The following is a 57,319-nucleotide window of genomic DNA, read 5'->3' on the forward strand; positions in this document are numbered from 1 at the left end:
GAAACCCGTCCCCCCACCCCAAAAGGCAGAAGAACACGGGGTTCAAAAATTGGCATTGAACATAGTGCACGCTGTTGAGTTCTCAAGAAACGGACACCCTCGGTTCGGCACCTGGAAGGCACCTCATCCGAGGTTGGTTTCGTTGTTTCCATGCGGTCATCCCGAGGGACGAGTCCGCATGCTTCAAGCTGATCGACCAGTTGTCTGTTCGAAGGCTTGGAATCGTTCCGCTTGAGGCTGAAGTGCGGGTGTCCGATGGACTCTCTCGCTCTTCGCGCCTTTGGGGCAACGAGTGATTACTCTACGTCGATCCCAGAGGGGGTGCAAGTTGGTCCCGCATCCCGGGCGTGTCGCGCCCCGAGCCGCCATTCCGGGCGAAACGAGGCGTGCCCACCACTACTCCACGAAGACGCCGGCAAGGGTCTTCTTGCCTCGCCGCAACACGGCCATGCCGCCTCGCGGCACGCGCCCTTCGATGGTCGCCGTCTCGTCGTCGATCTTCACGTTGTCGAGCGCGACGCCGCCCTGGGCGATGGCGCGCCGACCCTCGCTCTGGCTCGACACCAGGCCGGTGTCCGCGAGCAACTGCGCAATCGGGGCATCCGGCGACGTCGTCGTGTTCGGCAGCTCGCGAAGGGCTGCTTCGAGGGTGTCCGGATCGAGGGTCGAGAGATCTCCACGGCCGAAGAGCGCCTCGGACGCGGCCACCACCTTGGCGGTGGCCTCCTCTCCGTGCACGAGCGTCGTCACCTCGTGGGCGAGCACCCGCTGCGCCTCGCGGCGGAACGGCTCGCGTTCGACGAGCTCCTCGAGCTCCTCGATCCGGGCCCGGCTGAGAAACGTGAACACCTTCAGGCGCGACACCACATCGGCATCGTCGGTGTTGAGCCAGAACTGGTAGAAGCGGTACGGGCTGCACATCGCGGCATCCAGCCAGATGGCGTTGCCCTCGCTCTTGCCGAACTTCGTGCCGTCGGAGTTCGTGATGAGCGGCGTGCCGATCGCGTGCACATGCCGGCCCTCGACCTTGTGGATGAGGTCGGCGCCGCTCGTGAGGTTGCCCCACTGGTCGCTGCCGCCCGTCTGCAGGACGCAGTCGTACTGGCGGTACAGCTCGAGGAAGTCGAAGCCCTGAAGGATCTGATAGCTGAACTCGGTGTAGCTGATGCCCGCCTCGGAGCCCAGGCGCGACGCGACGGCATCCTTCTTCAGCATCGTGCCGACGCGGTAGTGCTTGCCGATGTCGCGCAGGAAGTCGATGGCCGAGAGGCCTGCCGTCCAGTCGAGGTTGTTGACCATGCGCACGGCGTTGTCGCCCTCGCTCGAAAGGAAGCGGCTCACCTGCTCGCGCAGGTAGCCCACCCACTCGGCCACCGTCTCCTTGGTGTTGAGGGTGCGCTCGGCGGTCGGTCGCGGATCGCCGATGAGACCGGTCGAGCCGCCGACGAGCCCGAGGGGCTTGTGACCGGCCAACTGGATGCGGCGCAGCGTGAGGATCTGCACGAGGTTGCCGAGGTGCAGGCTCGGAGCAGTGGGGTCGAATCCGCAGTAATAGGTGATCGGCTCGCCCGCGAGGAGTTCCTTCAGCGCAGCCTGGTCGGTCGACACGTGCACGAGGCCACGCCAGACGAGCTCCTCCCAGACGTCCTCGAAGGAGGCGTCGTTCTGCTGGGATGCGAGGATCACTGGGTCTGACACGCCAGCAAGGGTACCAGCGGAGACCGAGCTCGACGATTCATGCTACATCCTTGAACACTAATGATCAACTCTACATGCTTGATTTCTATTGATACAGTCTGTACCCTTGACACTGAGTAGCGCTCGACAGGAGGCATCCGATGTTCGTCATCACGGCCGACCAGGTCGGAAGCCGTCGCGACGCCGACCGCACGGGAGAGCTCGTCGACGAGCTCACCGCGGCCTACGGCGCGTCACTCGCCCTTCCGGCCGACCAGACGGCGGGCGATGAGATCCAGCTCCTCACCGGCTCCGCCGAGGCGACGCTCGGGATCGTGCTCGACACGACCCGCACGGGCGGGTGGAGCGTGGGCCTGGGCGTCGGCGGCATCCGGATGCCCCTCCCCGACGCCGTGCGCAAGGCCACCGGCCCCGCCTTCATCGCCGCGCGCGAGGCGGTCGACGCGGCCAAGCGCGCCGACGGCCGGTTCGCGCTCCGCGCCGGCGATTCAGAACTCGAGACCGCGGCCACCGACGCAGAGGCGCTCATCCGCCTCCTCGTGCTCCTGCGCGAACGGCGCAGCGACCCCGGCTGGGAGGTCGTGGAACTCATGCGTGCCGGCCACCAGCAGAAGGAGGCCGCGGCGATCCTCGACGTGAGCGCGGCGGCCGTGAGCGCCCGGCTCAAGGCGGCCATGTGGCGGGCCGAGGAGGACGCGCGGCCGGCGCTCGTGCGAGTGCTGGAACGGCTCGACGCGGATTCCGAACGCGCCGCGCGCGAGTGATCGCGCCGCCGTGGGCTCGCTCGCTACACTGCTCGAAGTCTCGGTCGCGCCGGCCGTGCCCGGAAGGAGCCCCGTGAACCTCGCCGTCGTCGCCGAAGCCCTCTCCTGGTCAGCGTTGCTGACCTCGCTCGTCGCGACGGCCACGCTCTCGGTACTGGCCTTTCTCCGGCCACGGGCCGCCTTCCTCTGGTTCGCGGCCGGTGCGATGGCGATCGCGCTGATGGCCTCCGCGACGCTGGGCGAACCGGCACGCATGGGCTTCGCTCCGCTCGTGACGATCCTGGCGTTCACGGCCGCCGTGTTCGGCGGCAGTCCCGCCGCGGCCACCGCACTCCGGCTCGCGATGGGCAGCGTCGCGCCCGGCCTGCACGGCGGCATCATCGTCACCGAGCGGCCGACCGCCGACGAGCAGCGCATGGGCGTCACCACCGGCACACGGCGCGAGGTGCTCCGCGGCGGGCTCACGATCGGCGTGCTCGAACGCATCGCGTCGGCCGGCGCCATCATCGCGGGCTTCCCCGAGGCACTGGCGATCGTCGTCGCCGTGAAGGGTGTCGGCCGCTTCACCGAGCTCGAGGCGCCCGAAGCGCGGGAGCGGTTCATCATCGGCACGTTCGCGAGCCTCATCTGGGCATGCGCCGCGGCGCTCGTCGTGCACCTGGCACTGCGCTGACGCGACGAAGCGGGAGCAGCCGCGGCATCCGCGCGCTCCCTACTCGTGCGAGCGCGCGTGCCGTCGATACGGCGACACACCGGGGTCGCCGGGAATCCAGAACCGCCACGGGAACGCCGCTCCCCCGCCCGGGCCGCTGATGCCCGTGCGCGGTCCCTGTTCGAACGGCACCGGCGCAGCTGCCACCGAGAGCGAGAACGGCGGCGCCAGCAGGTCGGATCCACCCGCCGAGAGCGGCACGCCCATGGCCACCGCGAGGCGCGCCGGTCCGCGTGCGAGGTCGCGGTCGGATGCCCCGGCCCGACGCACGCGCGCGAGCTCGATGCCGTCGACGATCGTGCCCCCGCGCAGCAGCACTCCGGCCGAGGACCCCGGATGCCCCGCCACGATGTTGAGGCACGTGTGCATGCCGTACGTGAAGTACGCGTAGAGGTGCGCCGCCTCACCCCACATGACGGCGTTGCGCCGCGTCTTTCCGCGGAACGAGTGCGAACCGGGATCGACGCCCTCGCCGCGGTAGGCCTCGACCTCCGAGATCCGCACCGCGACGCGGCCCTCGTCGTTCTCGTACGAGAGCACCGCGCCGAGCAGCAGCGGGCCGAGCTCGACCGGGTCGCGCGCGAAGTAGTCGCGCCCGACCGAGATGAGCCGATCCGAGTCGCGTTCGGTCAGGGCTTCGCCCCCGGCAGTCCCTTGACGAGGTGCCGCACCCGGTCGGTGAGCCGCGCGAACTGCTCGTCGACGCGCACGGGTGCGGTTCCGCCGATGCCGTCGCGGCTCGCGACCGAGCCTTCCACGGTGAGCACCTCCCGCACGTCAGGGGTGAGGTGCGGCGAGATCGCGGCGAGCGCGGCGTCGTCGACCCGGTCGAGCTCGAGGCCGTGCTCCTCCGCATGGCGCACGAGCGCGCCCGTGATCTCGTGGGCGTCGCGGAACGGCACCCGCCGCTTCACGAGCCACTCCGCGACATCCGTCGCCAGCGAGAATCCGGCCGGAGCGAGTTCGGCCATGCGGTCGGTGTGGAACGTGAGCGTGGCGATCATGCCCGTGAACGCGGGCAGCAGCACCTCGAGCGTCTCGACGGAGTCGAACACCGGCTCCTTGTCCTCCTGCAGGTCGCGGTTGTACGCGAGCGGCAGTGCCTTCAACGTCGCGAGGAGCCCGGTGAGGTTGCCGATGAGCCGGCCCGACTTGCCGCGCGCGAGCTCGGCGATGTCGGGGTTCTTCTTCTGCGGCATGATCGACGATCCGGTCGAGTAGCCGTCGTCCAGGGTGACGAAGCCGAACTCGCGCGTGTTCCAGAGGATGACCTCCTCGGCGATGCGCGAGAGGTCGATGCCGATCATGGCGGCCACGAATGCGAACTCGGCCACGACGTCGCGGCTCGCGGTGCCGTCGATCGAGTTCTCCGCCGGCGCCGCGAGCCCCAGGTCGTGGGCGACGGATGCCGCGTCGAGGCCGAGCGTGGACCCGGCGAGCGCTCCCCCGCCGTATGGCGAGACATCCGCTCGCTTGAGCCAGTCGACGAGTCGTTCGAGGTCGCGCGAGAGCGCCCACGCGTGGGCGAGGAGGTGATGCGCGAGCAGCACGGGCTGCGCGTGCTGCAGGTGGGTGCGCCCGGGCATCACGGCCGTCCGGTGGTCGTCGGCCTGTGCGGTGAGCGCGTCGACGAGGTGCACGAGCTGCTGGCCGATGGTCGCGGCGTGGTCCTTGAGGTAGAGCCGCACGAGCGTGGCGATCTGGTCGTTGCGGCTGCGGCCGGCGCGGAGCTTGCCGCCGAGTTCGGGGCCGACGATCGCGATGAGCGCCGTCTCGAGCGCGCCGTGCACGTCCTCGTCGGACTCGGACGCGGTGACCTCACCGGCGTTGACGCGGAGCTCGAGCAGTTCGAGCCCCTCGAGCATCGCGGTGAGCTCGTGGTCGGTGAGGTACCCGGCGGCTGCCAGGGCGCGCGCGTGCGCCCGGGATCCCGCAAGATCGTAGGGCGCGAGCTGCCAGTCGAAGTGCGTCGACTTCGAGAGACGGGCGAGCTCGGGCGATGGGCCGGTGGCGAATCGGGCGCCCCAGAGCGCGCCCTCGTTCGTGCCGTGCTCTCCCGGTGCGGGTGCGTCGTCCGTGCCGTGCTCGTCGGTCATCAGGCGTCCTTCCTCTCGAGGAGCCACACGAGCAGCGCCTTCTGGGCGTGCAGCCGGTTCTCGGCCTCATCCCAGATGATCGACTGCTCGCCGTCGATCACGTCGGCGGTGACCTCGTAGCCGCGGTCGGCGGGCAGGCAGTGCATGAACACGGCGTCGGATGCCGCGAGCGACATGAGTTCGCGATCCACGCGGTAGGCGCCGAACGTCGCGACGCGGTGCGCCTTCTCGTCCTCCTTGCCCATCGACACCCAGGTGTCGGTGACGACGACGTCGGCGCCCGCGGTGGCCTCCGCGGCATCCGTGTAGAGCGTGACCGAGCCGCCGGTGGTCGCGGCGATGCGGTCGGCATCGGCGACGACGGATGCCGCGGGCGCGAACTCGTCGGGTGAGGCGACCCGCACGTGCATGCCGGCGGTCGCGCCCGCGAGCACGTACGACTGCGCCATGTTCGAGGCGCCGTCGCCGAGGAACGTCACAGTGAGCCCGGCGAGCCTGCCCTTGTGCTCGCGGATGGTGAGGAGGTCGGCGAGCAGCTGGCAGGGGTGGAAGTCGTCGGACAGCGCGTTCACGACGGGGACGGTGGTGCCTGCCGCCATCTCCTCGAGCCCGGCCTGGCCGTAGGTGCGCCACACGATCGCGGAGACCATGCGCTCGAGCACCCGCGCCGTGTCGCTCGGCGTCTCCTTGCCGCCGAGCTGGCTCGACGCGGTGGAGATGATGAGCGGCGAGCCGCCGAGGTCGGCGATCCCGACCGCGAACGAGACACGGGTGCGGGTCGACGACTTGTCGAAGATGACGGCGACGGTCTGCGGCCCGGCGAGCGGCTTCACGGCCCACCGATCCTGCTTGAGGCGCTCGGCGAGGTCGAGGATCTCGGCCTGCTCGGCGGGCGTGATGTCGTCGTCACGGAGGAAGTGGCGGGTCATGCGAGTCCATTCATGGGTTCGGGCGAAGTCAGAGGGTGGCGGCGACGGCGTCGAGCGCGCGCGTGAAGCGCTCGGCGAACTCGTCGACGTCGGCGTCGTCGATGATGAGCGGCGGGGCGATCCGGATCGTCGAGTCGTTCGCGGCGTTCACGATGAGCCCCGCCTGCAGGGCCGCGGCAGAAACCTGGTGGGCGACGGGCTCGGTGAGCGCGACGCCCAGGAGCAGGCCCCGGCCGCGGATGCCCGCGACGAGCGGGGAGTCCAGCCCGTCGACGCGGGCGCGGACCTGGCTCCCCCGGAGCGCCGCGTTCTCGACGAGCCCGGCGCGCTCGATCTCACCGAGCACGGCGTTGGCGACGTACGTGGCGAGCGGGTTGCCGCCGAACGTCGAGCCGTGCTGGCCCTTGGAGTACAGCGCCGAGGTGCGTCCGAACGTGACGAGACCGCCGATCGGGAAGCCGCCGCCGATGCCCTTCGCGATCGTGATGGCGTCGGGGGTGATGCCCTCGTGCTGGAAGCCGAACCAGTCGCCCGTGCGGCCCGCGCCGGTCTGGATCTCGTCGACGATGAGCAGGGCGCCGTGACGACGGGTGAGCTCCCGGGCCGCGGCGAGGAACCCGTCGGGCAGCTCGACCACGCCGGCCTCGCCCTGGATGGGCTCGACGAAGAGCGCGGCCACGCCGTCGTCGACGGCGGCCTCGAGCGCGCCGATCGTGGCGTCGATGTGCTCGACGCCCCCGGGCAGCGGCTCGAACGCGTCGCGCATGTGCGGCTTGCCGGTGAGCGCGAGCGAGCCCATGGTGCGGCCGTGGAATGCATCGACGAGCGCCAGCACGCGTGTGCGCGCGCCGCCCGAGTTATTGAGGCGGGCGAGCTTGAACGCCGCCTCGTTCGCCTCGGCGCCGGAGTTGCCGAACCACGCGCGCCCGTCGTCGCCCGCCCCAGCGAGCCGCGTCACGCGCTCGGCGAGCTCGAGCGCGGGCTCCGACGTGAAGTAGTTCGAGACGTGCGCGAGGCGTGCCGCCTGCGCGGAGACGGCCTCGACGAACACGGGGTGCGCGTGGCCGAGCGAGTTCACGGCGATGCCGGCGAGGAAGTCGAGGTACTCGTTGCCGTCGGTGTCCCAGACCCGAGCGCCGCGGCCGTGGTCGAGCTTGGCGAGCGGCATCGCCAGCGAGCGCATGAAGCGGCGGTCGAACCGCTGCTGCCATTCGGTGGTGCCGGTCATGCTGGTTGCCCCGGTCATGCGGGAACGACCTCCGTTCCGATGCCGGACTGCGTGAACACCTCGAGGAGGATCGAGTGCGGGATCCGGCCGTCGATGATCGCCGCCTTGGCCACGCCGCCCTCCACGGCCTCGAGGCACGCCGTCATCTTGGGGATCATGCCCGACTCGAGCCGCGGCAGCAGCTCGATGAGCTCGTGCACATCGATGACCGAGACGAGCGAGTCACGGTTCGGCCAGTCGCGATAGAGGCCCGCGACATCCGTGAGGATCACGAGCTTCGCGGCGCCGAGCGCGATCGCGAGGGCTGCGGCGGCGGAGTCGGCGTTGACGTTGAGCGACTGGCCCGGGGCATCCGCGTCGGGTGCGATCGTGGAGACCACGGGGATGCGTCCAGCTGCGAGCTCGGCGAGCACCGCGGCGGGATCCACCGCGACGACGTCGCCGACGAGCCCGAGATCGACCTCCGCACCGTCGACCATGGCACCGCGTCGCCGACCCGTGAAGAGGCCCGCGTCCTCGCCGGACACACCCGAGGCGAGCGGTCCGTGCTGGTTGATGAGCGACACGAGCTCGCGGCTCACCTGGCCCGAGAGCACCATGCGCACCACGTCCATGGCCTCGGGCGTGGTCACCCGGTAGCCGCCGCGGAACTCGCTCTCGATGCCGAGCCGCGTGAGCATCGCCGAGATCTGCGGCCCGCCGCCGTGCACCACGACGGGCTTGATGCCGGCGTACCGCAGGTACACCATGTCCTCGGCGAACGCACGCTGCAGGTCGGCACTCACCATCGCGTTGCCGCCGAATTTCACGACGATCGTCTCGCCGTGGAAGCGCTTCAGCCACGGCAGCGAGTCGATGAGCACCTGCGCCTTGGCCGCCGCGGTGGCCGCGTCGATCGCGGCGGCATCCGCTCCGTCGTCGTTCGAATCGTTCTCGTTCTCGTTCTGGTCGTTCATCTCAGCTCGCGTAGGCGCTGTTCTCATGCACGTAGTCGTGCGTGAGGTCGTTCGTGAAGATGGTGGCGGATGCCTCGCCGGCATGCAGCTCGATGAGCACGTGCGTCGCCCGTGGCGTGAGGTCGACGAGCTCGCGCGGCTGGTCGGGTCGGCCCGCGTGACACACACGCACACCGTTCATCGACACGTCGACGAGGTACGGGTCGAAGGGCGCCTGCGTCGTGCCGATCGCGGCAAGCACGCGGCCCCAGTTGGGGTCGTTGCCGAAGATCGCTGCCTTGAACAGGTTGTTCCGGGCGACCGAGCGGCCGACCTCGACGGCGTCGTCCTCGGTGACCGCGCCCCGTACCTCGATGGCGATGTCGTGGCTCGCACCCTCGGCGTCGGCCTGCAGTTGCAGTGCGAGGTCACGGCACGCGGTGGTGAGCGCCTCGGTGAACGTCGCGGCGTCGGGCACCACGCCCGACGCGCCCGACGCCATCAGCGTGACCTGGTCGTTGGTCGACATGCACCCGTCGGAGTCGAGCCGGTCGAACGTGACGCGCGTCGCCTGCCGCAACGCCGATTCGAGCTCCGATGCGGGCAGGTCGGCGTCGGTCGTGAGCACCACGAGCATCGTCGCGAGTCCCGGCGCCAGCATGCCGGCACCCTTGGCCATGCCGCCGATGCGCCATCCGTCGACCTGCACGTCGACGGTCTTCGGCTTCGTGTCGGTCGTCATGATGGCGCGCGCCGCGTCCTCGCCGCCATCGGCCGCGAGCCGGGTCACGGCCGAGAGCACGCCCTCTTCGACGATCTCGCCGTCGAGCTGTTCGCCGATGAGTCCCGTCGAGCACACGAGCACGTCGCCCGACGAGACGCCGAGCGCCGACGCCGCGGTCTCGGCGGTGTGATGCGTGACCTGGAAGCCCTCGGGCCCCGTGAAGCAGTTCGCGCCACCCGAGTTGAGCACGATCGCCGAGGCCACTCCGTCTTGGATGACCTGCTGCGACCAGATCACCGGGTTCGCCTTCGCGCGATTCCCGGTGAACACGGCCGCGGCGGCGTTCGAGGGGCCGCGGTTCACGACGACCGCGAGGTCGAGTGCGCCCGACCGCTTGAGGCCCGCGGCGATGCCCGCCGCCTCGAATCCGGCGGGGGCGGTGACGGTCACGGTGCGACTCCGTTCACGGGGAGACCGGTCGACTCGACGAGGCCGAGCGCGATGTTGGCGGACTGGATGGCGGCACCCGCGGTGCCCTTCACGAGGTTGTCGACGGCGGTGACCACGACGACGCGGCCTGCCGCCTCGTCGACCGCGAGGCCCAGGAGCGCGGTGTTCGCGCCGAGCACGTCGGCCGTGCGGGGGAACTGGCCGGCGGGCAGGAGCTGCACGAAGCGCTCGCCCGCGTAGGCGTCCTCCCACGCAGCGCGGACGGCCGCGGCATCCGTACCCGGCACGATGCGAGCCGTCGAGGTCGCGAGGATTCCCCGCGACATCGGCACGATGACGGGCGTGAATGAGATGGTCGGTTCGGCCGCACCGGCCCACCGCAGCGCCTGCGTGATCTCGGGGATGTGCCGGTGCACGCCGCCCACCGAGTAGGGGTTCGCCGAGCCGAGGATCTCGCTGCCGAGCAGGTGCGCCTTCAGGCTCTTGCCGGCTCCCGACGGCCCCACGGCGAGCACGGAGACGAGGTCGCGACTCTCGATGACACCGGCGCGGATGCCCGGCGCGAGCGACAGCGCGACGGTGGAGGCGTTGCATCCGGGAGCCGCGATGCGACGTGCGCCGGTCAGACGGTCGCGCTGTGTGCCCTGGAGGCGGGGCAGCTCGGGAACGCCGTAGGCCCACGCGCCGTGGTGGTCGCCGCCGTAGAACGCGGTCCAATCGGCGGCGCCCTCGAGCCGGTGGTCGGCGCCGCAGTCGACGACGAGCGTTTCGGGGTCGAGCTCGGCGGCGATGGCTCCGGATGCACCGTGCGGTAGCGCGAGGAAGACCACGTCGTGGCCCGCGAGCGTCGCGGCCGTGGTCTCCTGCAGTGTGAGATGCGTGTAGGTGCGCAGGTGCGGCTGCACCGCGACGAGCGGTTGACCGGCGTTCTGGTGCGCCGTGACGGTACGCACTTCGAAGTCGGGATGATCGGCGAGCAGGCGCAGGATCTCCCCTCCGGCATAGCCGGACGCGCCGGAGACGGCGACGGAGTACGTCATGAATCCACCTTAGGGTCTGTGCGGTCGAGGCGAAGTTCCGGCGACGCCCGCACCGGCCCGACTAGGCCGTGGCAGGGGTCGCCGAGATTCGGCGAGCGCCGCGACGTCGGTTGCCGAGCTCGACGACACGCGAGACGCGTGCGGAGGAGGCGAACCGGGCGGACATGCCATCGACCCTATCGACCCGATCGGCGCGGGCAAAATCCGGGTCCGGCGGCGGGGTGCGGTGCGGCCCGCCGCAGGCCGCGCTCAGCGGTGGTCGTGCTCATGCCGGGCCAGCAGCGCGCCCTGCACGCGCGACGCCAGCCCGAGCTTGCCGAGCACGCGCGAGACATGCGTCTTCGCGGTCGCCTCCGAGATCACGAGCCGGTCGGCGATCTCGGCGTTGGACAGGCCCAGCCCGAGGCAGTCGAGCACTTCGCGTTCGCGTTCGGTGAGCTCTGCGAGCCGAGCGGATGCCTCGGGGAACGGGCTCTCGGGCGCCGGCCGGTTGTCGAGCGCATGCAGGCGATCGATGACCGTGCGCGTCACCTCGGGGGCGAGCACGGCGTCGCCGGCCGCCACTCGCCGGATGGCGTCGACGAGTTCGTCGGCGGTCGCGGTCTTCAGCAGGAAACCGGCCGCCCCCGCGGCGAGCGCGGCGACCACGATCTCGTCGAGTCCGAAGGTCGTGAGCACGAGCACCCGCGGCCCCTCGGGCATGGCGGCGATGCGGCGGGTCGCCTGCACGCCGTCGAGCACGGGCATCTGCACGTCCATGAGCACCACGTCGACCGGCGACTGGCCGATCAGTCGGAGGGCCTCGCGTCCGTCGCCGGCCTCGCCGACGATCTCGAGGTCGTTCGCGCCTGCGAGGAGGGTCGTGAGGCCGGCGCGCACGGCCTGGTGGTCGTCGGCGATGAGCACCCGGATCACGGCGCGGTCCCGTCGGATGCGCCGATCGACCGTCGCAGTGGGAGGGTCGCCTCGAGCACCCACTGCCGCTCGCCGTCGCGTTGATCGACGTGTGCCTCCGCCCGGCCACCGAGGAGGCGGGCTCGCTCCTCGACGCCGATGAGGCCCTGCACCGAGCTCAGCGGGGCAGGCAACGTACCGCTCGCGGCCGTCGGGTTCACGACCCTGACGACGAGGTCGCCGTCGCGCTGCGCGACGTGCACCTCGACGGGTCGCCCGGGAGCATGCTTCGCGGCATTCGCGAGTCCCTCCTGCACGATGCGGTATGCGGCGACCGAGACGGTCGGAGGGACCCCGTCCAGCGCGTCCACCTCGACGTGGGCGCGTGCGTCCGCTCCGGCCTCGCGCGCGGACTCGATGAGCGTGTCGAGGTCGGCGAGCGTCGCCGGCGCGGCGAGGGCATGGGCGTCGCCACGGAGCACGTCGATGAGCGAGCGCATCTCGCCGAGGGCCGCGAGGCTCGAGGCGCGGATCGCCTCGAGTGCTGGCGTCGTGGCCGAACCCTCGTCGCGAGCGCTGCGGAGGGCGGCCTCCGACTGCATGGCGATGCCGACGACGTGGCCTGCGAGCATGTCGTGCAGGTCGCGGCCGATCGCCATGCGCTCCGAGGCGAGGGCCCGCTGGCGGTCTGCCTCTGCGGCCCGCCGGGTCGCCTCGGCGTGCTCGCGTTCGGCGACCGCTTCCAGTCGCGGCGCCCGCACGGCCCGCCCCCACCACAACGAGAGTAGGCACGTGACGGGGATCCAGAGGAAGCGCAGCACGACCTCGGGCGGCCCGCCGGGCGAGGCGAGGAGCAGCACGCCCACGATCGCTGCGACGCCCGAAAGGTACAGCGCGACATCCACGGCACGCGACGGGCTGCGGAGCGCGAACAGGTACAGCAGGTCGGCGACCATGAGGATCGCACCGAGCGAGGTCGCGCCGGTGAGCAACGCGCCGAGTGCCATCACGCCGCCCGCGCCGATGAGCACGCCGACGGGCCACCGATCGCGGAAGGCATGCACCGCAGCGAGCACGAGCACCAGCGCGAGGTCGGCCCACCACGTGATGAGCCGGGGCTCGTCGACCCAGTACACGCCGAGCCCCGCCGGAATCATGATGACCGCGAGCGCCGTGTACCCGAGCGAGCCGGCCAGGTCGGCGTGACGACCCGCACGACGACGCAACTCCTCGAGGACGGCCATGCGTCCATGCAACCAGTTCGAGGCGGGCTGCGGCGACCTCTGTTCGATCGAGGCGAGCGGATGCCGCGTCATCCGAAGTGGGTAGGAGCACCGGTCACAATGCACCGCGTTCGGCCGATGCGGCGCCCGTGCCGCTCGTCGCAGGCTGTGAGCATGCTCGAATCCACCACACTCAATCCGATCGTCTGGGCGATCATCGGGGCGGAGGTCGCCTTCTGGGTGACGCTCGCCCTCGGCCTCGCCATGCGGTACCTGTTCCGGAGGCGACGGGCCAGTCGCGCCATCCTGCTCTGCGTGCCGCTGATCGATCTCGTGCTGATCGCGCTCACCGCCGTCGACCTCGCCCTCGGCGCCGAGCCCGACACCGTGCACGCGCTTGCGGTGGTGTACCTCGGATTCACGATCGGCTTCGGTCATTCGGTCATCGCCTGGGCCGACCGGTGGTTCGCCTATCGGTTCGCCGGCGGGCCGAGGCCGGCCAAGCCCGCCGCGTCTGGGCCGGCGTACGTGCGGCGGATGTGGGTCGAGTGGGGTCGCGTCGTCGTCGCGTGGGCGCTCGCCACTCCGGGACTCGTGGTGCTCGCGCTCGTCTCCGGCGCCGGAATCCCCCGCGACTGGATGTCGGCATGGTCGGATCCGCTGTGGTCGATGGCGCTCCGGCTCACCGCCCTCGCCGGGATCTGGTTCGTCGCCGGGCCCGTCTCTGCGATGGTCTTCCGCTCGGTTCCGGTCGAGGAGCAGGCCCCCACTCCCGCGGAGCGGCGACGGGCCTAGGCTCGGAGGGGTCGCGACCACCCATCACCGAGGAGGCGACCCATGACCCTGCGCGTGCTGTTCATCGGCGGCAACGGCATCATCAGCTCGGCGTCGAGCGCCCTCGCCGTCCGGCGCGGGTACGACCTCACCCTGTTGAACCGCGGACGCAGCACGGCTCGGCCGCCGATCGAGGGCGTGCGGCACCTCGCGGGCGACGCCGACGACGCGGCATCCGTCACCGCCGCGGTCGGCGACCGCGAGTTCGACGTCGTCGTCGACTTCCGTGCCTTCACGCCCGCGCAGGTTGCCCGCGACATCGCCCTCTTCGAGGGACGGTGCCGGCAGTACGTGTTCATCTCGTCGGCCTCCGCGTACCAGAAACCCGTGTCGCGGCTGCCGATCAGCGAGTCGACGCCGCTGCGGAACCCCTTCTGGCCGTACTCGCGCGACAAGATCGCCGGCGAGGACCTGCTCGTCGCCGCCTACCGCGAGCGCGGATTCCCCGCGACCATCGTGCGACCATCGCACACGTACGACCGCACCAGCGTGCCGATCCTCGGCGGGTGGACGGCGATCGACCGGATGCGCCGCGGCAAGCCGGTGGTCGTGCACGGCGACGGCACCAGCCTCTGGACCCTCACCCACACGCGCGACTTCGCCGTGGCGTTCGTGGGACTCCTCGGCAACGACCGCGCGGTCGGCGAGGCGTTCCACATCACGAGCGACGAGGCGCTCACCTGGGATCACATCACCGAGCAACTCGCCCGAGCCGCCGCCGCCGAATTCCGGCCCGTGCACGTCGCGAGCGAGGCGATCGCCCGGGAGCTCCCCGAGCACGGGCCCGGCCTCCTGGGCGACAAGGCGCACTCCGTGATCTTCGACAACCGCAAGGTGAAGGCGCTCGTGCCCGAGTACCGGGCGGTCATCCCGTTCTGGCGCGGCGCGCACGAGATCGTCGAATGGCACGACGAGGATGCGTCGCGCCGGGTCGTCGATCCGCAGCTGGATGCCGCGTTCGACCGTCTCGTCGAGCGATTCGGCGGCTGATCCGCTCGGCGTGAGCTACTGCAGGAGAATGGGCCCCATCCCTCCCTGTGCGGGGGGATGGGGCCCATTCTCCTGCACGATCTGGGCTCGGCTACTCGCGGATCTTCGCGCCGTACCGCTCGGCCGCCATGCCCGCGCCCGCGAGCTTCGCCTCGCTCGCCTCGGCGGCGGTCAGCGTGCGATCGGGCGCACGGAAGCGGAGCGCGAACGTCAGGCTCTTCGAGCCCTCGGCGATCCCCTGGCCGCGGTAGTCGTCGACGAGGTGCAGGTCTTCGAGCAGCTCCCCCGCGCCCTCGCGCACCGCGGCGGCGACCGACGCGGCCGGCACGGCCTGGTCGACCATGAGCGACAGGTCCTGCGTCGCGGCCGGGTACGTGCCGATCGTGCGCGCGTCGAGCGCCGGGTCGGTGAGTTCGATGACCGCGTCGAGGTCGAGCTCGACCACAGCGACGACGCGCGGCAGGTCGGCCTCCTCGGCGAGCGCCGGCAGCAGCTCGCCGGCGTAGCCGACGGTGCGACCCGCGACCCGCAGCTCGACGGTGCGTCCGGGATGCAGCGCCTGATGCGAGCCCTGCACGAACTCGAACTCGGCGCCCGTCGCGAGCCCGATCTGCCGCACGGCGTCGAGCGCGTCCACGATCCCGGCGGCCACGGCCGGCTGGCCCGGCTGCTTCGTCACGACGTCGCCGACGAGCAGCACGCCCGCGTGACGGGGCTGCGGCGGAATGCCCGCCTGCAGCTCGGCGAGCTCGTCGTCGCTCGGCTTCGCGTCGCCGATCGGCAGCCCCGGCGTGCCGTAGGTACGGCCCGTCTCGGGGAGGAACACGAGCCCGACCTCGAACAACGAGAGGTCGGTGAGCCCACGCGACCGGTTGCGCTTCGCGGCGGCGATCAGCCCCGGCAGCAGCGAGCGGCGCATCAGCGCGGTGCTCGCGTCCAAGGCGTTGGCGAGGCGCACGGATGCCACGGGCTCACCGTCGACGCTGCCGTACGTGCCGTTCTCGGCCTCGGTCGCGAACGGGAACGAGAGCACCTCGGTGGCGCCGGCGGAGGCGAGCGTATCGGCGACGCGGCGACGGAGGCGCTGCGAGCGCGTGAGACCCCGGCCGGGAGGGGCGACCGGCAGCACCGACGGGATGCGGTGGTACCCGGCGATGCGGGCCACCTCCTCGGCGAGGTCGGCCTTGCCCGTGAGGTCGGGACGCCACGACGGCGGCACGACCTCGAAGCCCGTGTCGGTCGTCGTGATGATGCCGCCGATCTCGGCGAGGGCGTCGTGCACCTCGTCGTCGGTGTACTCGACGCCGATCAGCTCCGACACGTAGGCGGTGGGCAGTTCGATCGGCTCGCGGCCCACCGCGTCGTGGATGAGCGAACCGCCCACGTCGGCCGTGCCGCCCGCGAGGTCGACCATGAGCTGCGCCACGCGCGTCGCGGCGGCCGCGGCGATCTGCGGGTCGACACCTCGCTCGTACCGCTTCGAGGCCTCGCTCGGGAGCTTGTGCCGGCGCGCGGTGCGCGCGATCGACACCGGGTCGAAGTTCGCGGCCTCGATGAGCACGTTCGTCGTGACATCCGACATCTCGGTCTCGGAACCGCCCATGACGCCGGCCAGGCCGATCGGCCCGCGGTCGTCGGTGATGAGGAGGTCCTCGGGGTGGAGCGTCCGCACCTTGCCGTCGAGCGTCGTCATCGTCTCGCCGGGCGTGGCGCGACGCACGACGATGCCGCCCCGCAGGCGGTCGAGGTCGTAGCCGTGGATCGGCTGTCCGAGTTCGAGCATGACGTAGTTCGTGATGTCGACGAGCACCGAGATCGAGCGGATGCCGGCGAGCTTCAGCCGTGCGACCATCCACGGCGGGGTGGGCTGCTTGGGGTCGACGCCGCGCACGATGCGCGTCGCGAACACCGACGAGCCGATGCGGCCGCGGATGGGCGCCTCGTCATGCACCTCGACGGGGAACGCATCGACCGCAGCATCCGCGGGGCTCGACTGCTCGACGGGGTCACGGAAGCGCCCGCCCGTCGCGTGCGCGTACTCACGCGCGACACCGCGGATCGAGAACGCATAGCCGCGATCGGGCGTGACGTTGATCTCGACGGCGGCGTCATCCAGCCCGAGGAGCTTGATCGCGTCGGTGCCGACGGGCGCGTCGATGCCGAGGGTCGACAGGCGCAGGATGCCCTCGTGGTCGTCGCCGAGGCCGAGCTCTCGGGCCGAGGCGATCATGCCGTCGGAGACGTGCCCGTACGTCTTGCGCGCGGCGATCGGGAACGGACCCGGCAGCACCGAGCCGGGCAGGGTCACGACGACCTTGTCGCCCGGGAAGAAGTTGCGCGCCCCGCACACGATGCCGTGCACGGCGTCGCCGCCGTCGGCCGCGGTCTCGCCGTCGGGGGCGACGCGCACCTGGCACCAGCGGATCGTCTTGCCGTTGGACTGCGGCTCCTCGACGAACTCGAGCACCTCACCCACGACGATGGGACCCTGCAGCTCGAAGGTGTGCACGTCCTCCTCTTCGAGGCCGACCTCGACGAGCGCGGCGTGCACCTCCTCGGGCGTCGTGCCGGGCACGAGTTCGACGTATTCGGCGAGCCAACTCAGTGGCACTCGCATGGGTCAGACCACCATTCCGAACTGCTGGGAGAACCGGATGTCTCCCTCGACCATCTCGCGCATGTCCTGCACGTCGTTGCGGAGCATGAGCCCGCGCTCGATGCCCATGCCGAACGCGAAGCCCGTGTACACCTCTGGGTCGATGCCCGCGGCCTTGAGCACGTTGGGGTGCATCATGCCGCAGCCGCCCCACTCGATCCACCGCGCGCCGCCCTTGAAGGTGGGGTGCCAGAAGTCGAGCTCGGCGCTCGGCTCGGTGAACGGGAAGAAGCTCGGACGCAGGCGGATCTTCGCCTCGTCGCCGAAGATCGACTTCACGAAGTGGTCGAGCGTGCCCTTGAGGTGCGCCATGGTGAGGCCCTTGTCGACGGCGACGCCCTCGAACTGCATGAACACGGGCAGGTGCGTGGCGTCGAACTCGTCGGTGCGGTACACACGACCCGGCGCGAGCACGTAGAGCGGCAGGTCGCGTTCGAGCATCGAGCGGATCTGCACGGGGCTCGTGTGCGTGCGCAGCACGAGGTGCGACTCGGGCGGGTCGACGAAGAAGGTGTCCTGCATCGCGCGCGCCGGGTGGTCGGCGTCGAAGTTGAGCGCGTCGAAGTTGAACCACTCGCTCTCGACCTCGGGGCCCTCGGCGATCTCCCAGCCCATGCCGGTGAACACGTCGCTGACGCGGTCCTGCAGGAGGGTGAGCGGATGCCGCGCGCCCGCCCGGTACCGCGACGGCAGCGCCGTGACATCGACCGTCTCGGCGTCGAGCTGTGCGGCCGCCTCGGCCTCGAGGATCTCGGCCTCACGGGCGGCGAACGCCTGGTTGACCCGGCCGCGGGCGCCGCCGACCAGCTTGCCGAGCGCGGCCTTCTGGTCGTTGGCCACGTTGCGCAGCTGCGCGTTGAGCTGCGCGAGGGTGGACTTCTCCCCCGCATGCTCGGTGCGGACGGTCTTCAGCGCCGCGGAGTCGGCGGCCGATGCGATGGCCGCGAGGGCGGCGTCGACGGCCGCTTCGACGGCGTGCTCGGTGATTTCGAGGGGCTCGGACACGAAGAACGAGTCTAGCGGTGTGCGACGACTCGCCTCAGCGGTCCACCTAGCGGGGGGCCTGGCTCTCGGACTGCCGCGCGGCCGCCGAGGCCTGCGCCACGAGGATCGCCTGCGTCGCGTCGTCGGGCGGGAGCTGCTTGCCGCTCGACTTCGACGCCGTGCGCTTCGAGAGCCACCTCGCGAACCACGACAGTGAGAGGTTCATGATGAGGTAGAGCACGAGCGTGACCACGAACAGCGAGAACAGGTACCGGTTGCCGTAGAAGCTGCCGAGGTTGTTCATGTTCACGCGCAGGAGTTCGGTGTAGCCGACGATGAAGCCGAGCGAGGTGTCCTTCAGGAGCACCACGAGCTGCGCGACGATGATCGGCAGCATCTGACGGAACGCCTGCGGGAACTCGACGAGCATCTTCGACTGCATGGGGCGCATGCCGAGGCTGAGGCCGGCTTCACGCTGACCCCTCGGCAGTGCGGCCAGTCCCGCCCGGAGGGCCTCGCCGATGAGCGCGCCGTTGTACAGCGTGAGCGCGGCGACGACGGCCCAGAACGCGCCGGTGTTCAGCACGAGCAGGATGAAGAGCATCATGAGCAGCACGGGCATGCCGCGCACGAACTCGAGGACGATCGCCGTCGGGACGCGGATCCAGGCGATCTCCGAACTGCGAAGCAGCGACAGGATGATGCCGAGGATGATCGCGAGCACCGAGGCGGTGAGCGCCGCACGCAACGTGCCGAGCACGCCCTCGGTCAGGATGAACGACCAGACCTCATCGTCGGCGAAGATGTCCCAGCGGCTCGGGTCGAAGTAGCCGGGCAGCGTGATGCCGCCGCTCTCGCGAGGCGCGGCGAGCGTGAGCGCGATCCACGCGAGGCCAGCCAGGATCAGCAGGCCGGCGATGATCGAGGAGATGATCGAGAGTCGTCGCGCCTTCGGCCCCGGCACGTCGAACAGGACGCTGGTCATCGCTGCACCACCCACTTGCGCTCGAGTTGGCCCGCGATCACGCCGAGGGGAACGGTGATCACGAGATAGAGGGTCGCGACGCCCAGGAGGATGGCGATGACGGCGTCCCCTCTCGCGTTCGCGAGTTCGCGGCCGGCGGCGAACAGCTCGAAGACGAAGAAGCCGCCGGCGACCGACGTGTTCTTGGTGAGTGCGATGAAGACGTTGATGAGCGGCGGGATCGTCATGCGGAAGGCCTGCGGAAGGACGATCAGCCCGACGGTCTGGCCGAACCCGAGACCGACGCTTCGTGCCGCCTCCGCTTGCCCGACGGGCACCCCGTTGATACCAGATCGCAGCGCCTCAGCGACGAACGGCGAGGTGTACACCGAGAGGCCGATCATGGCCGCCACGGAGTACTCGAGGCGCGATCCGAGGTAGGGCAGGATGATCGCGCAGAAGAGCAGGACGAGCGTCAGCGGAGTGTTCCGGATGAGTTCCGTGTACACGGTGGCGAACCAGCGGAGCGAGGCCACCGGCGAGATGCGCATGGAGGCGATGATCGTGCCGAGCACGAGTGCCGAGACGCCACTCACGCCGAGCAGCAGCAGCGTCATGCTGAAGCCGCGCCAATACGTCGGCAGGTTCTCGATGACCGCGTCCACGCGCGTCCTTCCGGTCAGGTGGGGATGGGCCCGGGTGGCTCTGCGCCGCCCGGGCCCGGAATCCGATCAGTAACGGTCGGGTGTGGGCGGCTCGATGAACGGCAGGATCTCGCCAGCCGTGGAGTTCCACGCCTCCTCGTAGCGGCCGTCCTCGTAGGCCTTCTCGAGCACGTCGTTGATCCAGTCGCGGAACTCGGTGTCGTCCTTCGCGAGGCCGATGCCGTAGGGCTCCTCGGTGAACGGCTCGCCGACGACCTTGAACTCGCCCTCGTTCTGGGCCGCGAGGCCCGCGAGGATCACGTTGTCGGTCGAGACTGCGACCACCTGGCCACTGCGCAGCGGCTCGAGGCAGTTGGAGTACGTGTCGGTGAGCACGGGCTCGGCGCCGATCTCGGCGAGCTTGGCGGCCGGCGTCGAGCCGGTCACGGAGCACACCGGTTGGCCGACGAGGTCGTCTTCGCTCTCGATGTCGTCGTTGTCGGCGAGCACCAGGATCGACTGCCCGGCCATGTAGTACGGGCCGGCGAAGGAGATGACTTCCTTGCGCTTGTCGTTGATCGTGTAGGTCGCGACGACGATGTCGACCTGGCCGTTCTGGATGAACGGCTCACGGTTCGCCGACACCGTCTCGACCCACTCGATGCCGTCCTCCTCGATGCCGAGCTCGCTGGCGATGATCTTCGCGATCTCGACGTCGAAGCCCTCGGGCACGCCCGACGGGCCGACGAGGCCGAACAGGGGCTGGTCGAACTTCGTGCCGACGGTGATCTTGCCCGCCTCGGAGAGCTCGGCCATCGTGGTGCCGGCGTCGAACGTGGGGGCCGGCGCGGCGGTCGGCTCATCCGCGTCGCCGCCACCGTCGCCACCGCCGGCGCATCCGGCGAGCGCGAGTGCCGACGCCGCCGCAGCCGCGACGAGTGCGATTCTCATGCGTTTCATCTGTCTGCCTCTTCCTGTGTGGGTGATTCCTCGCCGCTCGTGGCAGCGCAGGTCTAGTGCGCGAGGATCTTCGAGAGGAAGTCCTTCGCACGGTCGGACTTGGGGTGGTCGAAGAACTCGGCCGGGGTCGCCTCTTCGACGATGCGGCCACCGTCCATGAACACGACACGGTCGGCGGCCTTGCGGGCGAACCCCATCTCGTGGGTCACGACGATCATCGTCATACCGTCTTTCGCGAGACCGACCATGACATCGAGCACCTCGTTGATCATCTCGGGGTCGAGCGCGCTCGTCGGCTCGTCGAGGAGGATGAGCTTGGGATTCATCGCGAGCGACCGTGCGATCGCCACACGCTGCTGCTGCCCGCCCGAGAGCTGCGCCGGCATCTTCCCCGCCTGGTTGGCGACACCGACACGTTCGAGGAGTTCCATCGCCTTGGCGTCGGCCTCCTTGCGCGACTTCCGCTTCACACGGATGGGCGCGAGGGTCACGTTCTCGAGCACGGTCTTGTGCGCGAAGAGGTTGAACGACTGGAAGACCATGCCGACGTCGGCACGGAGCTTCGCGAGCGCTGCTCCTTCCTCGGGCAGGCGCACACCGTCGATGCTGATGGTGCCCGAGTCGATCGTCTCGAGCCGATTGATCGCACGGCACAGCGTCGACTTGCCGGAACCGCTGGGCCCGATGACGACGACCACCTCGCCGCGGTTGACGACGGTGTTGATGTCGTTCAGCACGTGCAGATCGCCGAAGTGCTTCTCGACGTGATCGATGACCACGAGGGGTTCGCCGCGGCGCACTGAGATGTTCGACGTCGCGGCCGCCGGCTGGGTTGGCTCCATACCCCCAAAACTAGGGCGCATCGAGGCTGCACGCCAAGGCGCGGCGCGGTGGGTTACCTATTCGTGACCCACGCTGCGTTGCGCGAAGGCGCTCTCGTACAGGCAGACGGATGCCGCGGTCGCGAGGTTCATCGATTCCGCGTGTCCGTAGATCGGCACGGTGACCACGCAGTCGGCGAGCGCGAGCTGTTCTTCGGGCAGCCCGCGAGCCTCGTTCCCGAACAGCCAGGCCGTCGGACGCGAGAGCGTGCCGTCGTTCCGCGCGGTCAACAGGTCGTCGCCCTTGACATCGGCGGCGAGCACGGTGAGGCCGGCCGAGCGCGCCCGCGCGAGTACATCCTCGAGCCCGGCGCCGACCGCGACCGGGAGGTGGAAGATCGATCCCGTCGAGGACCGCACGACCTTCGGGTTGTAGAGATCGACGGTGCGCCCCGTGAAGACCACGGCATCGGCGCCCGCGGCATCCGCTGCCCTGATGATGGTGCCCGCGTTGCCGGGGTCGCGGACCTCCTCGAGGATGGCGACGAGCTTCGGCGAGGCGGCGAAGACGTCCTTCACGGCCGTCGGGAACTGGTGGCACACGGCGACGAAGCCCTGCGGGGTGACGGTGTCGGCCATGGACTCGAGCACGTCCTCGCTGACGAACTCGACGTCGACGCCCGCATCGACCGCGGTCTCGGCGATGTCGGTGTACCGGTCGAGCGCCGAGGGCGTGGCGTAGAGCTCGATCACGAGCTGCGGTCGGAACGTCAGCGCCTCGGCGACGGCCTGCGGCCCCTCGAGCAGGAACAGCCCGCTCTCGGTGCGCGCCGCCTTCTTCGCGAGCTTCGCGACCGCCCGGACGCGCGGGGACCTCGGGTTCTCGAGCATGCGGCCAGTCTAGGGGCGGCACGGCGAACGGCCCGGCACCCTGAGCTGTTCAGACAGCGGGTGCCGGGCCGTTCGGGGCGGGTGCTTACGCCGCGCTCTTCGGAGCCGACGTGTCGGACGGGAGCGCCTGCTTGGCGCTCTCGACGAGCGCCGTGAAGGTCGCGGGCTCGTTCACGGCGAGCTCGGCGAGGATGCGACGGTCGACCTCGATGCCCGCGAGGGCGAGGCCCTGGATGAAGCGGTTGTACGTGAGGCCGTTCTGGCGCGACGCCGCGTTGATGCGCTGGATCCAGAGGCGACGGAAGTCGCCCTTCTTCTTGCGGCGGTCGTTGTAGGAGTAGACGAGGGAGTGGGTGACCTGCTCCTTCGCCTTCCGGTAGAGACGCGAACGCTGACCGCGGTACCCCTCGGCGCGCTCGAGGATGACCCGGCGCTTCTTGTGGGCGTTGACCGCCCTCTTCACTCTTGCCATGACTCTGTTTCTTCCTTACGGGCCTGAATTGGCGATGTATGCTGCCGGCTCAGCGGCCGAGAAGCTTCTTGACGACCTTGGCGTCGGGCGCCGACAGCACCTTGTCCTGGTTCAGGCGGCGGGTGCGCACCGAGGACTTGCCCTCGAGGTTGTGGCGCATACCGGCCTGCTGCTTCCTGATCTTGCCGCTGCCGGTGATCTTGAAGCGCTTCTTGGACCCGGAGTGGGTCTTCTGCTTCGGCATCTCGTGTGTCTCCTTGGTTCTGCCGCCACGGGGTGGCGGACGGGGGTGCTTGGCCTACGCCTCGGTGGCTTCGGCCGTCTGCGACTCGGTCTCGCCCGCGGCATCCGCCGCCGGCCGGGCCTTCGCCGCAGCACGCTGTGCATTCGCCTCGGCCTTCGCCTCGGACTTGTTCTTGAGGGGCGCGATGACCATGACCATGTTGCGGCCGTCGATCGTAGGGTTGTGCTCGACCGTTCCGAACTCCGCCACGTCTTCCGCGAAGCGCTGCAGGAGGCGGACGCCCATCTCGGGACGCGACTGCTCGCGCCCGCGGAAGAGGATCATCGCCTTCACCTTGTCGCCGGTCTTCAGGAAGCCGACGGCGCGCTTCATCTTGGTCTCGTAGTCGTGCTTGTCGATCTTGAGACGGAACCGAACCTCCTTGAGGATCGTGTTCGCCTGGTTGCGCCGGGCCTCTTTCGCCTTCTGCGCAGCCTCGTACTTGTACTTGCCGTAGTCCATGATCTTGGCGACCGGCGGCTTCGAATTGGGTGCGACCTCGACGAGGTCGAGATCGGCCTCCTGCGCGAGCCGCAGGGCCACCTCGATCTTCACGACGCCGACCTGCTCTCCGCCGGGACCCACGAGGCGGACCTCGGGAACGCGGATACGGTCATTGGTACGGGGATCGCTGATGCGTGTACTCCTCTACTCAAGCTGTTGCTCGAACGGGAGGCGGATGCCGCCCGTCGACGAGAGCGGAAGATCCACGCAGACTCGCACGGACTCACACCGTGCGGCACTACGGCCCCCTGTCTACTTCCCGTACTGTGCTGGCTGCTCAGCGACGTGGAAGCGGAGGGCAATCGACCCGGTAACCTTGATGAAGCGGTATGCGCGGGTGGGAGGAACTCCACTTTCGTACCGGGGACTGGCCCCGGGCCCGCAGTAGTCTAACAGAGGATGTCTGTGAGCAACAGTTCAGACGAGTCCACCGTCGAGGGCGCGACCCGCGACATCGCCGAGGTCCCGGCCGTCGAGATCATCACGACGGCCGCCGTGCACCTCATGAGCGCCGCCGCCGTGAAGGTCGGCCTCGCCGACGCTCCCGACGAGCAGCTCGACCTCGACGAGGCCCGCAAGCTCATCAACGCGCTCGCCGGGCTCATCACCGCCGGAGCACCCGAGATCAGCGACGTGCACGCGCGGTCGCTGCGCGACGGCCTGCGCTCGCTGCAGCTCGCGTTCCGCGAGGCATCCGTCATCGCCGACCCCATCGGCAAGGGTCCGGGCGAGAAGTGGACCGGCCCGGTCACGTAGCGCGACGGCTCGCGACCCAGGCCCGCCGGCGCTCGAGGAACGACATCTCGCGGCCGTTGATGCGGGCGGTGTCGCGCGCCATCCGCACCGCCGTGTTGTTCCGCGCCCAACTGCGGAACGGCCGCGCCGAGACCTCGACGACGAGCGTCGGATCGAAGCGCACGCCCATACCGGGCTGCAGGTTGATCGTGAGATCGAGATCGTCGGTCACGTCGGCGAGATCGCGATGCACGTGCTCACGAAGCACGCGCCACGCGGACGCCCGGATCGCGAGGTTCGAGCCGTACAGCACGCCGTGCCCGAGCACCCACGCGACGAAGCGGTAGTACATCGGCATGTGGACGTGTTCGGCGTACCAGCGGACCAGGGACGTGCCGCCGTAGAACCTGCCGGGACCCGAGAGTGCGTCGAGGTCGGGGTCGTCGGCGAAGGCGCGCTCGATGCGTTCGACCCAATCGGTCGGCGGGATCGTGTCGGCGTCGAGACGACCGAGCACGTCGCCGACCGCGGCGTCGAAGCCGGCGGCGGTGGCCCCGGGGATGCCGGGGAGCGAGTCGGTCACGATCCGCGCGCCCGCCGCGCGCGCGACGTCGACGGTGGCGTCGGTCGAGCAGTTGTCGACGACGACGATCTCGTCGGCGGGCCGGGTCTGCCTGCCGAGCGCATCGAGGCACTGTTCGAGCATGACGGCGTCGTTGTAGGAGGGCACGACGACGGAGATCATGAGGGGCATCGGGGTAAGGATACGGCTGATCGAGCGCCGATCTCGGGGTCCGACCGATTCCCGGCTCGGCCGTCACCGCTGGCAGTTCGGGCACCAGTACGTCTCGCGCAGCTCGAGGTCGTTGCGGCCCAGCCGCCCGTGCTCGATGCGGGTGCCGCATCGCCGGCACGGCTCGCCGCCGCGGGAGTAGACCCAGAGGCGTTCACCGCGACGGTCGACGCCGGTGGTCGTGCGCGAGATGCGCCCGCGATTGGCGCGGATGACCCGGCTCGCGAGGTCGACGACGGGCGGCAGGTCGACGGTGGACACCGGCCGCGTGGGCAGCAGCCCGCGCAGGAAGCACAGCTCGTTGACGTACACATTGCCCAGCCCGGCGAGGTTGCGCTGCTCGCCCAGCGCCACGGCGATCGGCGCGTCGGGCGAGGCGGCGATGCGCCGCACCGCCTCGTCGGCGTTCCAGTCGGGCCCGAGGAGGTCGGGGCCGAGGTATGCCATGCGCCCGGCCTCCTCCTCGGCTGGGAACACCTCGAGTACGCCGAGGTCGAAGCCCACGGCGGTCGCGGCGGGGGTCTCGATGACGACGCGGGCCTGGTGCGCCGGACGCCGCCACCGCTCCCCCCGCCGGTGCACCCGCCACTCGCCCTCCATCTTGAGGTGCGAGTGCACGACCACGTCACCGATGCGCATGAGCAGGTGCTTGCCGCGGGCCGCCACGGAGTGCACGGTCTCGCCCGAGAGGTCGACGGTGGCATACGCCGGCACCCGGAAGTCGCTCTTCGTCACGACCTGTCCGGCGAGCGCGCGGTCGAGCCGCCCCGCGGCCTGGTGCACGGTGTCACCTTCTGGCATCGAAGCGCAGCCCCCTGGGCGTCTCGCGGAACCCCGCTGCACGCAGTGGTGCGTCGAGCACCGAGCCGTACACGCCGCCGCCGTTCACGGTCTCGATACGGAGCTTCGGCGACCCCGCACGGGCGAGCGCGTCGGCGAGGGCGGATGCCGCAGCGGCGAGTGCCTCCTCGTCGTCGGTGAAGACGAGCGTCGTGCGGCCGCCCCGCTCGAGGTAGAAGACCGCCTCGCCGTCGACGATCGCGACGAATGCGCCGGCCTTGCGGGCCGGGCGGTGGCCCCCGTCGGCCGTCTCGGGCCACTCGAGCGCGGCACCGAACGGATTCGCGGGGTCGGTCGCCGCGAGCGCGACGGCCGCACCGCGCGGGGCACCGCGCAGCCGGTCGACCGCGGCGGTCGAGGCGAACTGGGCCCCGCCCTGCCCGTCGATGAAGTAGCCGCGCCGCACACGGCCCGTGTCCTCGAAGGTCGACAGCGCGCGGTAGGCGAGGGCGAATCCACCGAGCACGCCCTCGGCCATCACCGACCCCCTGGTCACCACCCCGTAGCGCTCGAGGAGCGTCTCGCCGAGCGCATGCGCGCGCGGCGTCGCCTGCGTGCTGGCCAACGGCAGGATCGCCCAGCGCCCGGCGACGCGCGGCGGAATCGCCCGGGCGGCGGCCGCACGCGAGGACGACACGTCGGCCGCGAGTGCGCGTCGCGTCAGCGAGCGGCCACGGAGCCGGGCCCGGGGCGTCGCGGGTGCCGTCTTGTGCGCACCACGTCCGGCGACCAGCCCGCGCACGGGCGCGAACGTGTCGTTCGTCGCGAGGCCCGCCCAGGCGAGCCGCCAGAGCGCGTCGATGACGGGTTGCTCGTCGGTGGCGCCGATCGCCTCGACGAGCTGGCGGAAGAAGTAGCCGCCACCGCCGCCGAGGGTGGCGAGGAGCTCGGTCTCGAGCGGGTCGAGTGGCGCGGCCGCGGGTGCCGGCAGGGTGAGCTCGGCCGTGTCGGCGAGGTGCAGGCTGATCCAGCCATCGTCGCCGGCGAGCGAACCGGCGCCCGCCCAGAGCACCTCGCCGGACGCCGTGAGCTCGTCGAGCATGTCGGGCCGGTAGTCGCCGACCCGCGCGGGCAGCACGAAGGACTCCCACGCCGACGCCGGGATGCGCGCACCCTCGAGCTGTTCGATCACCGCGGCGACCCCGTCGACCCCGCGGAGCTTGGCGCCCACGTGCTGCCACTCGGGCAGGAACCGGGCGAACTCGCGCGGCGCCACGGGCTCGATCTCGTTGCGGAGCGCCGCGAGCGAACGACGACGGATGCGGCGGAGCACCTCGTTGTCGCACCACTCGGCGCCGGCGCCGTGCGGGAGGAACTCGCCCTCGACCACGCGACGCTCCCCCGCGAGCCGCGCGAGCGCCGACCCCGCGACCGCCTGCCCGATGCCGAAGCGCTCGGCGACCGCGGCGGCGGTGAACGGGCCGTGCGTTCGGGCATAGCGACTCACGAGGTCGCCGAGCGGATCGCGCACGGGCTCACCGAACACCTCCGGCAGGCCCGGCGGGATGGGCACGCCGAGCGCATCGCGAAGGCGGCTGAGGTCTTCGACGACCGCGAACCACGTGTCGCCCGCGAAGCGCACCTCGGCGATGCGTCGCGCGGCGACGAGCGAGGAGAGCGCGGCCGCGGCATCCGTCGCCTCCTCGGTGCGCCCGGCGACCTCGGCGGCGGTGAGCGGTCCGAGTTCGCGAAGGAGGTCGGCGACGCCCTCCTCGCCGCGAGCCGCTCGTTCGGGCACGACCCGCTGCAGCATCCGCTCGGTCTCCGCGACCACCTCGGGATCGAGGAGTTCGCGCAGCTCGATGGTGCCGAGCAGTTCGGCGAGCAGCCCGGGGTCGAGCGACAGCGCAGCCGCGCGGCGTTCGGCGAGCGGCGCGTCGCCCTCGTACATGAATGCGCCGACATAGCCGAACAGGAGGCTCGCCGCGAACGGGCTCGCCGTCTCGGTGGTCACCTCGACGAAACGCACCCGGCGCGACGCGATGCGCTCGGTGAGCGCGGTGAGGGCGGGCAGGTCGTACACGTCTTGGAGGCACTCGCGCACGGCCTCGAGGATGATCGGGAAGTCGGGGTAGTCGCGCGCCACCTCGAGCAGCTGCGACGCGCGCTGGCGCTGCTGCCACAGCGGGGAGCGACGGCCGGGGTTGAGCCGCGGCAGGAGCAGCGCCCGCGCCGCGCACTCGCGGAAGCGGGACGCGAAGAGCGCCGAGTCGCCCACGCGCTGCGTCACGAGCTCGGCGAGCTCGGCGGCCTCGAACGTGAAGAGCTCGGCGCCGGGCGGTTCGTCGGCGGTGTCGGGCATGCGCAGGACGATGCCGTCGTCGCTGGCGACGGCGTTGGCGTCGACCCCGAAGCGCTCCTGCACCCGCGCCCCCGCTGCGAGGGCCCACGGCGCGTGCACGCGCATGCCGTAGGGCGAGTGCAGCACGATGCGCCAGTCGCCGAGCTCGTCGCGGAAGCGCTCGACCACGAGGGTCGTGGCGTCGGGCACCGCGCGCGTCGCGGTGCGCTGGTCGGCGACGAAGGCGACGAGGTTGGATGCCGCGCGCTCGTCGAGCCCGGCCGTGCGCGCGCGTGCCAGAGCCGCGTCAGCCGGCGCGCCGGCGATCTCGGCGATGAATCCGCCGATGGCCTCGCCGAGCTCCGCCGGACGCCCGATGCCGTCGCCCTTCCAGAACGGCAGGCGACCGGGCTCCCCGATCGCGGGCGCCACGAGCACCCGGTCGTGCGTGATCTCCTGGATGCGCCAGCTCGTGGCGCCGAGCGCGAAGACGTCGCCCACGCGCGACTCGTAGACCATCTCCTCGTCGAGCTCGCCGACCCGCCGCCCTGGCCCGGCCTCGCCGATCATGAAGACGCCGAACAGCCCGCGGTCGGGGATGGTGCCGCCGCTCGTGACCGCGAGGCGCTGCGCGCCCCGACGACCGACGATCGTGCCCGCGTCGCGGTCCCAGACGAGGCGCGGGCGCAACTCGCCGAACCGGTCGGACGGATAGCGGCCCGCGAGCATGTCGAGGGTCGCGTCGAACGCCGAACGGGGCAGCCCTGCGAACGGTGCCGCGCGGCGGACGAGTTCGAACCAGTGCTCGACGTCCCACTCGTCGACGGCGGCCGCGGCGATGGTCTGCTGGGCGAGCACGTCGAGCGGGTTCGTGGGTACGCGGAGCGCCTCGATGGCGCCCGCCACCATGCGCTCGGCGACGACGGCCGAGTGCAGCAGGTCGGCCCGGTGCTTCGGGAACACGAGGCCCTTCGAGATCTCGCCGACCTGGTGGCCGGCGCGGCCGATGCGCTGCAGGCCGCTCGCGACCGAGGGCGGCGACTCGACCTGCATGACGAGGTCGACGGCGCCCATGTCGATGCCGAGTTCGAGGCTCGAGGTGGCCACGACGCAGCGGAGCCGCCCGGCCTTCAGGTCGGCCTCGACGAGCGCACGCTCCTCCTTGCTCACCGACCCGTGATGGGAGCGGGCGAGCACCGGCTCAGCACCGGCGGTGATGCCCGACGCTCCCGGGAGTTCGGCGGGTGCGCGCGGGGCGGCGACGAGGAGCGCGTCGCCGGCCCCGACCGGCACGGGCTCGGCGACGGGCTCCGTCGCGGGCTCGGCGTTGCGCTCGGCCCAGAGCTCGTTGAGGCGGGCCGTGAGCCGCTCGGCGAGCCGCCGCGAGTTCGCGAACACGATGGTGGAGCGGTGCGCGAGCACCTCGTCGAGGATCGCCGCCTCGACGTGCGGCCAGATCGACCCCGAGCCCGACTCGGTGGCCAGGTCGGAGAGGTCCTCGACGGGCACCGTGACGCGGATGTCGAACCGCTTGCCGGCCGGCGGCGCCACGATGCTGACCGGCCGGTTGCCCGCGAGGAACCGCGCCACCTCCTCGTGCGGTCGCACCGTGGCAGACAGCCCGATGCGCTGCACGGGCGCGGCGGCGATGGCGTCGAGGCGCTCGATCGAGAGCGCGAGGTGCGCGCCGCGCTTGCCGCCGGCGAGCGCGTGGATCTCGTCGACGATGACCGTCTCGACGCCGCGCAGCGTCTCGCGGGCGGCAGAGGTGAGCATGAGGAACAGCGACTCGGGCGTCGTGATGAGGATCTCGGGCGGATGCGTCACGAGCGACCGGCGTTCGGCGGGCAGCGTGTCGCCCGACCGCACCCCGACGCTCACCTCGGGCACGTCGAAGCCGTGCGCCGCCGCCGTTCGGGCGATGCCGACCAGCGGCGCCCGCAGGTTGCGTTCGACGTCGACGCCGAGCGCCTTGAGCGGAGACAGGTACACGACCTTCGTGCCGGTGGTCGCGGCATCCGCCCCGGAAGCGTGCAGCCGGTCGATCGCCCACAGGAACGCGGCGAGGGTCTTGCCCGAGCCGGTCGGCGCCACCACGAGCGCGTGGTCGCCGCGCGCGATGGCCTCCCACGCCTCGCGTTGCACGGCCGTGGGCTCGGTGAAGGACTCGGTGAACCACGCCCGGGTCGCGGGCGAGAACGCGCGCATCGCCTCCGCCATCAATCCATTCAAGCGGATGCCACCGACGCCGACGCCGTGAGCGGCGTCAGCGCGTGTCGGCGCGCACGTCGGCGAGCGCCCGCTCGACCGCGTCGACCGTGCGGCGCACCTCCGCGGCATCCGTTTGCCAGTTGCTCACCGAGAAGCGCACCACGGCGCGGTCGTGCCAGCGCGACGTCATGGCGAGCACCTCGCCCTCGTCCCAGAGCCGGCGGCTCAGCGCCTCGGTCGTCGCGTCGTCGTCGAGGGCGATGCACACCTGCGTGAAGACGACGTCGTTGAGCACCTCGACCCCGGGCAGCCGGGCGACGCCGTCGGCAATGCCGCGCGCGGCATCCGCGAGGCCCTGCACGAGTGCGGCGACGCCCTCGCGACCGAGCGAACGCAGCACCGCCCAGGTGGGCAGGCCGCGCGCTCGGCGTGAGAGTTCGGGCACCTTCTCGTGCGGGTCGGCGCCGACATCGGTGGCCTGCAGGTAGCTCGCCTGCATGCTCAGCGCACGCTGCATCGGCCTCCCGTCGCGCACGATCGCGAGCCCGCAGTCGTAGGGCACGCTCAGCGTCTTGTGCGCGTCGGTCGACCAGGAGTCCGCGGCGGCCATACCGGCCACGAGGTGCCGTAGGCCCGGGGCGGCGGCCGCCCACAGGCCGAACGCGCCGTCGACGTGCACCCAGGCGCCCGCCTCGTGCGCGGCCTCGATCGCCGGCCCGAAGTCATCGAACGCACCCGAGTGGATGTTACCGGCCTGCAGCAGCACGATCGCCGGCCCCTCGCCTTCCGCGAGCGTGGAACGCAGCGCGTCGACGCGGATGCGCCCCTCGGCATCGGCGGGCACGACGATCGGCGAGCCGAGCCCCAGGTACCGCCCGGCGAGATCGACCGTGCCGTGCCGCTCCTCCCCCACGATGAAGCGCACGGCGGGGCCGCCCGTCATGCCCTGTGTCTCGACGTCCCAGCCGGCACCGGCGAGCACCGAGTCGCGCGCGGCGGCCATGCAGGTGAACTGCGCCATCGTGGCGCCGGTCACGAATCCCACCTGGCTGCCCTCGGGCAGGCCCAGCAGGTCGACGAGCCATTCCTCGGCGAGCTCCTCGGCGGCGACCGTGGCAGGCGTGACCGTGCGCAGCCCGGTGTTCTGGTCCCAGGCCGAGACCAGCCAGTCCGCGGCGAGCGCGACCGGCTGCGTGCCGCCGATAACCCAGCCGTAGAAGCGCGGCGACCCCATGGCCATGAGCCCGGGCTCGGCACCCTCGGCGAGCCGCTCGATCACCTCGACGGGAGGCTCACCCGTCTCGGGAAGGGTGCGGCCGAGCCGCATCTTGATCTCGTCGGCTCCGAGCCGGGGCGGGATGGGTCGCTCACGGAGGCCCGAGAGCCACGCCTTCGCGTGCCGCTCGGCGGCATCGAGCACGTCGTCGTATGGGCGCTGATCCTGCCCCACCTGCTGGTCGGCCATGACACACCTTGATCCTGCGCGAGGGATGCGCCCTCCGATTGTGCGCCCTCCGCGCGCGTCGGGTCAACGCACGGACCGGTCGTCAGCAGACGACGTCCGCCGGTGGCACGACACCGTCGACCAGGTACTGCTCGACGGTCGTGTCGACACAGGCGTTGCCCGCATTGAACGCCGTGTGCCCCTCGCCCTGCAGAGTCACGAGCACCCCGCTCTCCAACTGGGATGCCACGGCCACGGCCCAGCCGTACGGGGTCGCCGGGTCGTTCGTGGTGCCGAGGACGAGGATCGGAGCGGCGCCCGGCGCGGCGATCGGTGCGGGCGTGTGCTCCGAGCGGAACGGCCACGACAGGCACGCGAGGTCGCCGTAGGCGAGGTACGGGCCGAGGTAGGGCGCCGCCTGGGTCAGTGCCTTGCCCTGCTCCTTCATCACCGCCACGCTGTTCTGCGCCGGGTAGTCGAGGCACTTGACGGCGCGAAGGGCCTCCATGAGGTTGCCCTCGTACTCGCCTTCGGGTGTGCGCCCGAAGTATCCGTCGGCGACCGTCAGGGCGAACTCCGCCTGACCGGTGATGACGGTGCTGAAGAGCGTGTCGAGCGCCGGCCACGTCGCGGCGTCGTAGAGCGGTGCCGCGATGGCGATGAGCAGGGTGTCGGCGTTCAGCAGTCGCCCGTCGGTCGACGCGATCGGGTTCTTCGAGACGGCGTCGAGGATGCCCCGGATCATCGCCATCGCATCGTCGACGGTGCCCTGGAACGGGCAGGTTCCGGCCGGCATGCATGCGGTCAGGTAGGCCCGGAGCGCCGCCTCGATGCCCTGTGCCTGCCCCAGGGTGAGTTGCGCGTCGCCGAGCGCCGGGTCGATCGCACCATCGAGCACGAGCCGCCCCACCCGGTCGGGGAACGTGCCGGCGTACACGGTGCCGAGGTACGCGCCGTACGAGAATCCGAGGTAGTCGAGGTGTTCCTCCCCGAGCGCCGCGCGCAGCATGTCGAGGTCCCGGGCGGTGCTCACCGTGTCGACGTTGGCGAGCAGTGCACCGGTCTTCGTCAGGCACGCCTGCCCGAACGCGTGCGTGCGCTCGTTCTGCGCGGTGAGCCAGGTGTCGCTCCCCCGGGAGCCCGCCGCGCTGCCGTACAGGAGGCGATCGAGGTCATCGTTCTCGAGGCAGGTCACGGCCGTTGACCGGCCCACCCCCCTCGGGTCGAACCCCACGATGTCGTAGCGGTCCTGGAGCGCTTCCGTCACCGCGGTGTCGAGCGACTCCGCCACGAAGTCGTACCCCGAAACGCCCGGGCCGCCGGGGTTCACGAGGAGCGATCCGATCGGATCCCCTTCAGCCGGTTGTCGAATGAGCGCCAGCTCGATGTCGCCGGCCGTGGGGTCGTCCCAGTCCACCGGTGCTGTGGCCGTGGCGCACTGGAACTCACCGCACTGGTCCCACCGCAGGACCTGCGTGTAGTAGGGCTCGATCGACGGGTCGACCTCCTGCGGGAACGGCGTGGACTCCTCGACGACGGGGAAGAACAGCGACATTCCGCAACCGCTGAGGGCGACCGCCGCCAGCACGGAGCCGACCACGGCCGCCACCACCCCCCTCGGTGCGCGTTCCATGATCCACTCAGTATGGCGCGCCGACCCGTGGCGGCTGTACCCCGAAATGGGCACTTGTCCCCCAAAGGAGGGTGCGTCAAGGGGTTGCCGCATCCCGGGTGCCGGGGGAATACTCGCAGGTGATCGGTGCGCTGGGGGGCGATGGGGCCGGCGTGCGATCACAAGGGGGAAACGTGACGTCGTACGTGCTCGGCATCGATATCGGCACGAGCTTCACGGCTGCCGCCATCGGTCGCCGACGCGCCGACGGGTCGATGTCCCACGAGCCGCTCGAGCTCGGCACTCGCCGAGCCGCCGTGCCGAGCGTCGTGTACCTCGGCGACGACGGCGGCGTGATCGTCGGCGAGATGGCCGAACGTCGGGCGATGGACGAACCCGACCGTGTGGTGCGCGAATTCAAGCGACGCATCGGCGACGAGACGCCCATCATCGTCGGCGGCCTCAGCGTGGCCGCCGAGGACATCTTCGCCGTGGTCGCGCAGTGGGTCGTCGAACGCGCCGAGGCGCACGAGGGCTCCGCCCCCGCCGTCGTCGCCGTGTCGCACCCCGCATCGTGGGGGGAGCATCGGCTCGGACGCATCCGCACCGCGCTCGCCGGCGTCGGGCTCGCGAACGTCGAACTCGTCAGTGAGCCGGAAGCCGCGGGCCTGCACTACCTGGACCGCGAGAAGGCCGCGACCGGCGACACCATCGCGGTGTACGACCTCGGCGGCGGCACGTTCGACGTGGCCCTGCTGCGGAAGCAGGATGACGGAGCCTTCCATGTGATCGGCGCCCCGGCCGGCATCGAGCGCCTCGGCGGCGCCGACTTCGACCAGCGGATCTTCGAACACGTGAGGTCACTGGTGCCCGCCGCGTTCGCCGGCCTCGACGAGGGAGCGCCCGAGTCGGCGCTCGCACTCGCACGGGTGCGACGCGAATGCACCGACGCGAAGGAAGCCCTCTCGTTCGATGCCGAGACCTCCGTGCCGCTGCTCCTCCCCGGTAGCCATACGCGCGTCCGTCTCGTGCGGCCCGAATTCGAGCAGATGATCGACGCGTCACTCAGGAGCACCATCGACACGCTGCGCCGCGCCATCGACCGTGCCGGGCTGGACGCGTCGGAGGTCGCCACCGTGCTGCTCATCGGTGGATCCTCGCGCATCCCGGCGGTCGCCCAACTCGTCTCTGCCGAGCTCGAACTGCCAGTCGCCGTCGATGCCGACCCGAAGGCGTCGATCAGCCTGGGCGCGGCCGTCGCCGCCGCGGGAAGGCTCGAACCGTTCGTCGCCGTCGCGGCCGAGAACGTCGAAACCGAGGCGACGGATGCCGCCGCAATCGCATCCGGCGCCGCGCCGTCGGCGGCGCCCCCCGGAGTCCTCGAATGGCATCGCATGTCGCTGGGGCTTCGAGCGACCGTGCTGGCCGGGGTCGTCGCGGCCGTGCTCGCCATCATCATCCCCATCACGCCGCTCGCGATCGGTACGCAGGAGCAGCCCGGCGACGGCGGAACGGGCGGGCCGGCGCTCCTCAACGGAGATTTCGCGGGCCGCTATGCGATCGGAACCGCGCCCCTGGCGGGCGCCGATGCCCCGCTCGCGCCGCCGTTCGAACCACAGTTCGAACCGCCCTTCGCCAGTGCGCTCGATCCGTTCACACGGGACGCCGAGGAACCGTCCGGCAGCAGCGAGGGTGCGACGGCGACCGCACCTCGCGAGAGTTCCGGAACGACGTATGCTCCGCCCGCATCGACCACCGACCCCTCCACCTCGGCGGACCCCGTCGTGGATCCGGCACCCTCCCCCGCAACGGAGCCGTCCCCCGCACCGGAGCCCGCACCGGCACCCGAGCCGACCCCGGCACCGGAGCCCGCACCCGAACCGGCACCGGAGCCCGCGCCCGAGCCCGCACCCGAACCGACACCGGAGCCCGCACCCGAACCCGCACCCGAACCGACACCGGAGCCCGCACCCGAACCCGCACCGGAGCCCGCACCCGAGCCCGCACCTTCGCCCGAGCCGACCGAGTCGCCCGCCCCGACCCCATGACGGAGCCGCGCTCGTCGGCCGGGCGGCGGAACACGGGGCTCGTCGGGTGGGAGGAGTCTGCAGCGTGGCTGCGGAACATCCTCGACGATGAGGCGACGGTGCACGCGGGCATCACGGGCCCGGGCGGTTCAGGCAAGACGACGTTGCTCCGCGAGATCGCCGCCGCGCTCGAAGAGGACGGGGGGCACGTCGCCGTCGGGCTCGATGCGCTCGCGCACGTCGCCTCCGATGGCCGCCGCATGACGCTCCTGGTCGACGACCTGGAACGCCTCGGTGACGACGACCTCGCCCGGCTGTCCGCGCTCGTCGTCGACGACGGACCGCACGTCATCGCCGCATTCCGCGCGTGGCCGCGATCGCCGCTCGCTGCGGGGATCGTCGAGCGACTCGGCCGGCAACGCCCGCATCTGCTGCTCCACCCACTCTCGCCGACCCAGGTCCGAGTCCGGGCGAGCGAACTGCTGGGCGACGCGCCGCCGCACGGGCTCGCTGAACGCATCGCCGAACTCGCCGGCGGGAATCCCCGGATGGTCGACCTGGTCGTCACGGCTGTCCGCGACGAGGGGTGGGACCCACGTGAGGCCGGCGCGCTGCCGAGCACGCTCCTCGAGCGACTTCGGCACCGACTGGACCGACACGACCAGGAGTTCCTCGACTTCCTGCTGGCACTCACCGTCGGATTCGCGTCATCCGGCCCCGTGCTGTCCACGGCACCCCGGTTCAGCCGCACCGACCTCCACGCGCGCATGTCCCAATGCCGGGCGTCGGGTCTGGTCTCCGCCGACGGAACACCGTTGCCGATCGTTCGACTCGGCCTCCTGCAGAGCACTCCGGCGCACGAGCTCTGGGGGATGCGCCACGAACTCGTCGACGCCATGGAGGCGGCCGGTCTTCCCCTCGGCGACTCGGCGCTCGGACTCACCGGTGGCGGATTCCGCGATCCGCGGGTGGCACGCGCGCTGGTCGACCGTGGCGACGAACTGCTGCTCGGCGATCCGGTGGAGGCCTGGCGTCACTACTCGGCGGCGATCGAGGCCGGCGCCGACGCGGCACCGATCGCCGGGAGGCGAGCCCAGGCCGCCTGGTCGGCCGGCGACGTCCGCACCGCGGAGCGGCTCGTCGACGAGGTGCTGGCCGGTACCGAGCATCCAGATCTTCCGCGCGCGCTGAACGTGGCGGCGGCGGCGTGGGCTCGCAAGGGGATGCTCGGGCGCGCTGCCGCCGCCTATGCCGGCCTCGACGACGCCGGCGCGTGGGGCGCAGCATCGCTCGCCGCCGTCTGCTTCGCGGCGGTCGGTGAGGTCGGACGCGCCAGGGACACGCTTGCCGCGGCGCCCACCCTCGAGTATCCGAGCTCCTCGCAGGTGGCCGTCTCCCTGATGGCCGAGGGCATGATCGCTGCGCTCGAGGGAGCCGCCGACCGTGGACTCTCGGCGCTGCTCCAGGCCTCGAGCCTCATGAACGAATCCGGCGAGACGATTCCGCTGCCCGAGGTGCCGGCGGTGCTCGCCGCACACGTCGCGGTCAACGCCGGCGAGCTCGGCATCGCGGCCGAGGTGCTGCACGCCGCCGGCGAGGCTGTGCAGGGCGGACCGGCGTTCCGGCATCGGCTGCGCCTCACCGAGGCGCTGATCGAACTGCGAGCCGATCGGCCCGCCCGCGCGCGAGCCCTGCTCGCGGGCGTCGTGGAGTCCCAGCGTCCGCTCGGCCTGCATTCCGAGGTCCTCGCCCACGCCGTCCGCATCGGCCTCGCCCGCCGCACCGACGACGTCGCGAACCTGGTGCGGGCGTGGGGAGCCGCGCGGCAGACGATCGCCCGCATGCCGGTCGATCTCATCGAGCTCCCGGCACTCGCCGAACTCGTCATCGCCGCGGCACGCGTGCACGAATCGCATCTCGTCGACGAGCCGCTTGCGGCCGCGTGGGAACTGCTCGCGCGGGCCGGCCGGCCTGCCTCGTGGTCGATGAACCTGCACTGGGCGGGCATCCAGTCGGCGATCCTCCGTGAGGATCGTGCCGGACTCGAGCACCACTCGGAGGCGCTCGTGGACGCGGCATCCGCGAACCGGGTCTCGAAGACGCTGGCGGAAGCGGGCCGCGTCTGGGCCGCCGCCCTCGCCGGCCAGGTCGACGTGCCGGCGGTGGAGCGAGCGGTGCGCGAACTCGCCGCGGCCGGATACCGCTGGGATGCGGGCCGGCTCGCCGGACACGCCGCAGGTCGGGCGGCGGAGCACGCGGACACGCTGCAGCTCCTCGCCCTGGCCCGAGGCCTGCACGCGGACCACCATCTCGAGGAGGGGCCTCGCGACTCCGACGACGCGTCCGAGAGCGACCGGCCCGACGATTCGGGCCTCACCGCGCGGGAACGCGAGGTGGCACGCCTGGTGCTCGAGGGGAAGACCTACGCGGAGATCGGCAGCGCCATCTTCATCTCACCCCGCACCGCGGAACACCACATCGCCCGGATCCGGCGGCGATTGGGCGTCAGCACCCGATCTGAACTGCTCGCCCGTCTCCGTCTCGTGCTCGACGACGAAGACGAGAATCGCTCCGCAGGCTGATCGTCGACGCCGGCCGTCCCCCTATACCCCCTACCCGACCCCGCAGCGCGACCCCCTAACGCTGCTGCCACATACCGGGGATGCGCACCGATGACCGCGGGACCGCGAGGCGACAGACTTCCTCGTGGGGGGCCGGCACTGACGTCGGCCAACGAATGCCTCACTGAGGGGGAACTGATCATGACGAACATCACCACGGCGCTGCTCGACTTCCTGATGGGCCTGTTGAAGAACCCGGAAGCCGGCGCGGAATTCGCCGCCGACCCTGACACCGCGCTGCACAACGCCGGTCTCAACGGCATCTGCGCTGCGGATGTCGACGCGGTCCTGCCGGTCGCGCTCGACTTCTCACCGGTCGGCAACCGCGAGTACGACACCGGCGGCAACTCCATCAACGGCGGAGGCGGCGGCGGCGGCTGGGGTGGCGGCGGCGGCTGGGGTGGCGGCGGCGGCGGCGGCCACTCGGGCGGCGGCGGAGGCGGCCACTGGGGCGGCGGCGGTCACGACCACGACCACGACCACGGCGACTACGCCGCGGCGAAGGCGAAGCTCCTCAGCGTCGTGCACAACTACTCGTACATCGACGACCGCGATGTCATCAACGACCAGTCGGTGAACACGAACATCTGGGCCGAGGACAGCATCGTCGGCGTCAACAACGAGGTCGAGAACACGGCGACGAACGTCGGCGACGGCAGCATCGTCGCAACGACCGGCGGCACGGTCATCGCGGGGAACACCGAGTACGACCTCGAGGTCGACATCGAGGACTCCTTCAACGAGGAGAACGAACTCGAGATCGAGGACTCGTTCAACGACAACTCGGACAACTCCACGAACACCACGACGACCACGGTCATCGAGGACTCCTTCAACGAGGAGGTCGACATCGAGGACTCGTTCAACGAGACCGAGACCGAGATCGACGTGGACATCGAGGACTCCTTCAACGAGGACTCCTACAACGAGACCGAACTCGAAGTGGACATCGAGGACTCCTTCAACGAGGACAACTCGGTCGACAATTCGACCAACACCGAACTCGACGTCGAGGTCGACATCGAGGACTCCTTCAACGAGGACAACTCCGTCGACAACTCGGTCGAGACCGAGCTCGAGGTCGACATCGAGGACTCCTTCAACGACAACAACCTCGAGACGGGCCCCGGCGACCAGGTCCAGACCGACGTCGAGATCGAGGAGTCGTTCAACGACAACAACCTCGAGCAGGGCGGCGGCGACCTGACCGACGTCGAGCTCGAGGTGGAGCTCCCGGCAGAAGGCCCGCCGGTCGTGTAATCACACCACAGCGGCTCGGCCCGGCGCGGATGCTCCCGCGCCGGGTCGAGTTCGTTCGTGTTCTGGTTGAATGGGTACGACCTGCGAAGGGGGATCGCGGCGATGCAACACCTCATCGAACTCGTCGACCTGGGTATCGCGCTGGCCGACAGCAGTTCACGCGCAGACCTGCGTCGCCGGCTCGAGCAGACGAAGGAACGCGTGCTCGATCCGAGCATCCGGGTGATCATCGTCGGGGAGTTCAAGCAGGGCAAGAGCCAGCTCGTGAACGGGCTCGTGAACGCGCCGGTCTGCCCCGTCGACGACGACATCGCGACGGCCGTGCCGACCAGTGTGCGGCACGGTGACACGCCCGCGGCATTCGTGCTCACGCAGCGTTCGAGCGGTGGCACGGTGGAATCGGGCGCCCGGGTCGAACGGCGGGAGGTCGCGCCCACCGAGCTCGCGGACTACGTCTCCGAGCGGGCGACGCCCGAGTCCGACAAACAGGTGACGGGTGCCGAGGTCTTCCTCCCGCGCAAGCTCCTGCGCGGCGGCCTCACCCTCATCGACTCCCCGGGGGTCGGCGGACTCACCTCCGCACACGCCCTCACCACGCTGGCGACGTTGCCCTCCGCCCACGCGATGCTCTTCGTGTCGGATGCCTCGCAGGAGTACACGGAGCCCGAGATCCAGTTCCTCCGCCACGCCATGCGGATCACGCCGAACGTAGCCTGCGTCCTCACGAAGACCGACATGTATCCCCAGTGGCGCCAGGTCGAGGAGCTGAACCGGGCGCACCTGCGCGCGATCGACCCCGAGATCCCGCTGTTCCCCGTGTCGTCGCACCTCCGCCTGACGGCGATCGAGACATCCGACCCCGAACTCAACGCGGAGTCGGGATTTCCCGCGCTCGTGTCGTACCTCCGGAAGGACATCGTCGGGCAGGCGGAGCTCCTGCAACGACGCTCGACCGCGAGCGACCTCCTGTCGACCTCGGAGCACGTGCGGCTGGCCATCGACGCGGAGCTCGGCGCGCTCGAGAGCCCCGAGAAGACGCCCGAGATCGTCGCACAGCTCGAGTCCACCAAGGGTCGGGCCGATGAACTCCGACGCAACTCGTCGCGTTGGCAGACGACGCTGAACGACGGCGTCACCGACCTGATCGCCGACATGGAGCACGACCTGCGCGATCGGATGCGCTCCATCCAGCGGGAGGCCGAGGACTCGATCGACGAGGGCGATCCGGGGCCGGTGTGGGACCAGTTCGTGGAATGGTTCGAGCGACGCGTTTCATCGGCCGTCACCGACACGTTCGTGTGGACCCAGGAACGCGCGACGTGGCTCTCCGAGAAGGTGGCGCGCCACTTCACGGAAGACGAGGTGGCGCTCCCGGTCATCAACGTCGACGACACCCGCGACGTGCTCGACGCGGTCGGCGCGGTCGCCGAGCTCGACTCGGGGCGACTCGGCGCCGGGCAGAAGTTCTACATCGGGCTCAAGGGGTCGTACGGCGGCGTGCTCATGGTCGGCATCATCACCGGCATCATCGGCATGTCGATCATCAACCCGCTCTCGTTGGCAGCTGGGGCGGTGATCGGCCGCAAGGCGTACCGCGAGGACACCGAGGCGCGGCTGCAGCGCCGCCGGAACGAGGCGAAGATCCTCATCCGACGTCAGGTCGACGAGATCATCTTCCAGGTCGGCAAGCAGCTGCGCGACCGCCTCCGCCTCGTGCAGCGAACGACCCGCGACCACTTCACCGCGATCGCCGACGAGCACCACCGCTCCCTGGCCGACTCGGTGCTCGCGGCGCAGAAGGCGGCGAGCATGTACGCCGCCGAGCGCGACAAGCGCGTCACCGCTCTGAAACGCGACCTCGCACGCGTCGACGCGCTCACCAAACGCGCCGCCGCGATCGACATCGACGGGAGCGCACGCCCGTCGTCGACATCCCCGGCGGACCCGGGAGCCGTCTCGACGGCCGGGGCCGGGGCCGGCGCCGTGGCCACGACAGGCGCGAAGGCCGGGACGGCGCCGGCGTGAGCCTCCGCCTGCTCGACGAGGCCGACGCGCTCCTCGATGCAGCCGCGCTCCACTACCGCGATGACGCGGAGGCGGTCCGCCGCATCGAGGAGCACCGCAGGCGTCTCGGGGAGCCCATCCGCGTGGCCATCGCCGGCATGGTGAAGGCGGGCAAGTCGACCCTCCTGAACGCGATCATCGGCGAGGAGATCGCGCCCACCGACGCCGGGGAATGCACCAAGGTGATCACCTGGTACCGGCACGGGCCGACCCCGCGGATCACCATGCACCTGCTCGATGGGGCGACGCGACCGCTGCCCGTTCGACGCGACGAGGGCCGGCTGGTCATCGACCTCGGCGGAACGCCGATCGAACAGGTCGAGCGCGTGGAGGTCGAGTGGCCGTCGAAGCGGCTCGAGGAGGTCACCCTCATCGACACGCCGGGAATCGCCTCGCTCTCGACCGAGATCTCAGCACGGTCGGCGTCGTTCCTCACCCCCCAGGACACCCCGTCGGAGGCCGACGCCATCATCTACTTGATGCGCCACCTGCACTCGGCCGACCTCGGCTTCCTCTCGGCGTTCCACGACACCTCGGTGGGCACGTCGGCCACCGTGAACGCCCTCGCGGTGCTGTCGCGTGCCGACGAGATCGGCGCAGGCCGCATCGACGCCCTTCTCTCCGCGCGGAGCATCGCCGAACGGTATCGGTCCGACGGAACGTTGCGTTCGCTCGCGCTCGACGTCGTGCCCATCGCCGGGCTCGTCGCGCAGTCGGCGCGCACGCTGCGGCAGCGCGAGTTCGATGCGCTCCGTCAGATCGCGCGGCTCGGCCGCCAGTCGCGTGAGCGGATGCTCGTCTCGGTCGACCGGTTCGTGCGATCGGATGCCTCGATCGACGTGTCCGCCGAGGACCGCGCCGGCCTCCTCGACCGCTACGGCATGTTCGGCATCCGGCTCTCGGCCGTCGTCATCCGCTCGGGCTGCGACGACTCCACGGAGCTCGCCGACGAGCTCTACCGGCGAAGCGGCATGCAGGACCTGCTGCGGCACGTGTCCGATCAGTTCCGGTCCCGCGCCGACGCGCTGAAGGTACGCACCGCCCTGGCCGCGCTCGGAACGTTGCTCCGGCAGCGTCCGAGCCCGCACTCGGGCGACCTCGAGAGCGCGATCGAGCGCCTGGAGGCGAATGCACACGAACTCCGGGAGCTCTCGCTGCTGTCGGCCGCGCGCACCATCGGGCTGGGTCTCCCGCCCGAGCAGGCCGCCGATGCCGAGCGACTCATCGGCGGGTCGGGCACGTTGGCGCGGCGTCGGCTCGGCCTGGCCGACGACACGTCCGACGACGAGGTCCATCGGTCGGCGGTCGACGCACTCCATCGATGGCGGATGCTGCTCGGAAGCCCACTGCTCGACCGCGCCGCCCTCGAGGCGTGCCAGGTCGTCACGCGAACATGCGAGGCGCTCGTGGTCGAGGCGGCGCCGACGTCAGTCCAGCAGAGCCCGTTGCGCCTCGTCCTGCATCCGGAACCAGCGGTTGGCGGCGGGGACGAGGCACAGTATCCACGCGACGACGCAGAGCAGGAAGCCGGCCACCAGTAGCGCCGCCACGAGCAGCGCGCGGTCGCCGATCGCCAGGAACGCCGAGCCAACGAGTGCCGCGCCCGCGTGGACGACCAGGACGATGAGCTGCAGCCACCGCGCTCCGCCGCGACGGTTCATCAGCGACCCGAGCAGCACCGCCTCGATCGTGATGATGAGCCCGAGCCCGGCGATGCTCGACCAGTACACGACGTCGACCAACGTGGCGACCTCGTCGGCGTCGTAGCCCGGCGCAAGCCGGCCAAGGCGCTCGGTGAGCTCATCGACGATGGCGTCCCGGGAGAGGAATGCGATGAAGACCCCGGCGCCGCCGAGGACGAAGCTCAGGATCCAGAGCGTGCGTGCGGTCTTGACCACGCGGGGCGTCGGAATGGCGCGCAGCACCGGAGGCTTGGTCTCGTCGGTGAGGGGCGGACGGGGAGGCGGCGGGGGCGCGTCGTCGTCATCGTCGAGCGACGGCGGCCGCAGCGGCATCCGACGTTCGGGCTGCGATCCCTGCTCCCCCGCGTCCTCGACGGGTCGTTCCGAATCGCGTTCCCCCATACCGGCCACCATACGGGGCGGCTGTGCCCGGATGCGATCAGGCCACGGGAGCGTCGGGTGCCGGGCGCCCGCCGACGAGTCGAACCGTGAGCGAGTCGACGAGGGTCGCGATGGCGTCGTCGGCCGCCCACCGGGCGGCGAGGCGCTGGAGCACCGCATCGAGCTCGCCCCGGGTGAGGCCGTCGACGAGCGAGATGCGCACGACGAGCTCGGGCCCGGCGAGCCTGGCATCGGGATCTCCGGCCGCGAGGTCGATGCCGAGCACCGACAGCTCGGTGCCGATCGAGCGCTCGAATGCCGCCCGCACGTCGGGTGCCTCGAACGACGGATGCCACGGCTGCTGCTGCGCGACCGCCCAGATCGCCGGGCGGCGCAGCACGAACTCGGTGTCGGAGCCGGGATCGAGCACGACCAGGTCGGTGCCGTCGTCGGCGGCCGCGAGCGCGACGCGCACGCCGTCGGCGGGGACGGGACGGGCAACAGGGTTCCACCGCGCCATCGCGTCGACCGAGGCGAACACCGGAAGCACGCGCCGGCCGTCGGGGCCCTCGACCGTCACGATCGAGAGCTCCTGGCTCTTGTCGATCGCGAGTCCGTGGGCACCGACCTCGAGACCGCCATCGCCGAGCTCGGAGAGCAGGGGGATCAGCAGGCGCGAGTGCGCGAACGCCGCAACGACGTCGGCCGGTCCGCCGTCGCCCGAACGGAACCGCGCGATCGCGGCGGCAAGGGCTTCGGGCGCGCGTCCGTCGTCGGCCGCGTGCGGATTCGGCTGGAACGATCGACCGGCCCACGGGACGCCCGCGGAGTCGGCCCCGGTGTGCGAACCGGGATCAGTGTCCGGCGACATCCAGCGCCTCGGCCAGCGTGAACGCGCCCGCGTAGAGGGCCTTGCCGACGATCGCGCCCTCGAGGCCGAGCGGCACCAGCTCGCGCAGCGCGGCGATGTCGTCGAGGCTCGAGACTCCGCCGGATGCGACGACCGGGCGTCGGGTGCGCTCCATGATCTGTCGAAGCAGCTCCAGGTTCGGCCCCTGCAGGGTGCCGTCCTTGGTGACGTCGGTGACGACGTAGCGCGCGGCGCCGGCCTCTTCGAGGCGGTCCATCACGTGCCAGAGGTCGCCGCCCTCCTTGGTCCAGCCGCGTGCGGCGAGGGTGGTGCCGCGCACGTCGAGGCCGATCGCGATCGCCTCGCCGTACTGCGCGATGACGTAGGCCGCCCACTCCGGGTTCTCGAGCGCGGCCGTGCCGAGGTTGATGCGCTTCGCACCGATCTCGAGGGCGTGCTCGAGCGACGCGTCGTCTCGGATACCGCCCGACAGCTCGACGTTGACGCCGCGCACCTGCCGGATGACCTTCTTCAGCACGCCGGCGTTGGTGCCACGACCGAAGGCGGCGTCGAGGTCCACCAGGTGGATCCACTCCGCGCCCTGCGCGGCCCAGTCCGCCGCCGCGTCGACGGGGTCACCGTAGTTCGTCTCGGTGCCCGCCTCGCCCTTGGTCAGGCGGACGGCCTTGCCACCGGCGACATCGACCGCCGGCAGCAGCACGAGACGCGGGGTCTTGTTGAACTCACTCATCACTGTCCTTGTTCGTCGGCTGTGAACGCCACGTCGGCACAGTCACAGCATCCTAGTCCGACGCTGAGGCCGCCGTTCGCGCATGACGCTGTGCGTTCAGCCGAGCGAGCCCAGCCAGTTGGTCAGAAGGCGGATGCCGGCATCCGATGACTTCTCGGGGTGGAACTGCGTCGCCGACAGCGGACCGTTCTCGACCGCGGCGAGGAACGGCCCGCCGTGCTCGGCCCAGGTGAGCTTCGGAGTCGGGAACGGCGGCATGACGTCGAGCTCCCACCGCTGGGCCGCGAACGAGTGCACGAAGTAGAACCGCTCGTGCTCGATCCCCTTGAAGAGCACCGAGCCCTCATCGGGCGTGACGGTGTTCCAGCCCATGTGCGGCAGCACCGGCGCGGGCAGTTCGGTGACGGTGCCCGGCCACTCGCCGAGGCCCTCGGTGTCGACGCCCCGTTCGACGCCGTGCTCGAAGAGCACCTGCATGCCCACGCAGATGCCGAGCACGGGGCGGCTGCCCGCCAGGCGACGGTCGATGACCTCGTCGCCGCGAACGACACGGAGCTGGTCCATGACGGCCTTGAACGCGCCGACACCGGGCACGACGAGCCCGTCGGTCTCCAGTGCGGCCGCACGGTCGGCCGTGACCTGCACCTCGGCTCCCGCGTGCTCGAGCGCCTTGGCCGCGGAGTGCACGTTGCCGGAACCGTAGTCGAGCACCACGACGCGTCGCCTCCGGCTCACAGTGCGCCCTTGGTGGACGGGATGCCGTTCACGAGCGGGTCGAGGGACTTCGCCTGCCGGAACGCCCGCGCGAAGGCCTTGAACTCGGCCTCGGCGATGTGGTGGGGATCTCGGCCGGCGAGCACGTTCACGTGCACGGTGAGGCCGGCATTGAACGCGATGGCTTCGAACACGTGCCGCACCATGGAGCCCGTGAAGTGACCGCCGATCAGGTGGTACTCGAATCCCGCCGGCTCCCCCGCGTGAACGAGGAACGGCCGGCCCGAGATGTCGACGACCGCCTGGGCGAGCGCCTCGTCGAGCGGAACGAGGGCGTCGCCGTAGCGGGAGATGCCGCGCTTCTCGCCGAGTGCCTCGCGGATGGCGCGGCCGAGCACGATCGCGACGTCCTCCACGGTGTGATGCACGTCGATCTCGATGTCGCCGCTGGCGCGGACGGTGAGGTCGGTGAGCGAGTGCTTGGCGAACGCCGTGAGCATGTGATCGTAGAACGGCACGGTCGTCTCGATGTCGCTCACGCCCGAACCGTCGAGGTTCAGCGAGAGGTCGATGCTCGACTCGCTCGTCTCACGCTGCACACGCGCGGTACGCGGGGCGCCGGGAGGGGTCATGCTTCCATCCTATTCGCCGCCCTGTTCCGCGTTCGCCGGGGCGAACAAGGCGATCGCCTCGAGGAACGCGGTGGTCTCGGCCTCGGTTCCGGCGGTGACGCGAAGGCTGCCCGGGAGTCCGATCTCGCGGATCAGGATGCCCCGGGCGAGGAGCGCCTCGAACACCGCGTGCGGGTCGTCCACGCCTCCGAACAGCACGAAGTTGGCTCCGCTCCGGTATGGACGGAACCCGAGGCGGTCGAGTTCGGCGGAGATGCGTTCACGTTGCGTGCGGATCTCGTCGACCATCGCGAGCATCTCGCCGGAGTGTGCGAGGGCGCCGAGCGCGGCGGCCTGCGTCAGCGCCGAGAGGTGGTACGGCAGCCGCACGAGCCGGAGCGCGTCGATCACGGCCGGGTCGGCCGCGAGGTACCCGACCCGGGCGCCCGCGAACGCGAAGGCCTTGCTCATCGTGCGTGAGACGAGCAGACGCGGCCGCCCTTCGAGGAGGGTGAGCGCGCTCGGCGTGCCCGGGTCGGCGAACTCGATGTACGCCTCGTCGACCACGACGATGCCGCGCGCCGCGTCCGCGACGGCGACGATCGTCTCGAGCGACAGCGGGGTTCCGGTGGGATTGTTGGGCGCGCACAACAGCACGATGTCGGGGTCGTGCTCTCGGATGGCCGCCACGGCCGTGTCTGGCCCGAGTTCGTAGTCGGTGTCGCGGGTGGCCGTGATCCATTCGGTGCCGGTACCCGATGCGAGGAGCCCGTACATCGAGTACGTGGGCGCGAAGCCGAGCACCGCGCGGCCGGGACCGCCGAAGGCCTGGAGTATGTGCTGCAGCACCTCGTTCGAGCCGTTCGCCGCCCAGATGCGGTCGGCGTCGAGCCCGTGGCCGAGGTAGTCGGCGAGCGCGGTGCGGAGGGCGGTGAACTCGCGGTCGGGGTAGCGGTTCAGGCCGAGGATCGCGGCGGCCACTCGGGCGACGATGTCGTGCGCGACATCTTCGGGAATCGGATGTGTGTTCTCGTTGACGTTCAGCGCGACGGGGACGGATGCCTGGGGGGCCCCGTATGGGGTGCGACCACGAAGGTCGTCGCGGATCGGAAGGTCATCGAGGCTTGTCACCCATCCATGCTAGCCACGCACCGTCGACGGTTTCGGCCACCGCTGATCAGGGGACGACCGGGAGGGCGAGCCGCTGGCCGGGCTCGACGGTGGCCTCATCGAGCCCGTTGAGCCGCATGATCTCGGCGATCACGTCTCGGGGGTCGCCGTGCGGCGCGACGGACTCGGCGATCGCCCAGAGCGAGTCGCCCTGGTGCACCGTGACGTACTCGAACGTGCGGGCGCCGAGCTCGACGCCCGCGTCGGCGGCTGCTCCCCCGGAGCCGAGGATGGTGACGAGCGCCCAGACCACGAGGGGCAGCCCCCCGAGCGTCGTGAAGACGATGCGACCGCGGCGCGTGAGGCGAAGCCGCGTGGGCGACGAGCTCGGTGCCGCCGTCGAGCTGGGGGCGCCGGTGGAGTGCGGTCGCACGGATGTGCCGAACCCGCCGGAAACGATCGCTGCGCTCATGTCACACCTCCTGTAGGAGCCGCATCGGCCCTCGGCCGGGAGGGCCGATGCGAAACTCTGTTCCGAATATATCTTCGAACAATCGAACCTGCAAGCGACACGCCCGCCGATTCGCGCCGCCGATTTCGCGACACACTCGAACGAATGTTTGCCGCACCGACCTGAGCCGGATACAGTTTCGAATGTCAGACGACAGTCGATCAGATACCACCGACATCCGGTCGCGTGCGACCGCTACGAAGGGGCCGAGACGTTGAGCACCGACATCGAAGATGCGCGGGAGACCGGGAGGCCGCGGCGACGCAAGAGCCTGAGCGCCAAGCAGGTCGCGATCCTCGAGATGATCCAGCGCTCGGTCGCCGCGCGCGGCTACCCGCCGAGCATGCGAGAGATCGGCGACGCTGTGGGCCTCTCGTCCCTGTCGAGCGTGACGCACCAGCTCAACCAGCTCGAACTCGCAGGCTACCTGCGTCGTGACCCCAACCGCCCACGTGCGCTCGAGGTGCTCATCGAGCTGCCCGGCACCGGGCGACCGGTCGCGTCGGGAGAGAGCGGCCCCGCGCCGGTGGGCGACGCGGCCATGGTGCCGCTCGTCGGCCGCATCGCCGCCGGCGTCCCGATCATGGCCGAGCAGCAGATCGACGAGGTCTTCCCGCTCCCCCGGCAGCTGGTGGGCAAGGGTGAGCTGTTCATCCTCAAGGTGGTCGGCGATTCGATGATCGATGCGGCCATCTGCGACGGCGACTGGGTCGTCGTGCGGTCGCAGCGTACCGCCGAGAACGGCGAGATCGTCGCGGCCATGCTCGACGGCGAGGCGACGGTCAAGGTGTTCCGCCAGCGCGACGGCCACACGTGGCTGCTCCCCCGCAACACCGCCTTCGAGCCGATCCTCGGCGACCAGGCCGAGGTGCTCGGCAAGGTCGTCGCGGTCCTCCGCTCCGTCTGAGTGCCCTGACCGCCACGCTGGGGGTGGCCGACGGCTACGCTGCGGCGGCCAACACCGGTGATCGCACCAGCGCCGGCGTCGGCCCGGCGTCGCCGAGGCGGACGTGGTCGCACAGCCAGTCGCACACAGCATCCATGAATCCGGCGTGGTCGTCGCGGAACACCGTGTGGCCGGTGCCGGGTACGGTCGCGACCGTCATGCCCTTGCGGCGCAGCTGCGCGGCGACCCGCTCGGTGATGAGCAGGCTCTTCTCGGCGAGCACCACGAGGCTGGGTGTCACGACGCGGGCCGGCGGCACGAGGTGCCGGGTGTCGACGAACCCGAGGATCGTGCGCTTGTCCCAGTCGCGCAACGTCGCCACCTCGATGTCGACGTCGGACGCGCTCCACTTCGGGTTCATGCGCACGAGGGCCGAGCGCTTCGGCCGGGGCGCGATCGCGAAGAACAGCTTGACGGCGAAGCCGCGGACCCCGGTGGGGAACGAGAACGCCGGGTCGATGTAGATGGCGGCACGGGGTGCCAGCCGGTCGGCCACGAGGCTTGCGACGAGGCCGCCGAGCGAATGCCCCATGACCACGTCGGGCGGGCCGTCGAGCAGTGGGGCGAGCGTCTCGACGACGTCGTCGGCCCAGGCCCGCGGGGAGTAGGTCCTCGACCGAGGGCTGCGGCCGTGGCCGGCGAGGTCGACGGCGATGACGCGGAAGTCATGCGTCTCGAGCTCGCGCGTGACCCGGTGCCACGCACGCGAGTCCGACATGATGCCGTGGATGAGGACGGCCGTCTTGGTGCCGCCACCCCATTCGTGAACCGCGAGTCGCATGTCCTGACGGTACGTCACGTCCCTGAGCGATCGCCTGACGCGACGGCGGGGTTGCGTTCCTGTCCACCGTATGGCAGGGCAGGCGACGCGGGGGTCGGATGCCTCGGGTTCGCGGCATCGACCGCCCCCATCTCGTTCGACCTAGTCGACCGGCACCGGCTCCTGGATCGCCGCCCGCACCGCGCGCGTCGCCTCGATGATGTGCTCGAGCGAAGCCACGGTCTCGTCGTAGCCGCGCGTCTTCAGGCCGCAGTCGGGATTCACCCACAGCCGCGAGGCGGGGATCTCGCCGACGGCGCGCTCGAGCAGCGCCTGCACTTCGGCGGCGCCCGGAACCCGCGGCGAGTGGATGTCGTAGACACCCGGGCCGATGCCGTGGTCGAAGCCGTTCGTCCCGAGGTCGTCGACCACCTCCATGCGGCTGCGCGCGGCCTCGATCGACGTGACGTCCGCGTCGAGGTTGCGGATCGCGTCGATGACGACGCCGAACTCCGAATAGCAGAGGTGGGTGTGCACCTGCGTGGCCGCCGCAGCCCCGCCGGTCGCGAGGCGGAACGAGCCGACCGACCAGTCGAGGTAGTCTGGCTGGGCGTCCCGCTTCAACGGCAGGAGCTCCCGCAGGGCCGGCTCGTCGACCTGGATGATGCGGATGCCTGCGGCCTCGAGGTCGGCGATCTCGTCGCGCAGGGCGAGCGCCACCTGCCGCGCGGTGTGTCCGAGGGGCTGGTCATCACGCACGAACGACCAGGCGAGGATGGTCACCGGCCCGGTGAGCATGCCCTTGACCGGCTTGTCGGTCAGCGACTGCGCGAATGTCGACCATGCCACCGTCATGGGCTCGGGCCGTGAGACGTCACCCCACAGGATCGACGGACGCGTGCAGCGCGAGCCGTACGACTGCACCCAGCCGTGCTGGGTCACCGTGAAGCCGTCGAGCAGTTCGGCGAAGTACTGCACCATGTCGTTGCGCTCGGGTTCGCCGTGCACGAGCACGTCGAGGCCGAGGTCCTCCTGGAGGCGGATGACCCGCGCGATCTCGTCGTGCATGAGGACTCGGTACTCGGCCTCGGTCACCTCGCCCGTGAGGAGCCGGGCGCGGGCGCGCCGGATGTCGCCGGTCTGCGGAAACGACCCGATCGTCGTGGTCGGCAACTCGGGCAGGTCGAGCGTCGCCTGCGCCCCGATGCGCTCCTCGTACGCGGCGCGGGAGAAGTCGCGGTCGGCGAGCGCGGCGAGGCGGTCGCGCACGGCCGGCACGTGCACCCCGGGGGCGCCGTCGCGATCGGCGAGGGCAGCGGATGCCGCGTCGAGCTCGTCCTCGATCGTCGCGCGGCCCGCGACCAGGCCGCGCTCGAGCGTCGCGACCTGGGCCACCTTCTGGTCGGCGAACGCGAGCCAGCTCACGAGGCGCGCGTCGAGGGCCGTCTCCTCGGTCACGTCGTGCGGCACGTGCAGGAGCGAGGTCGACGTCGACACGGCGACGTCGGCCGACAGCCTGCGCACGGCCTCGACGCGGTCGAAGGCGAGGGCGAGGTCGCCGCGCCAGATGTTGTGCCCGTCGATCACGCCGGCGACGAGCGTCTTCGCGGCGAGCGCTTCGGCGGTCGCCGAGTCGAGGTGCTCGGGCACGCCGCCCCGCACGAGGTCGATGCCGATGGCCTCGATCGGCATCGCCGCGAGGGCGGGCAGTGCGTCGTCGAGGCCGGCGTACGGGGCCGCGACGAAGACGGAGGGGCGACGGTCGGCCGCGCCGAGATGCCCGTAGGCGGCGCCGACCGCCGCCAGCACCTGGTCGCGAGGCACGTCGAGGCTCTCGCTCACGAGCGCCGGCTCGTCGAGCTGCACCCACTCGACGCCCGCGGTACACAGCTCGGCGAGGAGCGCCGCGTACACGGGCACCAGGTCGCCGAGCCGGTCGAGCGGGCGGAACCCGGCGGGGGCGCCCTCGGCGGGCTTGGCGAGAGCCAGGAGGGTCACGGGTCCGACGATGACGGGCCGGGTGAGGTATCCGGCCGCCTTCGCCTCGACGAACTCGGCGACGATGCGCTCGGCGTGCAACGAGAACTCGGCGTCGGGGCCGATCTCGGGCACGAGGTAGTGGTAGTTCGTGTCGAACCACTTCGTCATCTCGAGCGGGGCGTCGTCGCCCTCGCCCCGCGCGATGGTGAAGTAGCCGGCCAGATCGACGGCGCCCCGCTCGTCCTCCAGGCGGCGGAACCGCTCGGGCACCGCGCCCACGGCGAGGGCCGCGTCGAGCACCTGGTCATAGAAGGAGAACGACTCGGGGATCGACGAGTCGTCGCGGCCGAGCCCGAGCTCGACGAGGCGCTCGCGCGTCGCCGCGCGCAGGTCGGCGGCGACCGACTCGAGCTCGGCGGCGTCGATGCGGCCGGCCCAGAAGGCCTCCACCGCGTGCTTGAGCTCGCGACGGCGTCCGATGCGGGGGTAGCCGAGGATGGTTCCGGTGGGGAATGCGGGAGTGTTCATGATGGTGTCGTGTTCCTCTCGATGCCCGCGTACGCGGGGGTGCGGAGGCCGAGCCGGTCGAGCACGGCGAGCACGGCCTCATGGCGATTGAAGGTGTACAGGTGCAGTCCGGGCGCGCCGCCGTCGAGCACGGCGACCGCGAGGCGGGTGGCGTGCTCGACGCCGATGGCGAACTGCCGGTCGGGGTCGGATACGACCTCGAGGGCGCGGGTGAGCGACCGGGGCGCGGGCACACCCGTGAGCTCCGCGAGGCGCGCGAGCCGCGCGGGCGTGGTGACGGGCATGATTCCCGGCAGGATCGGCATGGTCACGCCGCCCGCGCGGGCGCGCGCCACGAAGCCGAGGTAGTCGTCGGCCTCCCAGAACAACTGGGTGATGGCCAGGTTGGCGCCTGCGACCTCCTTGGCGAGCAGCGTGTCGGTGTCCTGCTCGACGTCGCGCGACTGCGGATGCCCCGTGGGGAACGCCGCCACGGCGACCCGCTCGGGACGAGGTCGGTCACGGATGCTCGTCGCCGCCGGTATGCCGGGGATGCCCGCCTGCCCGAACGGCTCGCGCTCCTCCTGCACGCGGTGGATGAGCTGCACGAGTTCGGCCGCGCTCCGCAGGTCGCCGAGGCCGGCCTCGGGATCAACGCCGGCCGGCGGGTCACCACGCAACGCGAGGAAGCTCGTGACCCCGGCGTCGAGGAACTCGCGCACGAGGCGGTTGGCCTCGGCGTGACTCGAGCCGACGCACGTGAGGTGCGCCATGGGCTCGACGTCGGTGTGCTCGAGCATGTGACGCAGCACCGTCAGCGAACGGTCGCGTGAGGATCCCCCCGCGCCGAACGTGACCGACATGAACGCGGGGTCGACGCCGGCGAGCCGGTCGATGGTGCTGCCCAGCGCGAGCGCCGCGGCGTCCGTTCGGGGCGGGAACAGCTCGAACGAGATCGGCGGCCTCGACCCACCGTCGCCGCGATCGGGCGCGATTCCGGTCATGGTGCTCCTGGTGCCGATGCCGCACCGGGAGGTCGAACACGCAGCACACACCGCGTCCGACCTGCCGTCACGGCGGGTGGGTATCGCGGGCGGGTGCCGGGCTCGGCGGTCGCTCCAGGCGGGCGGCATCCGGCCGCTCGCCACGATCAGGTGCGACGATACGGGAAGCCCCATGACCCGGTCACACGTGTGACCTCGCGTGACTCCGGGTGGCGCCGAATGTTACGCGGGCACGGATGCCGCGGTGAATTCGGCGAGGTGCGCGGCCTGTTCGGGCGAGGCGAGTGCCCGGATGCGCGTGCCGTCCTCGACGTACTCCACCGAGAGCACGCGGCCCGTCTCATGAAGGCCCGAGACGATGTCGCCTCGGTCGTAGGGCACGAGCAGGTCGATCTCGACCGCCGGGTCGGGCAGCATGTGCCCGATGGCCTCGAGCACCTCGGCGACGCCCGCTCCGGTGCGCGCCGACGCGAAGACCGCGTTCGGCTCGAGCCCCTGGAGCACGAGGCGGTCCTCGGGGGTGATCAGGTCGGCCTTGTTGAAGACCACGAGCTCGGGGATGTCGCGTGCGCCCACTTCGCCGATGACGTCGCGCACAGTGGCGATCTGTCCGGCGGGGTCGGGGTGCGCCGCGTCGACGACGTGCACGATGAGGTCGGAGTCGGCGACCTCCTCGAGCGTGGAGCGGAACGCCTCGACGAGCTGATGCGGAAGGTTCCGCACGAACCCGACCGTGTCGGCGATCGTGTACACGCGACCGTCGTCGGTCGTGTTCCGTCGCACGGTCGCGTCGAGGGTCGCGAAGAGCGCGTTCTCGACGAGAACGCCGGCGCCCGTGATGCGGTTCAGGAGGCTCGACTTGCCCGCGTTCGTGTAGCCGGCGATGGCCACCGACGGCACGGCGTTGCGGCGCCGGTTGGCGCGCTTCGCCTCACGAGCAGGCTTCATGCCGACGATCTGCTTGCGGAGCTTCGCCATGCGCGAGTGGATGCGGCGGCGGTCGAGCTCGATCTTCGTCTCACCGGGACCACGTGAGCCCATGCCGGCACCCGCTCCGCCCACCTGGCCACCGGCCTGGCGGGACATCGACTCACCCCAGCCGCGCAGGCGCGGGAGGAGGTACTCGAGCTGCGCGAGTTCGACCTGCGCCTTGCCCTCACGGCTCTTCGCGTGCTGGCTGAAGATGTCGAGGATCACCGCGGTGCGGTCGATGACCTTGACCTTGACGACGTCCTCCAGGGCACGCCGCTGGCTGGGCGCCAGTTCGGTGTCGGCCACGACGGTGTCGGCGCCGAGTGCCGCGACGACGTGCCGCAGCTCCTCGGCCTTGCCACTGCCGAGGTACGTGCTCGGATCGGGGTGCGGACGGCGCTGCAGGAGCCCGTCGAGCACCCGCGCACCTGCCGTCTCGGCGAGGGCGGCGAGCTCTCGCATCGAGTTCTCGGCGTCCTCCTGCGCCCCCTGCGGGTACACGCCGATGAGCACGACGTTCTCGAGTCGCAGCTGCCGGTACTCGACCTCGGTGACGTCCTCGAGCTCGGTGGAGAGGCCGCCGACGCGCCGGAGCGCCGCACGGTCTTCGCGGTCGAACTGGTCGCCGTCGGTCGATGCCTCGTCTGCGGCATCCGCCTCCTGCTGCTGGATGGCGGCGGCACCGGCTGCGCCGAACCGCGCGACGCCCGCCTTGGTGTCGGCGCTGCGCAGCACCCGCTCGACGGCGTCGTCACTGGGGCGGTCTTCGGCTTCGTTCATCCTGTCAACCCTACTTCTCTTTCGCGTGCGATAGCTTGCGTGTATGAGCTCCGACCACTACTTCTCGTCGTCGCCTCGGAGCGATCCCGGCACCCGCACCATCCGCGTGCGCCTCGCCGATCGCGACGTCGACGTCGTCACGGCGGCCGGCGTGTTCAGCCCCGAGCACCTCGACCAGGGCACTCGCGTGCTCCTCGACACGGTGGCCCGGCCGCCGGCCTCGGGCCATCTGCTCGACCTCGGCGCCGGCTGGGGACCGATCGCGTTGAGTCTCGCGTTGCGGTCTCCGGATGCCACGGTGTGGGCCGTCGACGTGAACGAACGCGCCCTCGACCTCGTGCGTCGCAACTCCGCCAGACTCGGCATCACCAATGTCAACGCCGTGCTGCCCGCCGATGTTCCGGCCGAGGTGCGGTTCGCGACGATCTGGTCGAATCCCCCGATCCGCGTCGGCAAGCAGGAACTGCATGCCATGCTCACGCACTGGCTGCCACGCCTCGACGACGAGGCCGTCGCGTGGCTCGTGGTGGCCAAGCACCTGGGTGCCGAGTCATTGCAGCGCTGGCTCCACGACGAGCTGCGCCTCGACGTCGAGAAGGCCGCGAACTCCAAGGGTTTCCGGGTGCTGACCGCTCGGCGCGCGGCACACGACGAGTGAGCCGGCGCGCCGTGCGCGCCGTGTGCGTCCGCACCGCGCCGGCCGGGTTCGCCGTCGTCAGGCGAGGCTGAGCACGCCGTCGAAGACCAGCTCCGCCGGGCCCGAGAGCAGCACGTGCTCACCGTCGCCCTCGGCGACGACGCGAACCCCGAGCACGCCGCCCGGCACCTGCACGCGCCACACGTCGGGTGCTCCGGCGCCCGCCCAGTGCCGCACGGCGAGGGCCGCGGCCACCGCGCCGGTACCGCACGACAGGGTCTCCCCCGAACCGCGCTCATGGACGCGCATGCGGATGCGGCCGACACCCTCTTCGACGAGTGGCTCGGCCGGCACCACGAACTCGACGTTGGCGCCTGCCTCTGGCACCGGATCGAGGATCGGAAGGTAGGCGAGGTCGAGCCCGTCGAGCTCGTCGTCGTCGGCGAGGGCGACGACCACGTGCGGGTTGCCGACGTCGATGCCGAGCCCCGGTCGCGCGACGGGCAGGTTCTTGGCGCGCACGAGCGGCTCGCCGCCGGCGAGTCGCCAGACGCCGAGGTCAGCCTGGAATCCGTCGCCATTACGCGAGACGGTGCGAACCCCCGCCCTCGTGCCGATCGCGATGGACTCACCGGGGTGGATCTCGGCGAGGCCCTGGTCGAGGAGGTACTTCATGAACACCCGGATCCCGTTGCCGCACATCTCGGAGACGCTGCCGTCGGCGTTCCAGTAGTCCATGAACCACGTCGCCGTGGGATCCTCGGCGAGGGCTGCCGCACCGGCCTCGAGGTTCGAGGAGCGCACAGCGCGGATGACGCCGTCGGCGCCGACGCCGAACCGGCGATCGCAGACGGCGGCGATCTGCGTGGGCGTCAGCTCGGTGTCACCCTCGGGGTCACTGAAGAGCACGAAGTCGTTGCCGGTGCCCTGCCCCTTGGTGAATCGCAGATCGAAGGACATTGACTCAGTCTAGGGCCGCCTGGCGGGCCAGTTCGGCGCCCCTGGCGACCACATCGTCGGCGTCGATCGCGGTCGCGTCGCGGTAGCGTGCGAACCAGGCGACCTGGCGCCTCGCGTAGGTGCGGGTGAGCTGGCGGGTCTCGGCCATGGCGTCGGCTTGCGACATCCGCCCATGCAATTCGGCGAGGGCCTGGGCATACCCGATCGCCTTCCGGGCGGTGATCCCCTGCTCGAGCCCGAGCGGCACCAGCCCGCGCACCTCGTCGACGAGTCCCTGCTCCCACATGCGCGCCACCCTCGCATCGAGCCGTTCGACAAGGCGCGCTCGCTCGCTGCGGAGGTGCACGATGCGGTGTTCGCGCCACGGCACGGGCTCATCGGGCAGGCGTGCGGCCTTCGGTTCACCGGTGAGCTCGATGACCTCGAGTGCCCGCACGATCCGGCGTCCGTTCTGTGCGTCGACGCTCGCGGCCGTCTCGGGGTCGATGGCCCGGAGGCGGGCATGCAGGAGACCCGGGCCCACCTCGGCGAGCTCGCCCTCGAGACGCGCGCGGATCGCGGCATCCGTGCCCGGGAACC

Annotated in this window: 50 protein-coding genes (1 of these 50 cut by a window edge); 12 read left to right on the forward strand and 38 right to left on the reverse strand. The window is 71.0% G+C overall.

Translation table 11 applies throughout. From position 1 onward, the window contains the following. Positions 1-396: 396 nt before the first annotated feature. Complete coding sequence (gene tyrS, locus AB0K73_RS15305; protein WP_360515491.1) at positions 397-1,698, reverse strand: tyrosine--tRNA ligase; 1,302 nt, start codon at positions 1,696-1,698, stop codon at positions 397-399. 140 nt (positions 1,699-1,838) lie between these two features. Between tyrS and AB0K73_RS15310 the strand changes: the two genes are divergently transcribed. Together AB0K73_RS15310 and AB0K73_RS15315 are read left to right on the forward strand one after the other, a co-directional pair. Then, a complete protein-coding gene (locus AB0K73_RS15310) occupies positions 1,839-2,462 on the forward strand; it encodes a DNA-binding protein (RefSeq protein ID WP_360515488.1) in 624 nt (207 codons plus the stop codon). A 73-nt stretch (positions 2,463-2,535) separates the two neighbouring features. After that, positions 2,536-3,135, forward strand: a complete 600-nt coding sequence (locus AB0K73_RS15315) for a hypothetical protein (RefSeq protein ID WP_360515485.1) — start codon at positions 2,536-2,538, stop codon at positions 3,133-3,135. Between the two features lie 39 nt (positions 3,136-3,174). Here the strand turns inward: AB0K73_RS15315 and AB0K73_RS15320 are convergent, their stop codons facing one another. The 9 genes from AB0K73_RS15320 to AB0K73_RS15360 all read right to left on the reverse strand — a co-directional run bounded on the left by AB0K73_RS15320 (position 3,175) and on the right by AB0K73_RS15360 (position 12,714). Continuing rightward, positions 3,175-3,714: a DNA-3-methyladenine glycosylase gene (locus AB0K73_RS15320; protein ID WP_360515482.1), complete on the reverse strand. Its 540-nt coding sequence runs from the start codon at positions 3,712-3,714 to the stop codon at positions 3,175-3,177. 89 nt (positions 3,715-3,803) lie between these two features. Further along, positions 3,804-5,270, reverse strand: a complete 1,467-nt coding sequence (gene argH, locus AB0K73_RS15325; RefSeq protein WP_360515479.1) for an argininosuccinate lyase — start codon at positions 5,268-5,270, stop codon at positions 3,804-3,806. Further along, positions 5,270-6,199: an ornithine carbamoyltransferase gene (gene argF, locus AB0K73_RS15330; protein ID WP_360515476.1), complete on the reverse strand. Its 930-nt coding sequence runs from the start codon at positions 6,197-6,199 to the stop codon at positions 5,270-5,272. The genes argH and argF overlap by 1 nt, the downstream gene beginning before the upstream one ends. Positions 6,200-6,227: 28 nt before the next feature. Beyond that, a complete protein-coding gene (locus AB0K73_RS15335; protein WP_360515528.1) occupies positions 6,228-7,427 on the reverse strand; it encodes an acetylornithine transaminase in 1,200 nt (399 codons plus the stop codon). Between the two features lie 14 nt (positions 7,428-7,441). Then, positions 7,442-8,383, reverse strand: coding sequence for an acetylglutamate kinase (gene argB / locus AB0K73_RS15340; protein WP_360515473.1), 942 nt, complete (start codon positions 8,381-8,383; stop codon positions 7,442-7,444). Position 8,384: 1 nt separating this feature from the next. Then, complete coding sequence (argJ, locus tag AB0K73_RS15345; protein WP_360515470.1) at positions 8,385-9,536, reverse strand: bifunctional glutamate N-acetyltransferase/amino-acid acetyltransferase ArgJ; 1,152 nt, start codon at positions 9,534-9,536, stop codon at positions 8,385-8,387. Then, positions 9,533-10,576 carry an N-acetyl-gamma-glutamyl-phosphate reductase gene (gene argC, locus AB0K73_RS15350; protein WP_360515467.1) on the reverse strand — a complete coding sequence of 348 codons (1,044 nt, stop codon included), beginning with the start codon at positions 10,574-10,576 and terminating at the stop codon, positions 9,533-9,535. The genes argJ and argC overlap by 4 nt, the downstream gene beginning before the upstream one ends. A gap of 249 nt (positions 10,577-10,825) precedes the next feature. Next, complete coding sequence (locus tag AB0K73_RS15355) at positions 10,826-11,491, reverse strand: response regulator transcription factor (RefSeq protein WP_360515464.1); 666 nt, start codon at positions 11,489-11,491, stop codon at positions 10,826-10,828. Beyond that, on the reverse strand, positions 11,488-12,714 hold the full coding sequence (locus AB0K73_RS15360; protein ID WP_360515461.1) for a histidine kinase: 1,227 nt from the start codon (positions 12,712-12,714) through the stop codon (positions 11,488-11,490). The genes AB0K73_RS15355 and AB0K73_RS15360 overlap by 4 nt, the downstream gene beginning before the upstream one ends. Before the next feature lie 153 nt (positions 12,715-12,867). On the opposite strand from AB0K73_RS15360, the gene AB0K73_RS15365 reads away from it, so the two are divergent. Further along, positions 12,868-13,488 carry a hypothetical protein gene (locus AB0K73_RS15365; protein WP_360515458.1) on the forward strand — a complete coding sequence of 207 codons (621 nt, stop codon included), beginning with the start codon at positions 12,868-12,870 and terminating at the stop codon, positions 13,486-13,488. Between the two features lie 42 nt (positions 13,489-13,530). Beyond that, on the forward strand, positions 13,531-14,517 hold the full coding sequence (locus AB0K73_RS15370) for an SDR family oxidoreductase (protein WP_360515455.1): 987 nt from the start codon (positions 13,531-13,533) through the stop codon (positions 14,515-14,517). 91 nt (positions 14,518-14,608) lie between these two features. Here the strand turns inward: AB0K73_RS15370 and pheT are convergent, their stop codons facing one another. From pheT to infC, 10 genes are all read right to left on the reverse strand, one after another. After that, positions 14,609-17,134 (reverse strand): phenylalanine--tRNA ligase subunit beta, encoded by a 2,526-nt coding sequence (gene pheT / locus AB0K73_RS15375; protein WP_360515452.1) that lies wholly within the window; start codon positions 17,132-17,134, stop codon positions 14,609-14,611. 3 nt (positions 17,135-17,137) lie between these two features. Continuing rightward, positions 17,138-18,178 carry a phenylalanine--tRNA ligase subunit alpha gene (gene pheS / locus AB0K73_RS15380; protein WP_360515449.1) on the reverse strand — a complete coding sequence of 347 codons (1,041 nt, stop codon included), beginning with the start codon at positions 18,176-18,178 and terminating at the stop codon, positions 17,138-17,140. Positions 18,179-18,224: 46 nt separating this feature from the next. Then, positions 18,225-19,142 (reverse strand): amino acid ABC transporter permease, encoded by a 918-nt coding sequence (locus tag AB0K73_RS15385; protein ID WP_360515446.1) that lies wholly within the window; start codon positions 19,140-19,142, stop codon positions 18,225-18,227. Further along, entirely contained in the window at positions 19,139-19,786 is a 648-nt protein-coding gene (locus tag AB0K73_RS15390) for an amino acid ABC transporter permease (protein ID WP_360515444.1), read from the reverse strand. The genes AB0K73_RS15385 and AB0K73_RS15390 overlap by 4 nt, the downstream gene beginning before the upstream one ends. Before the next feature lie 66 nt (positions 19,787-19,852). Next, positions 19,853-20,725, reverse strand: coding sequence for a glutamate ABC transporter substrate-binding protein (locus tag AB0K73_RS15395; RefSeq protein WP_360515441.1), 873 nt, complete (start codon positions 20,723-20,725; stop codon positions 19,853-19,855). A 53-nt stretch (positions 20,726-20,778) separates the two neighbouring features. After that, entirely contained in the window at positions 20,779-21,567 is a 789-nt protein-coding gene (locus tag AB0K73_RS15400; protein ID WP_360515438.1) for an amino acid ABC transporter ATP-binding protein, read from the reverse strand. Positions 21,568-21,624: 57 nt separating this feature from the next. Beyond that, on the reverse strand, positions 21,625-22,437 hold the full coding sequence (locus AB0K73_RS15405; protein ID WP_360515435.1) for an RNA methyltransferase: 813 nt from the start codon (positions 22,435-22,437) through the stop codon (positions 21,625-21,627). A gap of 85 nt (positions 22,438-22,522) precedes the next feature. Then, entirely contained in the window at positions 22,523-22,909 is a 387-nt protein-coding gene (rplT, locus tag AB0K73_RS15410; RefSeq protein ID WP_360515432.1) for a 50S ribosomal protein L20, read from the reverse strand. A gap of 49 nt (positions 22,910-22,958) precedes the next feature. Continuing rightward, positions 22,959-23,153: a 50S ribosomal protein L35 gene (gene rpmI / locus AB0K73_RS15415; RefSeq protein ID WP_360515429.1), complete on the reverse strand. Its 195-nt coding sequence runs from the start codon at positions 23,151-23,153 to the stop codon at positions 22,959-22,961. A gap of 54 nt (positions 23,154-23,207) precedes the next feature. Continuing rightward, positions 23,208-23,828: a translation initiation factor IF-3 gene (infC, locus tag AB0K73_RS15420; protein ID WP_360515525.1), complete on the reverse strand. Its 621-nt coding sequence runs from the start codon at positions 23,826-23,828 to the stop codon at positions 23,208-23,210. A gap of 273 nt (positions 23,829-24,101) precedes the next feature. Between infC and AB0K73_RS15425 the strand changes: the two genes are divergently transcribed. Further along, the gene (locus AB0K73_RS15425) at positions 24,102-24,452 is read left to right on the forward strand and encodes a DUF1844 domain-containing protein (protein WP_360515426.1); all 351 of its coding nucleotides are present in this window, start codon (positions 24,102-24,104) and stop codon (positions 24,450-24,452) included. On the opposite strand, the gene AB0K73_RS15430 is transcribed toward AB0K73_RS15425, so the two are convergent. From AB0K73_RS15430 to AB0K73_RS15450, 5 genes are all read right to left on the reverse strand, one after another. Beyond that, positions 24,445-25,185 (reverse strand): glycosyltransferase family 2 protein, encoded by a 741-nt coding sequence (locus AB0K73_RS15430; protein ID WP_360515423.1) that lies wholly within the window; start codon positions 25,183-25,185, stop codon positions 24,445-24,447. The genes AB0K73_RS15425 and AB0K73_RS15430 overlap by 8 nt on opposite strands. A 63-nt stretch (positions 25,186-25,248) precedes the next feature. Continuing rightward, positions 25,249-26,025 carry a DNA-formamidopyrimidine glycosylase family protein gene (locus AB0K73_RS15435; RefSeq protein WP_360515420.1) on the reverse strand — a complete coding sequence of 259 codons (777 nt, stop codon included), beginning with the start codon at positions 26,023-26,025 and terminating at the stop codon, positions 25,249-25,251. Beyond that, positions 26,012-30,565: an ATP-dependent helicase gene (locus tag AB0K73_RS15440; protein ID WP_360515417.1), complete on the reverse strand. Its 4,554-nt coding sequence runs from the start codon at positions 30,563-30,565 to the stop codon at positions 26,012-26,014. Before AB0K73_RS15440 ends, AB0K73_RS15435 begins: the two co-directional genes overlap by 14 nt. Before the next feature lie 46 nt (positions 30,566-30,611). After that, positions 30,612-32,021 (reverse strand): pyridoxal-dependent decarboxylase, encoded by a 1,410-nt coding sequence (locus tag AB0K73_RS15445; protein WP_360515414.1) that lies wholly within the window; start codon positions 32,019-32,021, stop codon positions 30,612-30,614. An 82-nt stretch (positions 32,022-32,103) separates the two neighbouring features. Then, the gene (locus tag AB0K73_RS15450; protein WP_360515411.1) at positions 32,104-33,633 is read right to left on the reverse strand and encodes an alpha/beta hydrolase; all 1,530 of its coding nucleotides are present in this window, start codon (positions 33,631-33,633) and stop codon (positions 32,104-32,106) included. 173 nt (positions 33,634-33,806) lie between these two features. Between AB0K73_RS15450 and AB0K73_RS15455 the strand changes: the two genes are divergently transcribed. From AB0K73_RS15455 to AB0K73_RS15475, 5 genes are all read left to right on the forward strand, one after another. Further along, complete coding sequence (locus AB0K73_RS15455; protein WP_360515408.1) at positions 33,807-35,660, forward strand: Hsp70 family protein; 1,854 nt, start codon at positions 33,807-33,809, stop codon at positions 35,658-35,660. Next, a complete protein-coding gene (locus tag AB0K73_RS15460; protein WP_360515405.1) occupies positions 35,657-38,221 on the forward strand; it encodes a LuxR C-terminal-related transcriptional regulator in 2,565 nt (854 codons plus the stop codon). Before AB0K73_RS15455 ends, AB0K73_RS15460 begins: the two co-directional genes overlap by 4 nt. A 180-nt stretch (positions 38,222-38,401) precedes the next feature. Then, on the forward strand, positions 38,402-39,520 hold the full coding sequence (locus AB0K73_RS15465; protein WP_360515402.1) for an IniB N-terminal domain-containing protein: 1,119 nt from the start codon (positions 38,402-38,404) through the stop codon (positions 39,518-39,520). Between the two features lie 102 nt (positions 39,521-39,622). After that, positions 39,623-41,545 carry a dynamin family protein gene (locus tag AB0K73_RS15470; protein ID WP_360515399.1) on the forward strand — a complete coding sequence of 641 codons (1,923 nt, stop codon included), beginning with the start codon at positions 39,623-39,625 and terminating at the stop codon, positions 41,543-41,545. Next, complete coding sequence (locus AB0K73_RS15475) at positions 41,542-43,125, forward strand: dynamin family protein (RefSeq protein ID WP_360515396.1); 1,584 nt, start codon at positions 41,542-41,544, stop codon at positions 43,123-43,125. Before AB0K73_RS15470 ends, AB0K73_RS15475 begins: the two co-directional genes overlap by 4 nt. Here the strand turns inward: AB0K73_RS15475 and AB0K73_RS15480 are convergent. From AB0K73_RS15480 to AB0K73_RS15510, 7 genes are all read right to left on the reverse strand, one after another. Then, on the reverse strand, positions 43,012-43,668 hold the full coding sequence (locus AB0K73_RS15480) for a hypothetical protein (protein WP_360515393.1): 657 nt from the start codon (positions 43,666-43,668) through the stop codon (positions 43,012-43,014). The two genes, AB0K73_RS15475 and AB0K73_RS15480, sit on opposite strands and share 114 nt — an antisense overlap. 37 nt (positions 43,669-43,705) lie before the next feature. After that, complete coding sequence (locus tag AB0K73_RS15485; protein ID WP_360515390.1) at positions 43,706-44,518, reverse strand: SseB family protein; 813 nt, start codon at positions 44,516-44,518, stop codon at positions 43,706-43,708. After that, positions 44,502-45,248 (reverse strand): bifunctional 1-(5-phosphoribosyl)-5-((5-phosphoribosylamino)methylideneamino)imidazole-4-carboxamide isomerase/phosphoribosylanthranilate isomerase PriA, encoded by a 747-nt coding sequence (gene priA / locus AB0K73_RS15490; RefSeq protein WP_360515387.1) that lies wholly within the window; start codon positions 45,246-45,248, stop codon positions 44,502-44,504. The genes AB0K73_RS15485 and priA overlap by 17 nt, the downstream gene beginning before the upstream one ends. 96 nt (positions 45,249-45,344) lie before the next feature. After that, entirely contained in the window at positions 45,345-45,983 is a 639-nt protein-coding gene (gene hisH / locus AB0K73_RS15495) for an imidazole glycerol phosphate synthase subunit HisH (RefSeq protein WP_360515384.1), read from the reverse strand. After that, complete coding sequence (hisB, locus tag AB0K73_RS15500; RefSeq protein ID WP_360515381.1) at positions 45,980-46,594, reverse strand: imidazoleglycerol-phosphate dehydratase HisB; 615 nt, start codon at positions 46,592-46,594, stop codon at positions 45,980-45,982. The genes hisH and hisB overlap by 4 nt, the downstream gene beginning before the upstream one ends. Positions 46,595-46,603: 9 nt before the next feature. Next, positions 46,604-47,704 carry a histidinol-phosphate transaminase gene (locus tag AB0K73_RS15505; RefSeq protein ID WP_360515378.1) on the reverse strand — a complete coding sequence of 367 codons (1,101 nt, stop codon included), beginning with the start codon at positions 47,702-47,704 and terminating at the stop codon, positions 46,604-46,606. Positions 47,705-47,750: 46 nt separating this feature from the next. Then, entirely contained in the window at positions 47,751-48,155 is a 405-nt protein-coding gene (locus AB0K73_RS15510; protein ID WP_360515375.1) for a LysM peptidoglycan-binding domain-containing protein, read from the reverse strand. 265 nt (positions 48,156-48,420) lie between these two features. Between AB0K73_RS15510 and lexA the strand changes: the two genes are divergently transcribed. Beyond that, positions 48,421-49,101 carry a transcriptional repressor LexA gene (lexA, locus tag AB0K73_RS15515; protein WP_360515522.1) on the forward strand — a complete coding sequence of 227 codons (681 nt, stop codon included), beginning with the start codon at positions 48,421-48,423 and terminating at the stop codon, positions 49,099-49,101. 34 nt (positions 49,102-49,135) lie between these two features. On the opposite strand, the gene AB0K73_RS15520 is transcribed toward lexA, so the two are convergent. The 4 genes from AB0K73_RS15520 to hflX all read right to left on the reverse strand — a co-directional run bounded on the left by AB0K73_RS15520 (position 49,136) and on the right by hflX (position 55,143). Beyond that, complete coding sequence (locus AB0K73_RS15520; protein WP_360515372.1) at positions 49,136-49,921, reverse strand: alpha/beta hydrolase; 786 nt, start codon at positions 49,919-49,921, stop codon at positions 49,136-49,138. A gap of 141 nt (positions 49,922-50,062) precedes the next feature. Continuing rightward, positions 50,063-52,408, reverse strand: a complete 2,346-nt coding sequence (metE, locus tag AB0K73_RS15525) for a 5-methyltetrahydropteroyltriglutamate--homocysteine S-methyltransferase (RefSeq protein WP_360515369.1) — start codon at positions 52,406-52,408, stop codon at positions 50,063-50,065. Next, complete coding sequence (locus AB0K73_RS15530) at positions 52,405-53,391, reverse strand: methylenetetrahydrofolate reductase (RefSeq protein WP_360515366.1); 987 nt, start codon at positions 53,389-53,391, stop codon at positions 52,405-52,407. Before AB0K73_RS15530 ends, metE begins: the two co-directional genes overlap by 4 nt. A 222-nt stretch (positions 53,392-53,613) precedes the next feature. After that, entirely contained in the window at positions 53,614-55,143 is a 1,530-nt protein-coding gene (gene hflX, locus AB0K73_RS15535) for a GTPase HflX (protein ID WP_360515363.1), read from the reverse strand. A 43-nt stretch (positions 55,144-55,186) separates the two neighbouring features. Between hflX and AB0K73_RS15540 the strand changes: the two genes are divergently transcribed. Next, a complete protein-coding gene (locus AB0K73_RS15540; protein WP_360515360.1) occupies positions 55,187-55,801 on the forward strand; it encodes a methyltransferase in 615 nt (204 codons plus the stop codon). 57 nt (positions 55,802-55,858) lie between these two features. Here the strand turns inward: AB0K73_RS15540 and dapF are convergent, their stop codons facing one another. Together dapF and miaA are read right to left on the reverse strand one after the other, a co-directional pair. Further along, positions 55,859-56,740: a diaminopimelate epimerase gene (gene dapF / locus AB0K73_RS15545; RefSeq protein WP_360515357.1), complete on the reverse strand. Its 882-nt coding sequence runs from the start codon at positions 56,738-56,740 to the stop codon at positions 55,859-55,861. 4 nt (positions 56,741-56,744) lie between these two features. Next, positions 56,745-57,319: the 3' portion of a tRNA (adenosine(37)-N6)-dimethylallyltransferase MiaA gene (gene miaA / locus AB0K73_RS15550; RefSeq protein ID WP_360515354.1), read on the reverse strand. It continues 346 nt past the right edge of the window; the window shows 575 of its 921 coding nt (coding positions 347-921); its start codon lies beyond the right edge, outside the window — the gene reads right to left on this strand; its stop codon occupies positions 56,745-56,747.

The organism is Agromyces sp. NPDC052230 (genome assembly GCF_040679595.1).
Classification (GTDB): Bacteria; Actinomycetota; Actinomycetes; order Actinomycetales; family Microbacteriaceae; genus Agromyces.

Bases quoted from the DNA above. Each gene is read 5' to 3' on its own strand.
- AB0K73_RS15310 (WP_360515488.1), top strand. From the start codon at position 1,839: ATGTTCGTCATCACGGCCGACCAGGTCGGAAGCCGTCGCGACGCCGAC.
- argH (WP_360515479.1), bottom strand. From the start codon at position 5,270: ATGACCGACGAGCACGGCACGGACGACGCACCCGCACCGGGAGAGCAC.
- argF (WP_360515476.1), bottom strand. From the start codon at position 6,199: ATGACCCGCCACTTCCTCCGTGACGACGACATCACGCCCGCCGAGCAG.
- AB0K73_RS15335 (WP_360515528.1), bottom strand. From the start codon at position 7,427: ATGACCGGCACCACCGAATGGCAGCAGCGGTTCGACCGCCGCTTCATG.
- argB (WP_360515473.1), bottom strand. From the start codon at position 8,383: ATGAACGACCAGAACGAGAACGAGAACGATTCGAACGACGACGGAGCG.
- argC (WP_360515467.1), bottom strand. From the start codon at position 10,576: ATGACGTACTCCGTCGCCGTCTCCGGCGCGTCCGGCTATGCCGGAGGG.
- AB0K73_RS15360 (WP_360515461.1), bottom strand. From the start codon at position 12,714: ATGGCCGTCCTCGAGGAGTTGCGTCGTCGTGCGGGTCGTCACGCCGAC.
- AB0K73_RS15365 (WP_360515458.1), top strand. From the start codon at position 12,868: ATGCTCGAATCCACCACACTCAATCCGATCGTCTGGGCGATCATCGGG.
- AB0K73_RS15370 (WP_360515455.1), top strand. From the start codon at position 13,531: ATGACCCTGCGCGTGCTGTTCATCGGCGGCAACGGCATCATCAGCTCG.
- pheT (WP_360515452.1), bottom strand. From the start codon at position 17,134: ATGCGAGTGCCACTGAGTTGGCTCGCCGAATACGTCGAACTCGTGCCC.
- AB0K73_RS15385 (WP_360515446.1), bottom strand. From the start codon at position 19,142: ATGACCAGCGTCCTGTTCGACGTGCCGGGGCCGAAGGCGCGACGACTC.
- AB0K73_RS15395 (WP_360515441.1), bottom strand. From the start codon at position 20,725: ATGAAACGCATGAGAATCGCACTCGTCGCGGCTGCGGCGGCGTCGGCA.
- AB0K73_RS15400 (WP_360515438.1), bottom strand. From the start codon at position 21,567: ATGGAGCCAACCCAGCCGGCGGCCGCGACGTCGAACATCTCAGTGCGC.
- AB0K73_RS15405 (WP_360515435.1), bottom strand. From the start codon at position 22,437: ATGCTCGAGAACCCGAGGTCCCCGCGCGTCCGGGCGGTCGCGAAGCTC.
- rplT (WP_360515432.1), bottom strand. From the start codon at position 22,909: ATGGCAAGAGTGAAGAGGGCGGTCAACGCCCACAAGAAGCGCCGGGTC.
- rpmI (WP_360515429.1), bottom strand. From the start codon at position 23,153: ATGCCGAAGCAGAAGACCCACTCCGGGTCCAAGAAGCGCTTCAAGATC.
- AB0K73_RS15430 (WP_360515423.1), bottom strand. From the start codon at position 25,185: ATGCCCCTCATGATCTCCGTCGTCGTGCCCTCCTACAACGACGCCGTC.
- AB0K73_RS15435 (WP_360515420.1), bottom strand. From the start codon at position 26,025: ATGCCAGAAGGTGACACCGTGCACCAGGCCGCGGGGCGGCTCGACCGC.
- AB0K73_RS15440 (WP_360515417.1), bottom strand. From the start codon at position 30,565: ATGGCGGAGGCGATGCGCGCGTTCTCGCCCGCGACCCGGGCGTGGTTC.
- AB0K73_RS15445 (WP_360515414.1), bottom strand. From the start codon at position 32,021: ATGGCCGACCAGCAGGTGGGGCAGGATCAGCGCCCATACGACGACGTG.
- AB0K73_RS15450 (WP_360515411.1), bottom strand. From the start codon at position 33,633: ATGGAACGCGCACCGAGGGGGGTGGTGGCGGCCGTGGTCGGCTCCGTG.
- AB0K73_RS15460 (WP_360515405.1), top strand. From the start codon at position 35,657: ATGACGGAGCCGCGCTCGTCGGCCGGGCGGCGGAACACGGGGCTCGTC.
- AB0K73_RS15465 (WP_360515402.1), top strand. From the start codon at position 38,402: ATGACGAACATCACCACGGCGCTGCTCGACTTCCTGATGGGCCTGTTG.
- AB0K73_RS15470 (WP_360515399.1), top strand. From the start codon at position 39,623: ATGCAACACCTCATCGAACTCGTCGACCTGGGTATCGCGCTGGCCGAC.
- AB0K73_RS15480 (WP_360515393.1), bottom strand. From the start codon at position 43,668: ATGGGGGAACGCGATTCGGAACGACCCGTCGAGGACGCGGGGGAGCAG.
- AB0K73_RS15485 (WP_360515390.1), bottom strand. From the start codon at position 44,518: ATGTCGCCGGACACTGATCCCGGTTCGCACACCGGGGCCGACTCCGCG.
- priA (WP_360515387.1), bottom strand. From the start codon at position 45,248: ATGAGTGAGTTCAACAAGACCCCGCGTCTCGTGCTGCTGCCGGCGGTC.
- hisB (WP_360515381.1), bottom strand. From the start codon at position 46,594: ATGACCCCTCCCGGCGCCCCGCGTACCGCGCGTGTGCAGCGTGAGACG.
- AB0K73_RS15510 (WP_360515375.1), bottom strand. From the start codon at position 48,155: ATGAGCGCAGCGATCGTTTCCGGCGGGTTCGGCACATCCGTGCGACCG.
- AB0K73_RS15520 (WP_360515372.1), bottom strand. From the start codon at position 49,921: ATGCGACTCGCGGTTCACGAATGGGGTGGCGGCACCAAGACGGCCGTC.
- metE (WP_360515369.1), bottom strand. From the start codon at position 52,408: ATGAACACTCCCGCATTCCCCACCGGAACCATCCTCGGCTACCCCCGC.
- AB0K73_RS15530 (WP_360515366.1), bottom strand. From the start codon at position 53,391: ATGACCGGAATCGCGCCCGATCGCGGCGACGGTGGGTCGAGGCCGCCG.
- hflX (WP_360515363.1), bottom strand. From the start codon at position 55,143: ATGAACGAAGCCGAAGACCGCCCCAGTGACGACGCCGTCGAGCGGGTG.
- AB0K73_RS15540 (WP_360515360.1), top strand. From the start codon at position 55,187: ATGAGCTCCGACCACTACTTCTCGTCGTCGCCTCGGAGCGATCCCGGC.
- dapF (WP_360515357.1), bottom strand. From the start codon at position 56,740: ATGTCCTTCGATCTGCGATTCACCAAGGGGCAGGGCACCGGCAACGAC.